This is a genomic window from Dyella sp., assembly GCF_035685885.1.
GTDB lineage: Bacteria > Pseudomonadota > Gammaproteobacteria > Xanthomonadales > Rhodanobacteraceae > Dyella.
In genome coordinates, this window is sequence record NZ_DASRZX010000106.1 from 1 (window position 1) to 57,671 (window position 57,671).

General features: G+C 64.6%; 42 protein-coding genes and 4 tRNA genes (1 of these 46 running past the window's edge). 27 read left to right on the forward strand and 19 right to left on the reverse strand.

All coding sequences use genetic code 11. The features are described from left to right. On the forward strand, window positions 1-246 hold a 246-nt coding region (locus tag VFG49_RS12555), incomplete at its 5' end, for a hypothetical protein (protein WP_324860984.1). Window positions 247-295: 49 nt separating this feature from the next. After that, on the forward strand, window positions 296-829 hold the full coding sequence (locus tag VFG49_RS12560) for a hypothetical protein (RefSeq protein ID WP_324860986.1): 534 nt from the start codon (window positions 296-298) through the stop codon (window positions 827-829). A gap of 127 nt (window positions 830-956) precedes the next feature. Here VFG49_RS12560 and VFG49_RS12565 read toward each other — a convergent pair whose 3' ends face one another. Both VFG49_RS12565 and VFG49_RS12570 read right to left on the reverse strand, forming a co-directional pair. After that, entirely contained in the window at window positions 957-1,340 is a 384-nt protein-coding gene (locus VFG49_RS12565; RefSeq protein ID WP_324860988.1) for a hypothetical protein, read from the reverse strand. Next, window positions 1,337-1,762, reverse strand: a complete 426-nt coding sequence (locus VFG49_RS12570; RefSeq protein WP_324860989.1) for a hypothetical protein — start codon at window positions 1,760-1,762, stop codon at window positions 1,337-1,339. The genes VFG49_RS12565 and VFG49_RS12570 overlap by 4 nt, the downstream gene beginning before the upstream one ends. 368 nt (window positions 1,763-2,130) lie before the next feature. Here VFG49_RS12570 and VFG49_RS12575 point away from each other — a divergent pair, with 368 nt between their 5' ends. Continuing rightward, window positions 2,131-2,832 (forward strand): PP2C family protein-serine/threonine phosphatase, encoded by a 702-nt coding sequence (locus VFG49_RS12575; protein ID WP_324860991.1) that lies wholly within the window; start codon window positions 2,131-2,133, stop codon window positions 2,830-2,832. A gap of 3 nt (window positions 2,833-2,835) precedes the next feature. Here VFG49_RS12575 and dnaQ read toward each other — a convergent pair whose 3' ends face one another. Genes dnaQ through VFG49_RS12590 form a run of 3 tightly spaced genes read right to left on the reverse strand, consistent with a single transcriptional unit; the run spans window position 2,836 to window position 4,706 of the window. Continuing rightward, on the reverse strand, window positions 2,836-3,558 hold the full coding sequence (dnaQ, locus tag VFG49_RS12580) for a DNA polymerase III subunit epsilon (RefSeq protein ID WP_324860993.1): 723 nt from the start codon (window positions 3,556-3,558) through the stop codon (window positions 2,836-2,838). Then, on the reverse strand, window positions 3,555-3,998 hold the full coding sequence (rnhA, locus tag VFG49_RS12585) for a ribonuclease HI (RefSeq protein WP_324860995.1): 444 nt from the start codon (window positions 3,996-3,998) through the stop codon (window positions 3,555-3,557). Before rnhA ends, dnaQ begins: the two co-directional genes overlap by 4 nt. Window positions 3,999-4,022: 24 nt before the next feature. Continuing rightward, window positions 4,023-4,706, reverse strand: coding sequence for a methyltransferase domain-containing protein (locus VFG49_RS12590; protein ID WP_324860997.1), 684 nt, complete (start codon window positions 4,704-4,706; stop codon window positions 4,023-4,025). A 224-nt stretch (window positions 4,707-4,930) separates the two neighbouring features. On the opposite strand from VFG49_RS12590, the gene gloB reads away from it, so the two are divergent. Then, a complete protein-coding gene (gene gloB, locus VFG49_RS12595; protein WP_324860999.1) occupies window positions 4,931-5,695 on the forward strand; it encodes a hydroxyacylglutathione hydrolase in 765 nt (254 codons plus the stop codon). A 2-nt stretch (window positions 5,696-5,697) separates the two neighbouring features. Further along, on the forward strand, window positions 5,698-6,930 hold the full coding sequence (locus tag VFG49_RS12600) for a LysM peptidoglycan-binding domain-containing protein (RefSeq protein ID WP_324861001.1): 1,233 nt from the start codon (window positions 5,698-5,700) through the stop codon (window positions 6,928-6,930). A 172-nt stretch (window positions 6,931-7,102) separates the two neighbouring features. On the opposite strand, the gene VFG49_RS12605 is transcribed toward VFG49_RS12600, so the two are convergent. The 10 genes from VFG49_RS12605 to VFG49_RS12650 form a co-directional block, all read right to left on the reverse strand. Beyond that, entirely contained in the window at window positions 7,103-9,007 is a 1,905-nt protein-coding gene (locus tag VFG49_RS12605; RefSeq protein WP_324861003.1) for a SurA N-terminal domain-containing protein, read from the reverse strand. An 87-nt stretch (window positions 9,008-9,094) separates the two neighbouring features. Further along, window positions 9,095-9,171: transfer RNA gene (locus VFG49_RS12610), tRNA-Asp, on the reverse strand. 9 nt (window positions 9,172-9,180) lie between these two features. Then, a tRNA-Val gene (locus tag VFG49_RS12615) sits at window positions 9,181-9,255 on the reverse strand. A gap of 20 nt (window positions 9,256-9,275) precedes the next feature. Continuing rightward, window positions 9,276-9,548 (reverse strand): HU family DNA-binding protein, encoded by a 273-nt coding sequence (locus tag VFG49_RS12620; protein ID WP_019465590.1) that lies wholly within the window; start codon window positions 9,546-9,548, stop codon window positions 9,276-9,278. A gap of 324 nt (window positions 9,549-9,872) precedes the next feature. Then, window positions 9,873-12,395, reverse strand: a complete 2,523-nt coding sequence (gene lon / locus VFG49_RS12625) for an endopeptidase La (RefSeq protein ID WP_324861008.1) — start codon at window positions 12,393-12,395, stop codon at window positions 9,873-9,875. A gap of 179 nt (window positions 12,396-12,574) precedes the next feature. Further along, window positions 12,575-13,864 (reverse strand): ATP-dependent Clp protease ATP-binding subunit ClpX, encoded by a 1,290-nt coding sequence (clpX, locus tag VFG49_RS12630; RefSeq protein WP_324861010.1) that lies wholly within the window; start codon window positions 13,862-13,864, stop codon window positions 12,575-12,577. 106 nt (window positions 13,865-13,970) lie between these two features. After that, entirely contained in the window at window positions 13,971-14,600 is a 630-nt protein-coding gene (clpP, locus tag VFG49_RS12635) for an ATP-dependent Clp endopeptidase proteolytic subunit ClpP (RefSeq protein ID WP_324861012.1), read from the reverse strand. A gap of 38 nt (window positions 14,601-14,638) precedes the next feature. Beyond that, window positions 14,639-15,931, reverse strand: a complete 1,293-nt coding sequence (gene tig, locus VFG49_RS12640; protein WP_324861014.1) for a trigger factor — start codon at window positions 15,929-15,931, stop codon at window positions 14,639-14,641. Window positions 15,932-16,017: 86 nt separating this feature from the next. Further along, window positions 16,018-16,102 (reverse strand) — tRNA-Leu (locus VFG49_RS12645). A gap of 324 nt (window positions 16,103-16,426) precedes the next feature. Continuing rightward, window positions 16,427-18,370, reverse strand: coding sequence for a formylglycine-generating enzyme family protein (locus tag VFG49_RS12650; RefSeq protein WP_324861016.1), 1,944 nt, complete (start codon window positions 18,368-18,370; stop codon window positions 16,427-16,429). Between the two features lie 104 nt (window positions 18,371-18,474). Between VFG49_RS12650 and rnd the strand changes: the two genes are divergently transcribed. Further along, window positions 18,475-19,593, forward strand: coding sequence for a ribonuclease D (rnd, locus tag VFG49_RS12655; RefSeq protein ID WP_324861019.1), 1,119 nt, complete (start codon window positions 18,475-18,477; stop codon window positions 19,591-19,593). 52 nt (window positions 19,594-19,645) lie between these two features. Continuing rightward, window positions 19,646-19,721: transfer RNA gene (locus VFG49_RS12660), tRNA-Ala, on the forward strand. A 210-nt stretch (window positions 19,722-19,931) separates the two neighbouring features. Here the strand turns inward: VFG49_RS12660 and VFG49_RS12665 are convergent. Then, complete coding sequence (locus VFG49_RS12665) at window positions 19,932-20,642, reverse strand: tetratricopeptide repeat protein (RefSeq protein WP_324861020.1); 711 nt, start codon at window positions 20,640-20,642, stop codon at window positions 19,932-19,934. Between the two features lie 491 nt (window positions 20,643-21,133). Here VFG49_RS12665 and tviB point away from each other — a divergent pair, with 491 nt between their 5' ends. The 5 genes from tviB (at window position 21,134) to VFG49_RS12690 (ending at window position 27,570) form a co-directional block, all read left to right on the forward strand. Further along, the gene (tviB, locus tag VFG49_RS12670; RefSeq protein WP_324861022.1) at window positions 21,134-22,411 is read left to right on the forward strand and encodes a Vi polysaccharide biosynthesis UDP-N-acetylglucosamine C-6 dehydrogenase TviB; all 1,278 of its coding nucleotides are present in this window, start codon (window positions 21,134-21,136) and stop codon (window positions 22,409-22,411) included. 19 nt (window positions 22,412-22,430) lie between these two features. Further along, window positions 22,431-23,441 (forward strand): NAD-dependent epimerase, encoded by a 1,011-nt coding sequence (locus tag VFG49_RS12675; RefSeq protein ID WP_324861024.1) that lies wholly within the window; start codon window positions 22,431-22,433, stop codon window positions 23,439-23,441. A gap of 97 nt (window positions 23,442-23,538) precedes the next feature. Then, entirely contained in the window at window positions 23,539-25,209 is a 1,671-nt protein-coding gene (locus VFG49_RS12680) for a GMC oxidoreductase (protein WP_324861026.1), read from the forward strand. A gap of 36 nt (window positions 25,210-25,245) precedes the next feature. Then, window positions 25,246-26,040, forward strand: coding sequence for a 4'-phosphopantetheinyl transferase family protein (locus tag VFG49_RS12685; RefSeq protein ID WP_324861087.1), 795 nt, complete (start codon window positions 25,246-25,248; stop codon window positions 26,038-26,040). A gap of 129 nt (window positions 26,041-26,169) precedes the next feature. Next, window positions 26,170-27,570, forward strand: coding sequence for a TIGR03013 family XrtA/PEP-CTERM system glycosyltransferase (locus VFG49_RS12690; RefSeq protein WP_324861028.1), 1,401 nt, complete (start codon window positions 26,170-26,172; stop codon window positions 27,568-27,570). A 114-nt stretch (window positions 27,571-27,684) separates the two neighbouring features. Here the strand turns inward: VFG49_RS12690 and VFG49_RS12695 are convergent, their stop codons facing one another. Next, complete coding sequence (locus tag VFG49_RS12695) at window positions 27,685-28,428, reverse strand: J domain-containing protein (RefSeq protein ID WP_324861030.1); 744 nt, start codon at window positions 28,426-28,428, stop codon at window positions 27,685-27,687. A 190-nt stretch (window positions 28,429-28,618) separates the two neighbouring features. Between VFG49_RS12695 and VFG49_RS12700 the strand changes: the two genes are divergently transcribed. From VFG49_RS12700 to VFG49_RS12770, 15 genes are all read left to right on the forward strand, one after another. Next, entirely contained in the window at window positions 28,619-29,485 is an 867-nt protein-coding gene (locus VFG49_RS12700) for a hypothetical protein (protein WP_324861032.1), read from the forward strand. A 376-nt stretch (window positions 29,486-29,861) separates the two neighbouring features. Continuing rightward, the gene (locus VFG49_RS12705; protein WP_324861034.1) at window positions 29,862-30,776 is read left to right on the forward strand and encodes a JmjC domain-containing protein; all 915 of its coding nucleotides are present in this window, start codon (window positions 29,862-29,864) and stop codon (window positions 30,774-30,776) included. Between the two features lie 35 nt (window positions 30,777-30,811). Then, window positions 30,812-38,089: a polyketide synthase gene (locus tag VFG49_RS12710; RefSeq protein WP_324861036.1), complete on the forward strand. Its 7,278-nt coding sequence runs from the start codon at window positions 30,812-30,814 to the stop codon at window positions 38,087-38,089. Beyond that, window positions 38,086-44,556, forward strand: coding sequence for a non-ribosomal peptide synthetase (locus VFG49_RS12715; protein ID WP_324861038.1), 6,471 nt, complete (start codon window positions 38,086-38,088; stop codon window positions 44,554-44,556). The genes VFG49_RS12710 and VFG49_RS12715 overlap by 4 nt, the downstream gene beginning before the upstream one ends. Window positions 44,557-44,586: 30 nt before the next feature. Further along, window positions 44,587-45,717 (forward strand): glycosyltransferase family 2 protein, encoded by a 1,131-nt coding sequence (locus tag VFG49_RS12720; RefSeq protein ID WP_324861040.1) that lies wholly within the window; start codon window positions 44,587-44,589, stop codon window positions 45,715-45,717. Between the two features lie 5 nt (window positions 45,718-45,722). Continuing rightward, on the forward strand, window positions 45,723-46,817 hold the full coding sequence (locus VFG49_RS12725; protein WP_324861042.1) for a polysaccharide deacetylase family protein: 1,095 nt from the start codon (window positions 45,723-45,725) through the stop codon (window positions 46,815-46,817). Continuing rightward, the gene (locus VFG49_RS12730; protein WP_324861044.1) at window positions 46,805-48,067 is read left to right on the forward strand and encodes an O-antigen ligase family protein; all 1,263 of its coding nucleotides are present in this window, start codon (window positions 46,805-46,807) and stop codon (window positions 48,065-48,067) included. The genes VFG49_RS12725 and VFG49_RS12730 overlap by 13 nt, the downstream gene beginning before the upstream one ends. Before the next feature lie 91 nt (window positions 48,068-48,158). Beyond that, entirely contained in the window at window positions 48,159-49,517 is a 1,359-nt protein-coding gene (locus VFG49_RS12735) for a phenylacetate--CoA ligase family protein (protein WP_324861046.1), read from the forward strand. Then, complete coding sequence (gene pelF, locus VFG49_RS12740) at window positions 49,514-50,623, forward strand: GT4 family glycosyltransferase PelF (protein WP_324861047.1); 1,110 nt, start codon at window positions 49,514-49,516, stop codon at window positions 50,621-50,623. The genes VFG49_RS12735 and pelF overlap by 4 nt, the downstream gene beginning before the upstream one ends. Window positions 50,624-50,625: 2 nt before the next feature. Then, window positions 50,626-51,804 carry a glycosyltransferase family 4 protein gene (locus tag VFG49_RS12745; protein ID WP_324861049.1) on the forward strand — a complete coding sequence of 393 codons (1,179 nt, stop codon included), beginning with the start codon at window positions 50,626-50,628 and terminating at the stop codon, window positions 51,802-51,804. After that, on the forward strand, window positions 51,801-52,442 hold the full coding sequence (locus VFG49_RS12750) for a polysaccharide deacetylase family protein (protein ID WP_324861051.1): 642 nt from the start codon (window positions 51,801-51,803) through the stop codon (window positions 52,440-52,442). The genes VFG49_RS12745 and VFG49_RS12750 overlap by 4 nt, the downstream gene beginning before the upstream one ends. Next, complete coding sequence (locus tag VFG49_RS12755) at window positions 52,439-53,605, forward strand: glycosyltransferase family 4 protein (protein WP_324861053.1); 1,167 nt, start codon at window positions 52,439-52,441, stop codon at window positions 53,603-53,605. Before VFG49_RS12750 ends, VFG49_RS12755 begins: the two co-directional genes overlap by 4 nt. Continuing rightward, window positions 53,602-54,795, forward strand: a complete 1,194-nt coding sequence (locus VFG49_RS12760) for a hypothetical protein (protein WP_324861054.1) — start codon at window positions 53,602-53,604, stop codon at window positions 54,793-54,795. Before VFG49_RS12755 ends, VFG49_RS12760 begins: the two co-directional genes overlap by 4 nt. Then, window positions 54,780-55,565: a formyltransferase family protein gene (locus VFG49_RS12765; RefSeq protein ID WP_324861056.1), complete on the forward strand. Its 786-nt coding sequence runs from the start codon at window positions 54,780-54,782 to the stop codon at window positions 55,563-55,565. The genes VFG49_RS12760 and VFG49_RS12765 overlap by 16 nt, the downstream gene beginning before the upstream one ends. Beyond that, window positions 55,562-56,341, forward strand: a complete 780-nt coding sequence (locus tag VFG49_RS12770; protein WP_324861058.1) for a polysaccharide deacetylase family protein — start codon at window positions 55,562-55,564, stop codon at window positions 56,339-56,341. The genes VFG49_RS12765 and VFG49_RS12770 overlap by 4 nt, the downstream gene beginning before the upstream one ends. Before the next feature lie 53 nt (window positions 56,342-56,394). Here the strand turns inward: VFG49_RS12770 and VFG49_RS12775 are convergent, their stop codons facing one another. Then, window positions 56,395-57,546 (reverse strand): GNAT family N-acetyltransferase, encoded by a 1,152-nt coding sequence (locus VFG49_RS12775; RefSeq protein ID WP_324861060.1) that lies wholly within the window; start codon window positions 57,544-57,546, stop codon window positions 56,395-56,397. Then, window positions 57,543-57,671, reverse strand: the end of a protein-coding gene (locus VFG49_RS12780) for an oligosaccharide flippase family protein (RefSeq protein WP_324861062.1). Its footprint extends 1,437 nt past the window's final position; only the last 129 of its 1,566 coding nucleotides appear in the window; the start codon falls outside the window, past its right edge — the gene reads right to left on this strand; its stop codon occupies window positions 57,543-57,545. Before VFG49_RS12780 ends, VFG49_RS12775 begins: the two co-directional genes overlap by 4 nt.

Here is a 57,671-nt window from a genome sequence, read left to right on the forward strand (position 1 = left end):
GACAGCTACGTCGATCTGACACTCTACGAACAGGATGACGAAGGGTTCGCTATCACGGCCTCTGTTGAGCATGGCCAGCATGTCACTGACTACAACCCAACTTCGATCAATGCTTTTCGCAAGCAAGGTAACTGGGCGCAACTCCTTATCATTTGCGAAGCCGCAATCATTGAGCAAAAGCAAAAGTCATCTGCGCAAATGAGCTACTACAAGGCAGATGAAATTAAAGACCGCTTCAAAGAATAGGTAACTTCTCCGCAACCCTTTCCATAACTACAACGGGCATTGAAGCACGATGAAGTTTCGCGATGATCAGGAAGCAGCCAATGCGCGAATGATGGCGCTGGTTGAGGAAATGAATGGGGAATCAGATCGCGCGGTTGCAATTGTAGGTCAAGCGTGGGTTGAAGAAGCCCTGTCCGACGCGATCACCTCATTCCTCCAAGAGCACAAGGAATCGCACGTTAGGCTTTTTGGTGGTGGCGGGTCCCTGACTGCTTTTTCCCCAAAGATTGATCTGGCGCGTGTGCTAGGCATCGTCTCGGATGCCATTTGGTCAGACTTGCATGGCATCCGAAAAATACGCAATGAGTTTGCCCATCACATAGCCCACAAAACGAAAAACACTAAGCTCACGTTTGCAGCGGATCATATTGCGAAGATGTGCTTCGCACTGCACTGCGTCGCGCACGAGAAGCACAGTGATCCTAGGGTCGCCTACACGAGAGCGTGCGCGACACTCAATGCGGACTTCGACTTGTTCACCATGATGGGCGACAAGGTACAGGATGGCTTCAAGGTCATTGCCAAAGACGTGGGCGACGCCTAACCGATTGGCTCGGGAACAGATCACCAGCCCTTACGCACGACGTATAAACGCCTAAGCGCGCATTCTCTCGGTCGCACTGGCGGAATCTTCCATCAGTGATAGGCAACGCCACGCCGATCTCACCAGCTTAGAACAGCGAATCTTTGTCGCTACTCGCGCCACCCATAATGCCGCCGCTGATATTTCCGCCACCAGTTAATAGGTTCTCCATGCTCCTAAGTGCAGGAGTTCCATGGCGGCCAGAGTCGCGAGGATTATTTAGGAAAGTCCACGCGGCGCCTGGCAAGTAACCATCCGCAGCCACGGAAAATATCTCAGCCACGACGAACCACACACCCTCGGCACGGGAGCGAATGCTCATGGCTAGTTGCTGCGCAGTGGTTTGATCCTCCGCAACGAGGATGTAGCACCCTGGCATATACCGATACCAATTCCGGATCAGCACAATGCTATCTAGCCTGGGCTGCATATTCTCCGGGGCATCCAGCGTGTTAAGCATGAATGTTTTCATGCCTTACCCCCAGCGTTGCCGGTCGGCGCGGCAGCTTGCGTAAGTCGAGCCTCTTTCACGTCAACGACTACCGCGTCAATCACATTAGGGTTACTGGTGGCTACATCCGAAGGAAGAGTCTTTGGCGAGCCTTCCTTAGCCTGTGCCTGTATAGCGGCCATACGCTCAATGTGTCGTTCGTCCTGCAATCGATCCGGGTTCTTGAACATGAAATACAGGAACCCACCGCCACCCGTAAGGCCGAAAAAAATCCACAGGGCGAGAATCGAATATAAGACAACCGGCTCGGGATGGCCCAAGGAAACGGCTATCAGAACCATGGAACAAAGACCAAACAACCAAAGCATCGGATTGATGGCGCTCTTGGTGCTTATCTCCCGCACCACCGAAGCGAATGTCCCTAGTCCCGCCGGCTCCGTCATGACTCGCTCCCCCCCCCGGATGGCGAGCAATGTACCTCATCTCCGCCCACTTCCGTGACCACTACCGTTTGCGACGCAGCGTGATCACATCGGCGGCATGGGCGGGCAACGGGCGATAGGCCGGCATCTGGCAATCCTGGATCACGGGCGAGCGCGTGCTAAGGCACTCCCATAGAACCCCGGGCGGAATGGGGCGCCCGTGCTGCGATTCATACGCCCAGCGCCATGCCGTCACTTGTATGGTGAAGAGCGCCTGCAAGTCCGGCTCGGCGGGCGCTTCCTCGCCCAGGCCCCTCTTTCACGGCATTTCTTTGCGGAAATCCCCTGGTTCCGTCATGCTCGCAGCGCAACGCCACACCAGGTCGCCCATGATCGAATTCGGACACGGAACGCACGTCGGCCTACGCCGCACGCGCAACGAAGACACCTATTACGCCGACGCGTCGCTCGGCCTGTTTCTGGTGGCCGATGGCATGGGCGGCCACCAGCATGGCGAGGTGGCTTCGGCGCTGGTGCGCGATGCGGTGGCCGATCTCGTGGCGCGTGGCCACACGCTGGTGGAAGCCGTGCGTGCCGCGGATGAAAGGCTGATCCGCCACAGCCGCGGCTTTGCCGACCCGCGCCCCATGGGAACCACCATCGCGGCACTACGCCTGCACGCAGACACCTACGAAGTGGCTTGGGTGGGCGACAGTCGTGTCTATCTATGGCAAAAGCACCTGCGCCAGGTCAGCCATGATCATTCGCTGGTGCAGGAGCTGGTCGAAGCTGGCACGCTCGATCCGGCACAGGCCTCGCGTCATCCCCAGCGCAACGTCATCACGCAGGCGCTCGGGATCACGGCGGCCGAACAGCTGCATATCGGCATGTCGCGCGGGCGACTGGAACCCGGCATGTGTTTTCTCCTGTGCAGCGATGGCCTCACGGAAGAAGTAACCGATGCGGCGATTGCCAGCATGGTGTCGCGGCGCGAGTTGTCGGCTCAGGAGTGCGTAGAGCACTTGCTGCTGGCCTCGCTCGATGCGGGTGGCAGCGACAACGTCACCACCATCCTCGCTCGCGTCAACTGATGCTCAGTTGACGGCCGGAATCGCCTCGCGTCGCCAGACGCTGGTACCGCCCGCGCTCTTGTCCAGGGCATCCAGACGTGATTCGTGCGCTGCAAGTTCTTCGGTGTTCGCCCGCAACACGCGCGGGCGACGGTCCAGCGTGACTGGCACAAGCATGACGGCGGCCCCCTGCTCCGGCGTGCCTTCGAAGCCCAAGTCGAGCACGACCTGGCCCGACGTCATCGAGAGATACACCTCGGCAAGCAATTGAGCGTCGATCAGGCCGCCGTGCAGGTCACGCGCCGAATTGTCCACGCCGAGGCGCTTGCAGAGTGCGTCAAGACTGTTGCGCTGCCCCGGGTAGCGCTCGCGAGCCATCTTCAACGTGTCGAGCACGGCACAACGGTCTTCGATCTTTCCGTACGATGCGCCCAGGCGTGCCAGCTCCGCGTTGAGGAAGCCAACGTCGAAGGTCGCGTTGTGGATGATGAGTTCGGCACCGTCGATGAAGGCGAGGAATTCTTCGACGACATCCGCGAAATGCGGCTTGTCGAGCAGAAACTCGTCCTCGATGCCGGCGACCTGACGCGCGCCTTCATCGATGGCGCGGTCGGGATTCAGATAGGTCTGGTAGTGGCGTCCCGTGGGACGGCGCTCGAACATTTCCACGCAGGCAATTTCGATGAGGCGATGACCCTGGCGAACCTCCAGCCCGGTGGTTTCGGTATCCAGTACGATCTGTCTCATGCCTTGCTCCTGAACTGCTCTGCCTGCTCGCGCGCCGCCACGTCGACGCGCTCGTTCTCAACGTGCCCGTTATGGCCACGCACCCAATGCCAGCTCACTTGATGTGCCTGCACTGCGGATGACAAGCGCTGCCACAGATCCTGGTTCTTCACTGGCTTCTTGTCGGCGGTGAGCCAACCATTGGCCCGCCACTTGGGCACCCACTCCTCGATGCCCTGCATGACATAGCGGGAGTCGGTGGTGAGCGCCACCCTGCACGGGCGCGTCAACGCTTCCAACGCGCCGATGGCAGCCATCAGCTCCATGCGATTGTTGGTCGTGGCCGGTTCGCCACCGGACACCATCCGTTCGGTTCCCTTGGCGCGCAGCAGGGCGGCCCATCCGCCTGGTCCGGGATTGCCCAGGCATGCGCCATCCGTAAAAGCTTGCACTTCAGTCATTGTTACCTGCTATGAGATCAGATCTTAAGACGCGGCATTGCGCCGTGCGCCTGGTGCCAGGCCCACGTTCACGGCCGCCGGCACGGCTTTGGGTTTGAGACGGATCGGAGTGGCCATCCGGCGACGCTTGCGTGCGATCAACAGATAACCGCCACCGAAGGCATGCGCGGCGTCGAGGCCGGCATGATTATTCGGCCACAGGCGTCCCACGCGCTCGATGCGCTCGATGTCCAGCTCGAACCGACGCACCCATCGCTCCAGCATGATGGGCGAATGCATCGCCGGTCCGCGGCCGCGCGTACGCCACAGCATCCAGGGGACCCACGCACTGAAGGGATGCAATCCCGTCAGCGCGAGTACGCCTCCGGGTGACAACACGCGAGACGCCTCTTCCAGCAACTCCTGCGGCGCGGTAGACACCTCAAGCGCGTGCCTCAGCAACACCAGATCGAACGCGTCGTCCACGAAAGGCAGCGGTTCTACTCCACTGGCCAGCACGTCGCCGGCGTAACGCGATCCTTCCGCATTGAGGCGCGTCCAGTTGCCCAGTAAAGGCAGCATCGGCGGCTCATCCTCGCGGGCCGCACTGATCAGCAACGCATGGGTGCCGGTGCAACGCTGCAAGCCGGGCACGAGCGCCACCGTTTCCTCGGCCAGGAGGCTACGCAACGGTGCGCTTTGGTAGATGTCTTGGTCACGCTGAGACATGCCGGGACGACCCGCTCCTGTGATTGGGACACAGTGTAACGGCTGCCTGCGGCGGCGTATCCTGGTTTGCATATCCAGCGGGACGGTGCCCACAAGACTGAACGTCCCAGGGGAAGATTAACGTCTCACTAACGAGTGCGTCGCCTGGCCGCTTTATAGTCGGTCACTTCGCGCAAGCCAGGATGCCTGCGTCAGTCGATACGAATACCGCGGAGGAGAACTCCTTGCACGTCGTACCGTTACCGGCGCTTGCCGACAATTACATCTGGTTGCTGTACGACGACGAAGGCCAGGCCATCGTCGTGGATCCAGGTGAGGCCGCTCCGGTCGAAGCAGCACTGGAAGATCGCGGACTCACGGTTCGCGCCATTCTTCTTACGCACCATCACCACGATCACATCGGGGGAGTCGACGCATTGCTGTCGCGGCACGACGTTCCCGTCTATGCACCGCATGACGAGCGCATTGCGTATGCCACCCATCGCGTGGGCGATGGCGATGTCGTTGCACTGCATGCGCCACGGGCCCGGTTCGAGGTGATTGCGGTGCCGGGACACACGACGACGCACATCGCCTATGCCGGTGAAGGCGTGCTGTTGTGTGGCGACACGCTCTTCAGCATGGGCTGTGGTCGCCTGTTTGAAGGCACGCCCGAGCAGATGCTCGCATCGCTCGATCGCCTGGGCAGCCTTCCTGGACACACGCTGGTGTGTTGCGCCCACGAATACACGGCGGCCAATGGGCGCTTTGCCCGCACCATCGAACCTGACAACGCCGCGCTCGCGGCACGCGAACGGGAGGTGACAGCATTGCGAAAGCATGATCAGCCAAGCCTGCCCGTGAGCCTTGCCACGGAGCAGGCCACCAATCCCTTCCTGCGCACGGACAGCGAAAGCGTGATCGCGTGGGGACGCAAGCATGGCGTTGCCGAGGATCGAGTCGCGCGCTTCGCCGCACTGCGCGCCAACAAGGATGTGTTCTCAGGATGAGCATGCGCCGTCTACGCCCACTGCCCTTGGCGATGTCAGCCCTGCTGGCCGCCTGCGCAACGACACCTACACCCAAGCCCCAGGCGCCGAAGGTACAAGCGCCCGCTCCCGAACCTGTCCGCGACATCAGCCATCCGGTAATGGGAACGACCAGGCCGAATGACAACGGCGCCGGCATGTGGGATCAACTGCGTGGCAGTTTCCAGATGGCCGACTGCGATGCCGATCCCGGCATCACGCTATGGGCTCGTCGCTACACCCAGAACCCCGAGCGCTTCGAGAACCAGCTCGCTGCCGCTGCACCTCGGCTGGCCTACGTACAGCAAGTGGCCGCACGGCACCACGTGGCGGGCGAATTCGCGCTGCTTCCCTGGGTCGAGAGCCAGTACCGCCCGATTCCCGGAGGCAAGAACATGCCAGCAGGCATGTGGCAGATCATGCCCACCACGGCCAACGCCATGGGCATCCGCGTCGACAAGAACTTCGATGGCCGTATGGACGTCCCCGCGGCAACCGACGCCATCATGGCGTTGCTCAGCCGTTACCACGACGACCTGGATGATTGGCGCCTGGTCGACTACGCGTTCAACGCGGGCGAATTCGGTATCAAGCGCATGGTGGCCCAGCATGGCACGCCGTCCGCCGAGCCCGTGGTGCCGAAGATGCCAGTGAAAGCCGTGACGCGCGAGCACCTGGTCAAGTTGCTTGCCATCGCCTGCGTCATTCGCGAACCCGACCGCTTCAATGTCAGCCTGCCCTCCCTCCCCTCCGAGGAGCGGCTGGTGACTGTGGCCATCGACAACTCGATGCCGATCGCTCACGCAGCGAACCGCGCAGGCATGTCAACCGACGAGCTCAAGGATCTCAACGCGGGCTTCCGCAACGGCGTGGTCGACTCGAGCGCCTCCTCTTACCTGCTGCTGCCAAGCAATCACGTACAGCAGTTCCGTAATTCGCCCCTCGCGGCTGGCAACGACACTGCCCCGAATGTGCCAGGCACCACGGTGCTTCCACCGCTGGGAGCCACACTGAGCGCATCGACAGCGGACGATGACAACAAGGCTTCCGGCAAGCATTCGGATGGCGAAAAGACGCACACCGTGAAATCAGGTGAAAGCTTGTGGAGCATCGCGCGGCGTTACTCGCTGGACGTCAGGCAGCTGCAGCAATGGAATCATCTGCAAAGCGCTGGCGTGAAACCGGGGCAGATCTTGAAGGTCAGCGCTCCCAGCTGACACCCGTCGTTGCAACGGGGATGCCTGGGCGCTGCCGGCGCACAGGTGAATATCGTTTCGCGCCGGGTGCAATCTGACGTTCGCACAGGAACAGTCATCACGCGGCGTCATACGGTCCACAAAAAAGGCAGCCCACGAGCTGCCTTTTTCGCTTTGTCATCAATCGCAGGGACTACATGCGGTCAGCGGCAATCTTGATTTCCGTCTTCGCCTTCAGTGCGTCGAGGAACTCCTGCGTGGCAAGAATGCCGTAGGCCTGCGCCATCTGCGTGCGCAACGCATCGCGCTGCTCGAAAGTCACCTTGGACAAATCGCCGTCCTGCACCTTGTCGACCGCCACCAGGGCGTAGCCGCCCTCTGCGGTCGCGACGCGCGCAAACTGTGCCTTGCCTGCCGCCGGGTGCGGCAACAGGAAGGCTTGCACGAGCACTTCGGGCGCCACGTTCTGCTGCATGCGGACGGCGTCCGGAACCGTCAGCAGGGCTGAACCCGCCGAGACCGCCACCGCCTGCATGTCCTCGCCCTTCTGCAGGCGGGCCAGCAGTGCATCGGCGCTCTTCAGCGCTTCGGCGGCCGCGCGCTCGTCGAGGATCTTCTGGCGCACCTGGTCACGGACTTCGGCCAGCGGACGCGCAGCTGCCGGCACATGTTTGTCAACGCGAACCACCACGGCGTGGTCAGGACCCAGCTCGACCAAGCCCGAGTTGTTGCCCTGCACGAGCACGTCGTCGGAGAACGCCGCCTGCACGAGCTTGGCGTCGGAGGCGATACCTTCACCACCCTTGCGGGAAATCATGCCCGTAGTCTTGATGGCCAGCCCCAGCGCCTGCGATGCCGGCTCGAGCGACGACGGGTTCTGGTAGGTCTGGTCGGTAAGCTTGCCCGCAAGTTCGCTGTACTGGCGATCGCGCTCGGTGCTCAGGTAGTCCTTGGCGATCTGGTCACGCACTTCGGCGAAAGGCTTGGCATCGCCGCTGCGCACGTCGCGCAGGAACAGCACGTGATAGCCCTCGTCGGACAACACCGGCTTGGAGATCTGGCCCTTCTGCAGCGCGAACATCGCCGAGTCAAACGCGGGAGTGGTCACACCCTTTTCCAGCCAGCCGAGGTCACCACCCGAGCGCTTCGAACCCAGGTCGTCCGAATCCTGTTCGGCCAGCTTGGCGAAGTTGTCGGCCGTGGCTTCGCCGGCGATCTTCTCGGCCTTGGCAAGCGCAGCCTTCTGCTGGTCCGGCGTGGCGTTCTTCGGCACGTTCACCAGGATGTGGGACACCAGGCGCTGCTCAGGCTGCACGAAGCGCTGCTTCTGGTCCTCATAGCGCTTCTTGAGCTCATCCTCGCTCGGCTGTGCATCGACCTTGAGATCGCTGCCGTTGACTTCGATGTACTTGAGCGAGACCTGCTCGGGGTTCATGAAGTCGGCCTGGTGTTCCTTGTAATACGCCTCCAGTTGGGCGTCGGCCACCGTGGTGTCGGCCAGCGCGGGGCGCGGGATGGCAAACCAGCGTAGGTCGCGACGCTGATAAAGCAGCGTCAGGTAGCGATCCATGTCCGCATCGGTCACCACGGCGCTGTCGATGATGGCGCGTGGCACCAGGCTCGGCTCAAGCGAAGCGCGCTGGCTGCTCTCGAACGACGCCGGCGTCATGTTCTGCGCGGCAAGAATGGCGCGGTACGTGGTGGGATCGAACTGGCCGTTGACCTGGAATTGAGGCGCGCCAGCGATACGCTCGCGCAACGCGAGGTCGGACACGCGCAGGCCCAGCGACTCGTTTGCCTGACGCAGCAGTTGCTCGTTGATGAGCTGGTCGAGGATCTGGCGCTTCGTTTCCGGCAGCTCGAACTGGGCAGCGTTGAATTGGTCGCCCATGCGGGCCATGGCGTCGCGGCGAGCCTCGTTCGTGCGCTCCTGGAAGTCACGCTGCGAGATCTCGTGCTTGCCGACCATCGCAACGTAGGTCTCGGTGTGCGATGCGAAGTAAGACTCGATGCCGAAGAACGAAATAGCAAAAACGCAAATGCCCAGAATGACGATGGAAGGCCATCCGTGAAGCTTGTTACGCAGTGCCTGCAGCATGGTGTGGTCTCGGCTATGTCGTTGTTCGGCGCACCATGTGCGCAGTGCTTAAAAGGCAAGGGCGCCACGCGGGCGCCCTTGCGAACTTGGCGGAGCGGACGGGACTCGAACCCGCGACCTCCGGCGTGACAGGCCAGCATTCTAACCGACTGAACTACCGCTCCGCATGTTTCTGGTGGGTGCTGTAGGGATCGAACCTACGACCCTCGCCTTGTAAGGGCGACGCTCTACCGCTGAGCTAAGCACCCGAAACTAAGCAAGTAGCCGCTTAGTTTAGGGCATCCTTAAGGGTCTTGCCAGCCTTGAACGCCGGGACCTTCGAGGCCTTGATCTTGATCGTCTCGTTGGTGCGCGGGTTGCGGCCGGTACGGGCAGCGCGCTTGCGCACGGTAAAGGTACCAAAGCCGACCACCGACACATCGTCACCCTTCTTCAGCGCCTTCTGCACGGTCTCGAAGAAAGCCTCGAGAGCACGGCCGGCGTCAGCCTTGGTGAGTTCGGCCTTCTCGGCAATGGCATTGATCAGATCGGTTTTATTCATTGAGACACTCCCTTAAACGGTTATGCAGCCCGCGTGGTCATTCTGGGACCAGGCGACACCCTCGCAGTGGTGCGTCCGGGTATCGCCAAGCAACCCCGCATCACTGCGCATCGTGCTCGACGTCAGGCTGCGGTGCCGCCTTTATACCAGTGGCCCCTAGGGTCCGCAATGACAAGGTTTTCCAAGGGTTCGCACGGTTCAGCCTGTTGCGCGAACGCTTGCAAAGTGTGGATTGAAACGTTATGCGATGTGTGTTCCAAACCATGACACGCTCATGAAAAACGGGCGGTCTCCCGCCCGTTTTTCAACGACCCGCGTCACGGATCAATGAGGTCGCGTGTACGACTCCTGGGACTCATCCTGGCTTTCCTCCCGGGGCGCCTTCGCCTTGCCCTCCACCTCCGCCGCCTGCAACGGCTGGAGCGGCCGCTCCAGCGCGATGTCCAGCACTTCATCGATCCAGCGCACGGGATGGATATCCAGCGAAGCAGTGATGTTCTGCGGAATGTCGGCCAGGTCCTTCTTGTTCTCTTCGGGAATGATGATTGTGGTGATTCCGCCGCGATGGGCCGCCAGCAGCTTTTCCTTGAGCCCGCCGATCGGCAGAACGCGACCGCGCAGCGTGATCTCGCCGGTCATGGCCACTTCGGATCGCACTGGCACCCGGGTCAGGACGGACACCAACGCCGTGCACATGGCGATGCCTGCGCTCGGACCGTCCTTCGGCGTGGCGCCTTCGGGAACGTGGATGTGGATGTCGTACTTCTGGTGGAACTCCGGGTCGATGCCCAGCCTGTCCGCGCGCGCACGCACCACCGACAGCGCAGCCTGGATCGACTCCTTCATCACATCACCCAACTGGCCGGTATGAACCAGGCGACCCTTGCCCGGCACCACCGACGCTTCGATGCTCAGCAGGTCGCCGCCGACCTGGGTCCATGCCAGGCCGGTCACCAGACCCACTTCGTTCTGGAGTTCTTTACGGCCAAAGTCAAAGCGACGGACGCCCAGGTACTGCTCCAGGTTGCCCGAATTGACGGCGACACTGGCCGGCGCCTTGGATTTCGACTTGGACGTCTTTGCTGCCGAAGCGGAAGCCTTCGCCGCTGTCTTCGCGGGCGCGGCCTTCTTGACCTGGCCAAGCGTCAGCTCCTTCACCACCTTGCGGCAGATCTTGGAAATTTCGCGCTCGAGATTGCGAACGCCGGACTCGCGCGTGTAATAGCGCACGATGTCGCGGATGGCCTCTCCGTCGACACTGAGCTCCTCCGGCTTCAGGCCGTTGGCTTTCAGCTGCTTCGGCAGCAGGTATTTCTGCGCGATGCCGAGCTTCTCATCCTCGGTATAGCCGGGGATGCGAATGACCTCCATGCGGTCCAGCAACGGGCCCGGGATGTTCAATGAATTGGCCGTCGCGATCCACATCACCTCGGAGAGGTCGAGATCGACTTCCAGGTAGTGATCGTTGAACGCGTGGTTCTGCTCCGGATCGAGCACTTCCAGCAGCGCCGAAGACGGGTCGCCACGGAAATCCATCGACATCTTGTCGATCTCATCCAGCACGAACAGCGGATTCTTGGTGCCGACCTTGTTGAGGTTCTGCACGATGCGGCCCGGCATCGAACCGATATAGGTACGGCGATGGCCACGGATCTCCGCTTCGTCGCGCACGCCGCCCAGACTCATGCGGACGAATTTGCGGTTGGTCGCCTTGGCGATGGACTGGCCCAGCGACGTCTTGCCCACGCCGGGCGGACCGACGAGACACAGGATCGGACCGCGCATGGTGTTCACGCGCTGCTGCACCGCGAGGTACTCGAGGATGCGTTCCTTGACCTTTTCCAGCCCGAAATGATCGGCATCCAGGACTTCCTGGGCGAGCTGCAAGTCCTTGCGGACTTTGCTGCGCTTCTTCCAGGGGACTCCAACCAGCCAATCGAGGTAGTTGCGCACCACGGTCGCTTCGGCAGACATCGGCGACATCTGGCGCAGCTTGCCGAACTCCTGACGCGCCTTGGCCAGCACCGGCTTGGGCATGCCAGCCGCTTCGATCTTCTTCTGCAGCTCTTCGATTTCGTTCGGGCCTTCCTCGCTCTCGCCGAGCTCTTTCTGGATGGCCTTCATCTGTTCGTTGAGGTAGTACTCGCGCTGGCTCTTCTCCATCTGCGTCTTCACGCGGCCGCGGATGCGCTTTTCCACCTGCTGCAGATCCATCTCGCCGTCGACCAGGCCGATCAGCAGCTCAAGGCGTTGGCCCACGTCGGAGGTCTCGAGCACTTTCTGCTTGTCGCCCATGCGGACGGACAGATGCGCCGCGATGGAGTCGGCCACGCGCGACGGATCGTCGATGCCAGACAGCGTCGCCAGCACTTCGGGCGGCAACTTCCGGCTCTGCTTGACCAACTGCTCGAACAGCGAAATGAGCGTGCGCGACACAACATCAAGCTCGCGCTCCTTGTTGCTGTAGATCGGCTCGATGACGCGCGAAGTGGCGGTGAGCATGCCACCGTCCTCGCTGTACTTCTCGATCTGCACGCGCGACTGCCCTTCGACAAGCACCTTCACGGTGCCGTCGGGAAGCTTCAACAATTGCAGCACGCCCGCAAGCGTGCCGATGTCATGCAAATCGCTGATCTTCGGATCGTCGATGTCCGGGCTCTTCTGTGCGACCAGCAAGATCTGGCGCTCACCCTCCATCGCGCGCTCAAGCGCGCGCATGGACTTGTCGCGTCCGACGAAGAGTGGAAGAACCATGTGGGGATACACCACCACGTCACGCAGCGGCAGCACCGGCAATGCATCCAGTGTGGCTCCAGTGGCCTGGGGTTCGGGGGCTTTTTTTGCCATCGAAGAGAATCTCTCAGGGATGAATAGCGTCTTTTGCCCCGACACTGCGCCGGGGCCTTCTGTACGTCAAGTGGTGGCAAACCGGGGCTTGCACAAGTGCATGACAAACCACGCAAACAAATTGGCCCCGGCACGAATGCCGGGGCCAATCAGTGGTTTCTCTCGCGTTAAGAGCGCGATCAGGCAGCGTCACCGCCCTCGACACGCGACTGCTTGAGGTTGCCGCGATAGATCAGATACGGCTCGGCCTGGCCTTCGATTACCGCGTCATCCACCACCACCTTGCTGACGTGCTCGAGTGACGGCAGCTCGTACATGGTGTCGAGCAGCACCTGCTCAAGAATGGTGCGCAGGCCACGGGCGCCGGTCTTGCGCTTCAGTGCCTTGCGGGCAATCGCCTGCAGGGCTTCCGGGCGGAACTCCAGCTCCACGCCTTCCATCTCGAACAGTTTCTTGAACTGCTTGGTGACGGCGTTGCGAGGTTCGGTGAGGATCTTCACCAACGCTGGTTCATCAAGCTCATCCAGCGTTGCAACCACCGGCAGACGACCCACGAACTCGGGAATCAAGCCATAGCGGACGAGGTCGGACGGCTCAACATCGGCGAGCAGCTTGCCAAGATTCTCCTTGCGCTCCTTGCTGCGCACTTCCGCCGAAAAGCCGATGCCCACCGTATCAGAGCGCTGCTGGATGACTTTCTCGAGTCCGGCGAATGCACCGCCGCAGATGAAGAGGATGTTCTTGGTGTCCACCTGCAGGAATTCCTGCTGCGGATGCTTGCGGCCGCCCTGCGGCGGAACGGAGGCCAAGGTGCCTTCGATCAGCTTCAGCAGCGCCTGCTGCACGCCTTCGCCGGAAACGTCACGCGTAATCGACGGGTTCTCGCTCTTGCGCGAGATCTTGTCGATTTCGTCGATGTAGACGATGCCCGACTGCGCCTTGTCGACGTCGTAGTCGCACTTCTGCAGCAGCTTCTGGATGATGTTTTCCACGTCCTCGCCGACGTAGCCGGCTTCGGTGAGCGTGGTGGCATCGGCGATGGTGAACGGCACGTTGAGCAGGCGCGCCAGCGTTTCGGCCAAGAGCGTCTTGCCCGAACCCGTGGGGCCGATCAGGAGGATGTTGGACTTGCCCAGCTCGACGTCATCGCTCTTCTGGCGCGATTCCATGCGCTTGTAGTGGTTGTACACCGCCACCGCCAGCGCCTTCTTGGCGCGGGTCTGGCCCACCACGTACTGGTCGAGCGTCTCCATGATCTCGCGTGGCTTGGGCAGCTGGCTGCGCCCCGAGGCGGCCTTTTCCTCAAGCTCTTCGCGGATGATGTCGTTGCACAGCTCTACGCATTCGTCGCAGATGAACACGGAGGGGCCCGCGATCAGCTTGCGCACTTCATGCTGGCTCTTGCCGCAGAAGGAGCAGTAGAGAATCTTGCCGCTGTCGTTGGAACGGCCCTGCCGATCGTCGCTCATGCCTGGATCCTGCTAGTAAATCGATTGCGGTTTGAGAATAGCACAGCGTTCCGCGTCTGCAGCGAGACGCGGAACGGCTTGCAAACCCGATACCAAACGCCTGAAATCAGGCCGATTTCACCGTATCGACGGCCCGACGGTCGAGGACCTGGTCGATCAGACCGTAATCCCTGGCCGCCTCGGCGCTCATGAAGCGGTCGCGCTCCATGTCCCGCTCGATCTTGTCCAGCGGCTGACCCGTATGCTGAACGTAGATATCGTTCAGGCGGCGACGCAGGTACAGGATTTCCTGGGCCTGGATTTCGATGTCCGTGGCCTGGCCGCGGGCACCACCCGACGGCTGGTGGATCATCACGCGCGAATTGGGCAGCGAATAACGCTTGCCCTTGGCGCCTGCCATCAGCAGCAGCGAAGCCGCACTGCAGGCCTGGCCGATGCACATGGTGCTGACGTCGGGCTTGATGAACTGCATGGTGTCGTAGATCGCCAGCCCGGCGGTAACCGCGCCGCCGGGGCTGTTGATGTACAGATGGATGTCCTTGTCCGGATTCTCCGATTCAAGAAACAGCATCTGCGCGACCAGCAGGTTGGCGACCTGATCGTTCACCTCGCCCACGAGGAAGATCACGCGCTCCTTGAGGAGGCGCGAATAGATGTCGTACGAACGTTCGCCGCGGGCGGTCTGCTCGACGACGATCGGTACCAGGTTGAGGTTCTGGATCGGGTCCATGGCCATGCTTTGTCGCTCTCCGGTTGATTTGCCTGAAGGATGCCTCAGGCGCTGACCGGGCGCATCACCTCGTCGAAGCCCAGGTTCTGCACGGTGGTGGTGGCGTGATCTGCCACCCATTCCGCGACCTGGTCTTCCATCACGCGATTCTGCAGCCCTGACATCAACTGGGGGTCGCGGTTGTAAAGTTCAACAACCTGCTCCGGCTCCTCGTAGGTCGAGGCGATGGCGGCTAGCTGCTCGGCGACGCGAGTGCGATCGATCACCAGCGCCTGCTTGCGGGCAATCTCACCCATCAACAGACCGGCGATGACGCGCTTGCGGGCGATCGGCATGGCTGCCTCGACCAGCTGCGGGGGCGCCTGCTGGCCGCGCGGCACGCTGCCCTGGGCCAGGCCCTGGGCCTCGGACTGCACCATCACGTTCGGCACGTCCAGGTCCGGATGGGCATTGGCCAGCTTTTCGGCCACTTCGGACTTCAGGCGAGCCATCAGGGTGGCCTTCAGTTCGCGCTCGAGGTTGGCGCGCACTTCCTTGTGGAAATGTTCCAGGTTGCCGTCGGCGATGCCGAACAGCTTGGCAAACTCGGCGTCCACTTCCGGGAGCTTGGGCTCCTGCACCTTGATGACCTTGAAGTGGCAATGAGCCGTCTTGCCGACCAGGTTCTCGTTGCGGAAATCGGCCGGGAACTCGATGTCGGCATCGAACTCATCGTCGGCCTTGCGGCCGGTCAGCACGTCGTCCAGCGCCTTGAACAGGTTGCCCGAGCCCAGCACGCTGCCGGCACGCTCCAGGCCCTCGGCCGGGAAGCGGTAATCGCCGGCCTGCGCCGAATATTCGAACATCACGAAGTCGCCCTCGACCGAGGCGCGCTCGACCGGATCGAAGCTGCGGCGCTGCACGCGCAGGGTTTCGATCATCTTCTCGATGTCGGTGTCGCTCACTTCCGACGCCGGGCGGCTGATCTCGAGCTTGGCGACGTCGACTTCCGGGAACTCCGGCATGATCTCGAAGGTGGCGGTATAGGCGATCTCGCCGTCTTCCGGACGACCCGTGGTGTTGATCGACGGGTTGGCCACCGGACGCAGGTTTTCCTGGGCCACGGCTTCACGCAGGGTGGTGCCGATCAGGTCGGAAAGCACTTCGCCACGAACCTGGTCGCCGAAACGCTGATTGATCACCGCCGTCGGCACCTTGCCCGGACGGAAGCCCTTCAGTCGTACCGTGCGGCCCATTTCAACGATGCGAGCGCTTACCTGCGACTCGAAACGCTCCGCGGGAAACTTCACGGTGAGCTTGCGCTCGAGCTTGCCGACGTTTTCAACCGAAACCTGCATGACGTCTCCTGGAATACCGATGCTGAGCGCCCGTCAAAGACGCTTGGCGACCCTCTGGGCCGCCTGCTTATGAAAAATCAAAGGGATGGTGCGAAAGGAGGGACTCGAACCCTCACGGGGTTACCCGCTGGAACCTAAATCCAGTGCGTCTACCAATTCCGCCACTTTCGCATCAGAACAACTCTGCGAAGTTCCCGTAAGCATCGGATTTATAAAGGAATTGCGAAAGACCTGATCCTCGCATCCCACCCCGGAAGCCTGCGGGCGCTCCGCCCTAAGTCGATGATTCCCTTACACGAAAGCGAGTCATTTTACGGTTCGCCCGGGCGGCAGCACAAGCGGGGCGATGTGCGCGAGAGGACGTCTCTGCGCGAATGCGACGCGGCCATCAACGATCCGACGCTCATCGGCAAACCGGATCGCTCGCGTGTTGCAGCAAATGGGTAGCCTGCTTACTTGGACGCACTCCACCGGAGGCAATGGCGTCGCGTCGGCTCACAGTTCCCGCAGCACGCGAAAACCGACGCGACCGCTACGAACGCTGGCATCGGCGCCCTGCCGGTATGCCGACCGCACCTGGTCGGGCGAGCTTCCCCAGGAACCGCCGCGAACCACGCGCGAGCTGCAACCGGGATTGACCCATGAGCTGCCGTCCCGTGGTGCGCGCAGATAGCTGTCGTGCCAGCAGTCCTGCACCCATTCGGAAACGTTGCCGCCCATGTCATACAAGCCGAATGGATTGGGCGAGAAACTCATGACGGGCGCCGGGCCCCAGAAACCGTCGCGGTAACCGGCGAAAGCGTTACTCCAGCGCCGCCCGCTCGGCGATCGGTCATTGCCGCCGGTAAGGTTCTCGACCCGCCCTTTGGGCGGCCCGTCGCCCCACCAGTACCGCGTCGTCGTCCCGCCACGCAACGCATACTCGAACTCCGCTTCGCTGGGCAGGCGGTAAGCCTTGCCGGTGCGCTGGCTCAGCCAGTCCACGTACGCCTTGGCGTCGTTCCAGGAAATATTGACGACCGGCATGCGGCCGTCCGCCTGGCGCCCCACATAGTCGTCCTGCCAGGAGGCATTGGCGTCGTCGCGCATGGCGCCAGTGGCCTCGTCATAGACGCTGGCGCCGCCCAGCTTCACCGAGTCGGGCTGGTAGCCGGTGGCTTTCACGAAATCGCGGAACTGCGCCACCGTCACGTCCGCCCGCGCGATGGCAAATCCCTTCGCGATGGCGACGTCATGCTGCGGCGTCTCGGCGTCCAGCCGTCCATCCTCGTTGTCAGGCGCGCCCATACGGAAACTGCCTGTGGGCACGACCACCATCGAGGGCGCCTGCCCCGGAATGTCGAGGAATCGATCAGAGAACACTTGGCCTGGCTTGTAGCTGGCATAAAGGTGTGCGTTGGTCAGGCGCTCGCTGAAGTCCGACAGCCCCGCAAGATCCGGACTGATCGTCTTGGCCTGTTCGGCGAGCTGTTCGGCGAGCGCGAGGTTCCCGGCATCCAGTGCGGAACGGGCCTGCGTCAACAAGCCCGCGGCCCGCGTCTGGCGCATGCCGTCCACGCGGGTGCGCACATCGCTCAGGGCCGGGGAATCCGGTGCGATCTGGGCAGCCTGTGCCAACGCCTGGTCGGCGCCCTTGAAATCATTCTGCGCGACGGCCGCCAGGGCCCGGTCCAGCACGACCCGTTGCACCTGCAGCAGGCCCTGGGCGGCAACGGCATTGTCCGCATCCAGCTGCTGCACCTGCCGATAGAGTTCCAGCGCGTTATCGCCCTGGGGCTGGTCCGCCTTGCCCTGCTGCAGCAGCGTCGACGCCTTGGCGAGCAACGGCCGGGCTTGCGACAGTACCTTCAGCTTGGCCTGCAGCTGGGCGACGTCGTCGCCGGATTCGGGAATGGTTTTCAGGGTGTCGAGTAGCTCACTGCTCGATTCGGAGTCACCTACGGCCAGATCCTGGTCGATTTCCGCCACTAGGCGGGCCCGCACTTCATAGAGGCCTTGCGCTGCGCGACGACTATCGGGCTTCTGCTTCAGCGCCAGCTCGTACAACGTTGCGGCACTGCTTCCGCCTCCCGCCAGCTGCCCCGCCTTGAGCGCCTTGTCGGCCCGCGCGATCAGCGCTTCCACTTCCGGCGTATCGGCGCTCAGCTGCTCCGGAAGATTGGCGTTCTTGTTGCCCAGGCGCGCCACGATCACTTCCGTCGGTGCGAGCGTCACCGGCGGACCGGCGTCGATTTCGGCCACGCCTTGCGGCGCCGGGGTTGCCGCCGGCGCCAATGAGGGCGCCGGTCCCAGGTTCATGGCTCGATGCGCGGCACTCGTGGAGGGCTCGACGTGGAAGACCCGCGGAAAGAAGTGGTAGACGAGCGCCAGCGAAAGCACGATCACGCCAACGGCCCCGCCCAGCGCGCGTTGTCGTTGTACGGTTTCCTTGCTCGGCATGGCTTGGTCCCGGGGAGGCCTGTTATCGTGCGACGCTTAACCATAGGCAGAAACCGATGTCAGGACAATGCGCGAGTACGCGTCCTGCATCGCCAGGAAGACTGATGCATCCACATTCACTGACCGCGCCTGACGCCGAATGGATTGATTGCCGCGATGCCCTGGAGGCGTGGCTGGCGACCGTTCCTGACCGCGCAGCGCTCGGGCTCGATACCGAGTTCATGCGGCGCAATACGTTTTATCCGCAACTGGCACTGATCCAGCTGGGATGGAACGAACGCTACGCACTGGTCGATCCGCTGGCTTTCGATATCGGCGATGCATTGCAGCCACTGGTGGGCGAAAGCAACGCGGTGACCGTCATGCACAGCGCGAGCGAAGACCTCGAGTCGCTTTCGCCACTGCTGCCGCATGGGCCGCACCACCTGTTCGACACGCAGATTGCCGCCGCTTTCGTGGGCATGGGGCTGGGCATCAGCTATCGCGCCCTGGTGGCTGAACTCGCCGGCGCCGAACTGGACAAGGGCGAAACACGCTCGGACTGGTTGCAGCGGCCCTTGACCGAATCGCAGCGCGTGTATGCCGCGCTGGACGTGGTGTATCTAAAGACCGTGCACGAGCAGTTGGCAGAACGCTTGACGCAGCGCAATCGCGCCGCCTGGCATGCCGAAGATTGCGAACGACTCAAGCAGCGCGCTTGCTATCGCGAGGGCGACCCGCAGCCGCAGCGTACATTTCGCAGTGCGTCCGACTGGGCACCGGAGCGGCGCGCCCTGCTTCGCCGGGTACTCCTGTGGCGTGACCAGACCGCGCGCACGCTCGACCGCCCGCGGCCGTGGCTGCTTGAGGATGCCCTGGTCATGAACCTCGTGCAGCAACACCCCAAGGGCAGCAGCGATCTTGAGCAGCGTACCCGCGGACAACGGGCGCTCCGTTCGCCGCAACAGCGCGAACTGCTGGACGTCCTGATGCGTCCCGTCGACCCGGAAGAAGTGGCCGCCTCCGAACCGATTCCCGAATCGCCGCAGGGTGAAGCCAAGCGCGCGCTATCGGCGATGAAGGACCGCATCGACGCGAAAGCCACCGAACTCGACCTTCCTGCCGGCCTGCTTTGCCCGCGCAAGGCCCTGGAGGAATATGTGGTGACCGCACAATGGCCCGAATTCCTCGAGGGCTGGCGCCGCGCGGTGCTGCACGACGATTTGGCAAGCCTGCTGGCCTGAGCCTGGGACTTGGCGAATACCAAAACACGCTGCTAACATGCGTGGCTCGTGTGGGGCCATAGCTCAGCTGGGAGAGCGCGTCGTTCGCAATGACGAGGTCGGGAGTTCGATCCTCCCTGGCTCCACCAAATTTCTTCCAGACGAAAAGCCTCGGGGTTAGCCCCGGGGCTTTTTCGCATGTGCGTTTCCCTTGCGTTCTCGAAAGACCCTGCGATTTGACGGAAGGGATACCTTTGCGCCTGAGTGGATGTGACGCGTCAAGGCACGCCAGCGGCCATGCGCATTCCATGCATCAGTGACGACATCCGGCACCGATCTTCCGCCCTGCGAGGTTCCAGCTAGTCGGCGAGCGCGCGCAGTTCGGCATGGCGCGATTGGCGAAGGTCGTTGCGGAGCGCTTCCACGAAATAGGCAGGTGCCGCGTCGATGGCGGTTCGCAACAGGACACAGGCTTCGTCGATGCGCCCCTGCTCCACCAGCACCGAAGCCCAGCTGCACTGCCCGCGGTAGTCGCCTTTCTCGGCGGAGCGCTGATACAGCTCGCGGGCCCGGTCGGCATCCGCCTCGGTTTCCCACCCGAACTCGTAGTACTGGCCAAGGAAGTGCATCGCCCGCGCGTGCCCGGCTTCGGCGGCACGGGCAAACCATCGAAACGCTTCCGTGCGATTGGCAGCCACGCCTCGACCATTGGCAAGGACGTTGGCGTAGTTGTACATCCCATGCTCCGAGCCATGCTGGGCCGCTTCGCGATACCAGACCGCCGCAAGCTCCGCATTGACCGGTACATCCCAGCCATTTTCGTAGATGCGGCCCAGCATGTTCATCGACACGGGCTCGCCCTGATGGGCGGCGTGCTGGAACCAATAGAGCGCTTCGGCGGCATTCCTCCGGCAACCGATACCTTCCAGGTACATCTGCGCCACGCCCAGTTGCGATGCCGAGTCACCTGCCAACGCCTGCACCAGCAGCGTCGCATGGACCTGCGAGGGATCGGTCCGCAACAGGTGCAGCAATTCGTCCGCGCGCGCCTCGGTGGCCGGATGATTCATGGGCGTGCCGCCGCGCAGTGCAAGGCATCAACGAGGCGAGCGCCGCAGACGGGGCTGTAGGGGAACGACATGTATGTCCTGTTTCGTCACGGCCGACGGCGGGTCGGGCGGTCGGCGTTCGACAGTAGCAGAAACCGCAACGCCCTCGCCCACCCCATGCCTCTTCACCACAAAAACAACGATTACAACGACTTGAGCCCCTGGTCGAGATCTCCGGCAAAGCGGCGCATGACGACGTCCAAGCGAAGATGCCGGCATCGGTTACACGCGTCACAGGATGGCATCCGCCATCTGGCAAGCATCCTCTGGCCTAGCTGAAATCGGTACCGACCCTGCTAGCCTTGCGGCGCAACGTGCGTTCGTCGCACGCCACTCGCCCGCACTGAAGCAGGCGAAGCCTTGGGCACGAAGCTCCTAATCCAAAGGGCGATCCATCGGATAACCTGCGGGCCGGCTCCGAGCCATTCCACACCAGACAGCGGGATCCCGGCATGCAGAATCTGGAAGATACCAAGCTCGCCATCATCGGCCTCGGCTATGTGGGCCTGCCGCTGGCCGTCGAGTTTGGCAAGCGTTACGACACGGTGGGATTCGACATCAACCGTGGCCGTATCGAAGAGCTGGGCGCGGGGCGCGACAGCACGCTGGAAGTGACCGCCGAGGAACTGGCGGGCGCGGATCGCCTGCGTTTCAGCAGCGATCTGGCGGAGCTGGCCGACCGCAACGTCTACATCGTGACGGTGCCGACGCCGATCGATTCGGCAAAACGTCCCGACCTCACGCCCCTGATCCGCGCCAGCGAGACGCTGTCCAAGGTGCTCAAGCGCGGAGACATCGTGGTGTACGAATCCACGGTCTATCCCGGCTGCACGGAGGAAGTGTGCGTGCCGATCCTTGAGAAGGGATCGGGGCTGGCGTTCAACCGCGATTTTTTCGCCGGCTACAGCCCTGAACGCATCAACCCGGGCGACAAGCAGCACCGCGTTACCAGCATCCTCAAGGTCACGTCCGGTTCGACGCCGGAAACGGCGGATTTCGTCGATGGCCTGTACGGCTCGATCATCACCGCCGGCACCCACAAGGCCAGCTCGCTCAAGGTGGCCGAGGCGGCCAAGGTGATCGAGAACACCCAGCGGGACTTGAACATCGCGCTGGTCAACGATCTCTCCATTCTCTTCAACAAGCTCGGCATCGATACGCTTGAAGTGCTGCAGGCCGCGGGCACGAAGTGGAATTTTCTGCCGTTTCGCCCCGGGCTGGTGGGCGGCCATTGCATCGGCGTGGATCCCTACTACCTCACGCACAAGGCGCAGGAAGTGGGTCACCACCCCGACGTCATTCTTGCCGGGCGACGCACCAACGACAGCATGGGCTTGTACGTCGCCAACGAAGTGATCCGGCTGATGGTGCGCAAGGGCATCAATCCGGTGCGCGCACGCGTGCTCGTGCTCGGTCTCGCCTTCAAGGAAAATTGCCCGGACCTGCGCAACACGCGCGTCGTGGACATCGTGCAGGCGCTGCGCGGCTACAACGCAGAAGTCGACGTGCATGACCCGTGGGTCGACGCGGCCGAGGCGAATCACGAATACGCATTGAGCCCGGTACGCGAACCGGCAACCGGAAGCTACGACGCCGTCATCGTGGCGGTGGGCCATCGCCAGTTCGTCGCACTCGGCGCCGAAGGCATTCGCGCCTTCGGCAAGCCCTCCTCCGTCGTCTATGACGTGAAGTACGTGTTGCCGCGCGACGCCGTCGACGGCCGACTGTAAGAGCACCAAGGAACGTGTCATGAAAGTGTTGGTTACCGGCACCGCCGGCTTCATCGGATCGCATGTCGCCGAGCGACTGCTTGCCCGCGGCGACGAAGTGGTCGGCCTCGACAACCTCAGCGACTACTACGACGTCAACCTCAAGAAGGCGCGACTGGCGCGCTTCTCCGATCGGCCCGGCTACACGCACATCCACGCCGACCTCGCCGACCGTGCCGCGATGGAGCGCGCATTCGCCGAACATCGTCCTCAGCGCGTGGTGCATCTGGCTGCGCAGGCGGGTGTGCGTTATGCCGCGGAAAATCCCCACGTTTACACCAGCAGCAACGTGGTGGGTTTCCTGCACGTACTGGAAGGTTGCCGCCAGCACGGCGTGGAGCATCTCGTCTTCGCCTCCACCAGTTCGGTGTACGGGGCGAATACGGCGATGCCGTTTTCCGAGCACAAGTCGGCGGAGCATCCGCTCACGCTCTACGCCGCCACCAAGAAAGCCAACGAGCAGATGGCGCACAGCTATGCGCACCTGTATGGCATTCCCAGTACCGGCCTGCGGTTCTTCACGGTGTACGGGCCGTGGGGACGACCCGACATGGCGCTGTTCCTGTTCACCCGCGCCATCCTCGCGGGCGAGGCGATCCGCGTGTTCAACCATGGCCGCCACAAGCGCAGCTTCACCTACGTCGACGACATCGTGGAAGGCGTGATCCGCACGCTCGACAAGGTGCCCTCCATCGACCCCGCATGGAACAGCAACATGCCCAATCCGGCGAGCAGCGGCGTGGCGCCGTTCCGCCTCTTCAACATCGGCAACGAACGCCCGGTGGAGTTGTTGCAATACATCGAGGTACTGGAGCAGTGCCTGGGTCGCAAGGCCACGATGGAACTCCTGCCATTGCAGGCCGGCGACGTGCCCGACACGGAAGCCGATGTAACCGACCTGATACAGACCGTTGGCTATAGGCCGCAGGTGTCGGTAGAAACCGGGGTCGCCAACTTTGTACGCTGGTATCGGGATTACTACCGCGTGTGATGGATTGAGGCCAACGTCGCCCTGAACGGTCGAGCGCGGCCCAGGTCCACCGCAGCACGCTGGAATGCGTTGCCAACGGGGACCTGAGGGGACTGGCGTGATCATCGATTACCTGGCCGGGGACCAGCCCGCCGATATCCACGTGGACCTGTGCATCATCGGCGGCGGCGCTGCGGGTATTGCTATTGCACGCTCGTTTGCCGGCAGCACCACCACGGTGTACCTCATCGAGAGCGGAGGCATGAGCGGCGAAGAGCACAGTCAGGCGCTGTGCGAAGGCAGCTCGGCCGGCGACATCGATTTCAACCCGGGAACGTCGCGCATGCGCGTGTTCGGCGGCAGCTGCAACCTGTGGGGTGGCGGTTGTATTCCGCTGGGCCGGCAAGACCTGGAACCACGCGACTGGGTGCCCCATAGCGGCTGGCCCATCAGCTACGCCGATCTCGAACCGTATTACGCGCGGGCGCGCGAGTACTGCGGCATCGGCGACCTGGACTTCGTGGACGGTACGTTTGCCGAACCGGGCCCACGTGGACTCCTTTCCTTCGATGAAGAGAAGCTGGTCAATCAGTTCTTCGCACGCAGCCCCATCCTTTTCGGCGATACCTATCGCGACGAACTGGAGCGCGCCAGCAATATCACAGTGCTATTGCACGGCAACCTGCTCGAGCTGACGCCGACGGAAGATGGCCGGAATGTGCTCTCGGCGCGCATCGGCTCACTCAGCGGTGCCCGTAGCATCGTTCGCGCACGACATTACGTACTTGCAAGCGGCGGCATCGAAAACGCGCGCCTCATGTTGCTTTCCAACTCGGTGGTGCCGCAGGGGCTTGGCAACCAGCGCGACGTGGTGGGCCGCTATTTCATGGACCATCCAAGCGGCACGCTCGGCACCCTGACCGCGGATGCGCCGCATCGCATCACCCGCCCGTACGAACGGCGAGCCATCAAGGGCGAGCCGCCGGCCTTCCCCGAGATCGCCCTGTCGCCACAATTCCAGCGACACCACCGCGTGCTCAATGGGCGCGTGCATCCCTTCGGTGTGGAGGGCCCGTTACCCCGCGGCATCCGGGCGTTGCGTGAACTGCGGTCCGCCTTGCGCACCACGGTGAAGAACGAGAATGCACTGCTGGAAGAGAAACTCTCCCAGGCACTGCGCAACGCACCTGCAGGACACGCCATCGCCATGCCTCCCAACTTGGGCATCGCCGCGCTGAGGGTTGGCCTTGGCGTAGGCGACCTCGTGCGCGCGTGCGTGCACAAGCTGGCTGATCGTCCCACGGTGGCCAGCAGCCATGTGGACCTGGTCGGCTACTTCGAACAGGCGCCCAATCCGGATAGCCGCGTAACGCTGGGCCATCAGATCGACGCCTTCGGGCAGCGCAAGGTCAACGTCCACTGGCGCCTGACGCCGCTTGACCATCAGACCTACCAGTTCTCCGGCCGCCTGTTCGGCGAAGAGATCGCGCGCGTGGGCAACGGGCAATTCCGGCTGAGTCCGTGGTTGTCAGACCCCACGGCCAAACCCGAGGTTCATGGCACAGCGCATCACATGGGCACCACGCGCATGTCCGACGATCCCACCACGGGCGTGGTGGATCGCCAGTGCAAGGTGCACGGCATGGACAATCTGCACATCGCCGGCAGCTCGGTGTTTCCGACCGGTGGCTGGGCCTTCCCCACGTTCACCATCGTTGCCCTGAGCCTGCGCTTGGCTGATGAATTGCGCGGTCTGCTGGCTGCCTGCGCGAACACGGGCCTGCTGTAGGCGTCGCCGGGCAATATGCGGGCCCTGGCCGTGAACATGCCATCCGGACGCGATGCACCGATGCTGGACACGATCGCGCGCTGGCTGCGCGAACGCGGTCTGCGCACGACACCCGACCCTATCGCGCAGGTCATCGTCTTCGACAGCACGCCATGGTGCAGCTGCCGCGAGGAAGCATTCCATCTGCTGTCCCATGCCGAGAGAGAACGCGCAAACCGGTTCCGGCATGCGCATCACCGCGACACCTACGTGCTTGCGCACGCCGTGTGGCGACTGGCGCTCGCCGAAGCACTCGGTGTCGCGCCCGGTGAGTTCGTGCTGGCGAGCGAACCCTCTGGGCGCCCTTTCATTCCCGGCACGGATCTGGCCACGAGCCTCAGCCACAGCAACTCGCACGTCGCCATCGCACTGGCCCATGCACCGTGCATCGGTGTCGACATCGAGCGGACACCGGCACGTTTCGCATGGCACGATCTCGCCCGCATGGTGTGCACGCCCGCGGAAAGCGCCACTTTGCAAGACCTGGAACCCGAGGCACGCAGCAACGCACTGCTCGCGCTGTGGACGCGCAAGGAAGCCTTGCTGAAAGCCTTTGGCCTCGGCTTGCGCGAATCGCCCTCCGGCATGGACGTCGATGCCGGCGTGGCCATCGCGGCTCCCCTTGCGGCCGCCTATTTTCCCGCGTGCGTCGTGCATCCACTTCCTGCATCACCGGATTTCGTCGGTGCGCTGGCCGCACCGGCGAGCATCACCGCCTTCCATTGGCACTGCCTGAGCGCGGCCACGCTGCCGGACGGCCTATCTTCATCGGAAGCAGCGCCGCCGATGTAACGGGCGTGAGACAGCCGAACGGCTGCCATGCCGGTCTTACCTAAGTTGCATCGACGCGGGCGAGAGCTCCGCGCTAGCCTTTTCTACGGCGAAAAGGACGCTGTCAGCACTTAGGGGAAGGGGGACCGGATGCTTCGTTTTCTACGTCGGCAATCGGTGCAATGGCTCATGATGCTTGGACTGTGCGAGCTGGCTTTGCTCGCCATTTCGCTCTGCGCCGCCACCTATCTTCGCTACGCGAACAACGCGGAAGAGCTCGCGCTGTTCACCGTGCACCTGCCCGAGCGCGCGCTGGTGTTCGCTTCGGCCATCGTCTTCGGCATGGTGGCGCTGGGGCAATACCAGGCGCACATGCGCATGACCCGTTTCGGTTTGCTCGCGCGACAGGCGGTGGCCTTCGTGCTGGGCGGCATCCTGCTGGTGATCGGTTACTACGTGCTGCCGCAGGCCTATGTCGGCCGCGGCGTGCTGGCCATCGCCCTGATACTCGGCTTCATCCTGGTGCTGGGCGTCCGCGTGCTTTTCCTGCAACTGGTGGAAGTGGAGGCGCTCAAGCGCCGCGTACTGATCCTCGGCGCAGGTACCCGTGCGGCGCAGATCCACAACCAGATGCGCCGTCGCACCGATCGCCGCGGCTTCTGCGTCGTTGGCTACATGCCACATGCGAGCGAAACAGTAGCCGTGCCGGAGGAACAACTCATCCGCACACGCCTCCCATTGCGCACCTTCGTGCAGCGCGAGCAGATCGACGAAGTGGTGGTAGGCGTCGATGATCGCCGTGGTCACCTGCCGATGGATGACCTGCTCGAATGCCGCCAGTCGGGCATCACCATCACGGATCTCACTTCGTTCTTCGAGCGCGAGTCCGGCCGACTGCAGCTGACCTTCCTGGATTCGTCGTGGCTGGTATTTTCCGGTGGCTTCAACGGCACGCCGCTGCGGAAGCTGAGCAAGCGCTGCTTCGACCTGGCGGCGGCGTCGGTGCTGCTGTTGCTGTGCTGGCCGCTGATGTTGCTGGAAGCGCTTGCCATCACCATCGAATCAGGCGTCGGCCAGCCCATCCTTTACCGGCAGGAGCGCGTTGGCGCGCATGGCGCGACATTCCAGCTACTGAAGTTCCGCAGCATGCGTACCGATGCCGAACGCGATGGCGTTGCCCGCTGGGCCAGCAAGAACGACAACCGCGTGACGCGCGTGGGACGCATCAGCCGCAAGTTGCGCGTCGATGAACTGCCCCAGCTGTGGAACGTGCTCAAGGGCGACATGAGCATCGTCGGCCCGCGGCCGGAACGTCCGCAGTTCGTGGCTGACCTGGCCAACCAGATTCGCTTCTACAGTTTGCGCCATTGCCTCAAGCCAGGCCTGGCCGGCTGGGCGCAATTGAGTTATCCGTATGGCGCCACCGTCGAGGAAGCGGCGGAAAAACTCAAGTACGACCTGTTCTACGTGAAGAACCACAACCTTCTGCTGGACCTGCTGATCCTGATCCAGACCGTGGAAGTGGTGCTGTTCGGCCGAGGTGCGCGCTGAGCGCAGCCGGCCCTAGTGGCCGCCGGGTGGTGGGGGCGCATCAGGGCGATCCGTGTGGCCAACGGACCGGGATGCGGCAGCCGCCTGGCGACCACTAGGGCCGGGAATGATGTTTCATTGATTCGCGTCCTGCACGGCCTTGGTGCCGGTGTGCAGCGTCCGCAGTGGCGAGCTGTGCCACTCCACCACTTCGTCATGATCGAAGCGGATCCAGGATGGACCGTACTCCCACAGGTCACCATGAACCCAGGTCGGCTCGCCTTCGATGGCACGCACTTCATCAGCCGACATGCCCGCGTGGATCACGGGGGCATCGGCGACATCGTCATGGGCGACAGCGCCGACCTTCTGAGGTTCCGACATGCTGCCCGGCGTGTCGGGCGTATCGGAGCCAGGCAGCAACGCGCTCACGCTCCACGCGAGCACGCCTACACCTGCGATCACCAGCATCCACGCAAGGCGGCCATGTCGCCCGTGAACCTGGTACGACGCGTTTGCGGGTGCGGGGGCACGTTGGAAGGTCGCATCGGCAGGAGCCGGCGCGGACCGGTCGGCAAAAGGATCCGGGGCAAGACCGGCGATCGGCGGCGCGCCTGCCAGGACACGTGCGGCTCGTGCGGACGCAGGCGCGCCGGGCAGTCGTCCATGCCGGCGATGGAAGTCCATCGCCGCGCCATATTGAGCCGTGAGGCGCTGCAGCCTCGATGCCGCACGCACATCCGCGGGGCCGCCCTGGCGTCGATCCGGGTGCAGCGTCGCCACGCGCCGACGATAGGCCTGCTTCAACTCGGCCAGATCGCATCCGGGCCTCAACCCGAGCTTGCGATACAGCTCAAGAAAGTCGGTTTCGTTCGTCACCGCCATCCCCCGGAGCGTGGCGTCGATACGGCGCGGCCAGGTGGAAGGGCATCGTCGCCGCGCGGAACATATCGCGTCGCCAGCGCAGCGCCACCCCACGAGTTTGGACGTCCATCCGGCGTCCGATTTTCAGCTTGACACGATGTGAACTGAATCACAATATCGATCGAACGTGACAGGAACGACATCCATGCGCAGCGCTACCCGGCCGCTTGCAGCTTGTGCTTCCCTCCCGCGACAGCAGTGGCTGCTGCCCTGCTTCATCGGCTTGCTCATTTCCTTGCAGGCAACTGTCGCCATCGCCGACGAGGCACGCGCCACCATGCTCAGTCCTCCCGTGCTTGGAGCGCACACCCTGGCGACCCAACCCGACGGCGAAGGGGTTTCGCCTCTCGTCACCCCGACGCTGCACACCCAGGAAAGCGGCAGTTCGCTGCTGATCCTTGTGGCCGGCTACAAGAACAACAGCGCCGCGCCAACCGACAGCTATGGCAACCAGTGGAAGCAGGTCGGCGAATCGGTGGTCTACAACGGTTATGACGGCCGCTTCGACGCACGCGCGTACATCGCCATCGGTTCGCGCGGCGGTGCGAACCACACCGTGCAGATCGCCAAGGAAGGCACGCCCGAAGGCGAGATCACCGTGCCCTTCATCGAAATCGCGCATGCCGGCAAACTGCAGGACGTTGCCCAGAACTATCCGACGCCAGGCATCGCCGCGCGCGCTACCAACAAGCTGGCGCGCGCGTGGCAAGGCATCACCGGCAGCACGGATTCCACCACGAGCATGCTCACCAGCGGCACGGTGACCACCACCGGCCCGGCCACGCTCGTCGCCGTGTGGCTCGGCGACGCCTACGTCTATTCGATGACCGCCGTACCCGGTGATGGCTTCAAGGTCATCGACAGTTACCTGATGCTGCCGCCCTCCAGCGCCGTGCAAGGCGCAGTCGCGGTCAAGCAGGTGAACGCCGCCGGCACCTATTCCGTTACCTGGACAGGAACGCCGGCGCAAGGCGCCATCCTGTGGCTGTTCGCATTCCAGGCTGCGCCCTGAGCCAGCTGCGGGCGGCGCATCTGTAACAGTCCTGTATCACTTTCCGCAGCACAGCGGAAAGCCGACGCCGTGCTTTGCAACCGGCTACCCCTAACAGCCTATTTCGTCGGAAGTGCGCCAAGGCGAGCGCCGCACGGCTCTGCTGCTTAGGGCGTATTCACACAAAAAAGCCACCGACGGAGACTACGGATGCTCCGTTGCTGGAGACGTGTTGCACGGCTACCACGGTGATCATCGGTACGCAGCCTCAGGGAAAGTGTCTCGCGCGCGATACGGCCGACCAGGGTTCGGTTCGCACCGCCCGCGAAGACCAGCCCAGGGATCGGAACCGGACGCCATGGCAGTGCGAACCATGAATGTTCAGGGGGAGGAAATCATGACCGCCGATGTCGCTCGGCTCATCGATCTGGATTGGGACAATTTCGATCCCTGGCGCATCCAGCCCGCACGCCATCAGCTTGCCACTCATCCTCTTCTGCAATTGCCCCAGCTGGTGGAACTGGGCAAGCGGCTGGAGGCGCGTGGACGCGTGCGCACGCACAGCGATGACGCCACGCCGGGCACGCCGTTCAACATCGCTCCGCAACTGCATCCCAATACCAGGTCCGCGGCGAGCACGCTGCAGGACATCGAACAGGCCAGGGCCTGGATGTCGCTGCTCAATGTTCAGACCGACGACCTCTATCGCACGCTGGTGGACCACGTGCTGGACGGCATCAAGCCGGCGATCGATCGCGTCGATCCGGGCATGAGCTATCGCGGCGGCTGGATCTTCATCACCTCGCCGAACGCGGTCACGCCGTTCCACTTCGACAAGGAACACAACTTCATCATGCAGCTGAGCGGTCGCAAGACCATCTATGTATGGGACCACCGCGACACCGTCGCGGCCAGCGAGGAAGCACGCGATCGCTTCCATGCCTGCCACGAGCGCGACCGCTTGCACTGGGACGAAAGCCTGCGCGAGCGCGCCACCGTCTTTCACCTGGAGCCCGGCCAGGGTGCGTACATGCCTTCGACCAGCCCACACATGGTGGAAAACGGCGACAACGCGTCGGTGACCATCAGCTTCACTTACTACACCGACTCCACCCGCCGCGACAGCCTGTTGCACGCCGCGCACGAGCGTCTTCGCGGCTGGGGCATCACGCCACCGGCCGTGGGCAAGAATCCGTTGCTCGATGCACTTCTGCACGCGGGCTTCCGCTCCAGCCGCGATTCGCGCGAATGGCTGCGCCGCTCGCTGGGCAAGCAGCCGAGGACGGACCGGGCGGCTTACGCCATCGCCTGAGCAACAAACGCACGCAAAGGTGCAGGGGATTTCCCATGACGCAGCCAAACAACGCGCAAGCAACACAGGGAACCCAGGAGCTTTCGTTGCTCGACGTGCTCGTGCGCCAGTCTTCCCCGGCCACTGCGCCGGCAAGGGAACGGCTGGAAATGGCGCTGGACCAGGCGGTGATGGCGACGCTCATGCATCGCGCGGCGCAGGCGCAGCTATCTCCCGTCGCCCTGCTCACGGCGACGCTCGCCCTGCTGGAATCGCGACTGACCGGGCGTGGGCGCGTCACGCTTGCGATTACCGGGGGTGCTGCCCTTCGCTACGACATTCCACTGCACGCCTCGGTCGATGCATGGCTGGCCACGCCGCCCTACCCCGCGGCAGCTGACGACGACTGCGCGAGCCACATCGGCGCATGGAGCGATGCATCAACCGCGTCAATGACGCCGACCTCGCCACTGGCGTGGTCACTCTGTACAGACGGTCGGCATTTCGCCCTCGATTTCGATACCGGCATCTTCGACGAAACCATGCTGCTCGCGCTGGGCAAGGCATGGACCCACGTGTGTCACGGACTGGCGCATTCCGAGCGACTGGAAAGTGTCGTCGCGTTCGACGCGCAAGCGTACCAACGCATGCTGGCTGCCTGGAACAACACCGCCATCGCGCGCCGGCCGCAGGACACCGTGCATGGATTGTTCCGTGCCGTTGCCGACGCCCGTCCCGATGCCATCGCGCTGGAAGGTACGCAGCTGCGCATGAGCTATCGCGAACTGGACGATGCCAGTGACCGTGTCGCCACCGGCCTCATGCAAGCCGGCGTGGTCGCTGGTGCGATGGTCGGCATGCTGCTGGATCGTTCGATCGACGCCGTTGTCGTGGTGCTTGGCATCCTGAAAACCGGCGCCGCCTACCTGCCGCTCGATCGCACCTATCCTGAGGAACGCCTGGCTTTCGCACTGAATGACGCGGGCGTTTCCGTGATCGTGGCGCCGGAGGACACCTCGCCCTTGCAAGGCGTGCCCGCATCATGGCGTTCGTACGCGCAGCTCATGGCCAACGCTCGTCCGCCAGCACTACCCATGGTGGATGGCGAAGCACTGGCCTACGTGATGTACACCTCCGGTTCGACGGGCACACCCAAGGGCGTGGAGATCCGCCATCGCTCGATCATCCGGCTGGTGCGTGACGTCGACTATGTGACCTTCGGCGACAGCCCGCGCGTGCTGCATGCAGCGCCCCTGGGCTTCGACGCTGCGACGCTGGAGATCTGGGGCCCGCTGCTCAATGGCGGCACCTGCATCGTGCATGAGGAGCGCGTGCCCAGCGGCGATGGCCTAGCCGCCACCATCACGCACCACGAAGCCCGCATCGCGTGGCTCACGGCCGCGCTGTTCAATGCCATCGTCGACAAGGACGGCACGCAGCTGCGCGGACTGCAACAGCTGCTTACCGGCGGCGAGGCCTTGTCGGTCGCTCACGTGCGCAAGGCGCAATCCCTGCTGCCGGACACGCAACTGATCAATGGCTACGGCCCCACCGAATGCACCACGTTCGCGACCACCTACCGCATCCCGGCAGACCTGGATGCCACGGCACGCTCCGTTCCGATCGGACGTCCGATCGCCGACACGACGCTGTACGTGCTCAACGCGCGTGGCGAATCGGTGCCGGTGGGCATCATCGGCGAGCTGTTCATCGGCGGCGCCGGGGTGGCCCGTGGTTACCTCAAGCGTCCTGAGCTCACCAGCGAACGTTTCATCCCCAATCGCTTCGGCGCCGAAAGCACGCACCTCTATCGCACCGGCGACCTCGTGCGCTGGCTGCCGGAAGGCGTCATCGAATTCGTCGGCCGTGCCGATACGCAGGTGAAGATCCGCGGTTTCCGCATCGAGATCGGCGAGATCGAGGCGGCCTTGCAGCGTCTTCCCGGCGTGCGTTCCACCGCGGTGCTCGCACGCGAGGACCGGCCCGGCCAGAAGCGTCTCGTGGCGTACTTCGTCGCCGAGGACGATGCGGTTACGGCGCGCTCCCTGCGTGCGCAATTGGGGCAAACCCTTCCCGAGTACATGGTGCCGGTGGCCTATCTGCGGCTGGACAGCCTGCCGGTGACGACCAACGGAAAGCTGGATCGCCGCGCCCTGCCCGCGCCCGGCCGCCGCCGTCCGGAGCTGGCAGACCAGTACGTGCCGCCCGTGGGCGAACTTGAACGGACACTCTGCGCGCTGTTCTCCGACGTGCTGGAGATCGACCAGGTAGGCCGGCTCGATCACTTCTTCGATCTCGGCGGCAACTCGCTGCTTGCCGTGCGACTGATGGAACGCATCCACGCCGGCGTGTCCACCTCGCCGACGGTACCCGCATTCTTCGCCGACCCCACGCCCGCCGCGCTGGCCGCGCTCATCGAGGGGCGCAACACGTCTTCTGCGCTTGCTTCGCGCCTGTCGCGCGGTCGCCAGGGCGATACCGGCGAACCGATCGCCATCGTGGCGGTGTCGGGTCGTTTCCCCGGCGCGGCCGACGTCGAGACGTTCTGGTCCAACCTGTGCGAAGGCCGCGAGACCATCACGCGCTTCTCGCCCGACCAACTGGACCCGTCGATTCCGGCCTCGCTGCGCAACGACCCCGACTATGTCGCTGCACGCGGCATTGTCGATGGAGTGGAGGATTTCGACGCCGCCTTCTTCGGCATGTCGCCGCGCGAAGCGGAGCTGATGGACCCGCAGCAGCGCATCTTCCTGGAACTGTGCTGGGAGTGCCTGGAGCGCGGTGGCTATACGCCGGACAACCACGACGCGCCGATAGGCGTGTTCGCCGGCATGTACCACGCCACCTACTTCCAGCATCACCTGCAACAGCGCCCTGACCTCATCGACAAGCTCGGCGCCTTCCAGGTATCGCTGGCCAACGAGAAGGATTTCCTCGCCACGCGCGTGTCGCACAAGCTCAACCTCACCGGCCCCGCGCTCAGCGTCAACACTGCCTGCTCCACCTCACTGGTTGCCATCTGCCAGGCCGTGGCGGCTCTGCGCGCCGGGCAATGCGAGATGGCGCTCGCCGGCGGTGCATCCATCACGTGTCCGCCGCGCAGCGGTTATCTCTCGCAGGAAGGCTCGATGCTGTCGCCGGACGGCCACACGCGCACTTTCGATGCGGATGCGCGCGGCACCGTGTTCAGCGACGGCGCGGCCGTGGTGCTGCTCAAGCGCTGGTCGGATGCACAGCGCGATGGCGACGAAGTGCTGGCGCTGATCCGCGGCATCGCCATCAACAACGACGGCGGCGGCAAGGCCAGCTACACCGCGCCCAGCAGCGACGGCCAGGCGGCAGTGATCGCCATGGCGTTGGCGGATGCCGGGGTCGATGCGCGTTCCATCTCCTACGTCGAGGCGCACGGCACGGCCACGCCACTGGGTGATCCGATCGAGATCGAAGGCCTTACTACTGCATTCCGCCAGCACACCGACGATCGCGGCTTCTGCGCCATCGGTTCGGTCAAGAGCAATATCGGCCATACCGTGATCGCCGCTGGCGCCACCGGCGTGATCAAGACGGCGCTGTCGCTGCACGAACAACTGCTGCCGCCGTCGCTGCATGTGCAGGCCACCAATCCCAAGATCGACTTCGCAGGTTCGCCGTTCGTCATCAACGATTCGCTTCGCCCGTGGGCCACCGACGGCCATCCCTTGCGTGCGGGCGTCAGCTCGTTCGGCGTGGGCGGCACCAATGCCCACGTGATCATGGAGCAGGCCCCGGCGCCCGAACCCTCCGATGCCGCCGAAGGTCCGCAGCTGCTGGTGCTGTCGGGCCGCACGCCGGCCGCCGCGCTTGCGTCGGCTGCACGCCTCGCCGATCACCTTGGCGCGCATCCGCATATCAACCTCGCGGACGTGGCTGGCACCCTGCTGCACGGTCGCAAGGCCTTCGCGCACCGCACGCAAGTGGTCGCCAGCAGCACGGACGAAGCCATCGCACGACTGCGCGAACTGACCACCGCGTCGGTACGCGAAGTGAAGAAGCCTGGCCCGGGCGTGGTGTTCCTGTTCCCCGGTCAGGGCTCGCAGTACGCCGGCATGGGGAAAGCGCTGTACGACAGCGAGCCGGCATTCCGGGCGGCGGTCGACGATTGCGCCGAAGCGTTGCGCGGCGAGCTGGGCTTCGATCTGCGCGAACGCCTGTTTGCCGACGATGCCGATGCGCTGCGCGAAACTTCGCTGACCCAACCGGCCACGTTCGCCATCGAATATGCGCTGGCGAAACTATGGATGGCGACGGACGTGCCGCCCGTGGCAATGATCGGCCACAGCATCGGCGAGTTCGTCGCCGCGGTGATCGCCGGCGTGATGAGCCTGGCCGATGGCGCACGCCTGGTCGCTCGCCGTGGTCGCCTGATGCAAGCCATGCCGGCCGGCGCGATGCTTTCCGTTCGCCTTCCTGCCGAGCAGTTGCAGCCGCGTCTGCCGGGCCATCTGCAGCTCGCTGCTGAAAACAGCCCGACCGCCAGCGTGATCAGCGGCGAGACGGCACTGGTCGACGCGTTCCGCGTGCAGCTGGAAGCCGAAGGCATTGCCTGCCGCCTGCTGCAGACCTCGCACGCGTTCCATTCCGCCATGATGGATCCGGTACTGGAGCCGTTCCGCGCCGAAGTGGAGCGCGTGGCGCTGTCGGCTCCGTCGATTCCCATCGTCTCCACGCTCACTGGCGAGCCGCTGCGCGACGATGAGGCGACGTCTCCCGACTACTGGACGCGCCATCTGCGCGGCACCGTGCGCTTCTCGCCTGCGCTGCAGAACCTGCTCGACCAGCCCACGCAGGTGTTACTGGAAGTCGGCCCGCGCAATGCGCTGACCACGCTGGCCCGCCAGCACGCTGGCAGCCGCACGCACGTGGTGATGGCAAGCGTGGCTGACGCGCCATCGTCGGAGCGCGCCGCGTGGGTGGCTGCCATGGGCCAGCTGTGGTGCGCCGGCTTGCCGGTGGCCGTGTGCTCGCTGGATCGTCGCCATCGCCGCCGCCATGTACGCCTGCCCACCTATCCGTTCGAGCGCAAGCGCCACTGGGTCGATGCCGCCCTGCCCGCCAGTGCGCCGACAGTCGCGCCAACGATGGCGCCGGACAACGTCGTACCGCTGTTCACTTCTTCCTCTTCTTCTGCCCCTGTCGTGGAGCCCGCCATGGAAGCCAACGTCACCGGCGCCAATGCCGGCTCGGCCCGTCAAAGCCGCCTCGTCAACCAGCTCGTCGAGTTGTTCGAGGACGTCGCCGGCACCGAGCTGCAGGGCGTGGATCCCAGTTCCGGCTTCGTCGAGCTCGGCCTCGACTCGCTCGCCCTCACCCAGGTTGCGCTGCAGCTGCAAAAAACCTTCTCGTTGAAGATCACCTTCCGCGAGTTGATGGAGTCGTTCTCATCTTTCGAGCGCCTTGCGATGCATATCGATCAGATGCTGCCGCCGGAGGCCACGCCGGCTCCCGCCATCGCGCCTGCCGCGACGACGTCCGCTCCTGTCCAGCCCACCGTCGCCATGCCGGTGATGGCCGTGGCCGCGACCGGCAACGTGGTGCAGGACCTGATCCAGCAGCAGATGCAGATCATGCAGCAGCAACTGGCACTGCTCGCAGCGGCATCGATGGGACGCGCGCCCGCCATGGCCGCACCGGTACCAGTGGCTCAGCCCGCGCCTGTCGCACAGGCGACTGCAGCGCCGGCAGCATCGGCGCCTGTGGCTGCCGCAAGCCAGCCCGTGCAGGATGAGGAAGCGGCGCTTGCGCATACCAGCTACGACGTCAAGAAGGCCTTCGGCGCCATCGCGCGTATCCACTCCACGCAGACCGAGCTGACCGATCGCCAGCGTGCGCGCCTCGAAGCGTTCATGCGCCGCTATATCGAGCGCACGCGCGCCTCCAAGGATTACACCGCCCGCCATCGCGACCATCTCGCCGATCCGCGCGTCGTCAATGGCTTCCGTCCGCTGCTGAAGGAAATGATCTACCAGATCGTGGTGAACCGCTCGAAGGGCTCCAAGGTGTGGGACCTGGACGGCAACGAATACATCGACGCGCTCAACGGCTTCGGCATGAACCTGTTCGGCTGGCAGCCGGATTTCGTGATCGACGCCGTACGCCGCCAGCTCGATGCCGGTTACGAGATCGGCCCGCAGCATCCGCTGGCTGGCGAAGTGGCCCAGCAGGTCTGCGAACTTACCGGCTTCGACCGCGCCGGCCTGTGCAATACGGGTTCCGAAGCGGTGATGGGCGCGATCCGCATCGCGCGCACCGTGACGGGTCGCGACACGCTGGTGATCTTCACGGGCTCCTATCACGGCATCTTCGACGAAGTGATCGTGCGCGGCACCAAGAAGCTGCGCTCGGTGCCGGCAGCACCGGGCATCCTGCGCAACACCTCGGAGAACGTGCTGGTGCTGGACTACGGCACACCCGAGTCGCTGCAGATCATCCGCGAACGCGCGTCCAGCATCGCCGCGGTGCTGGTAGAGCCGGTACAGAGCCGTCGCCCGGACTTCCAGCCGCGAGAGTTCCTCAAGGAGCTGCGCGCGATCACTTCCGACGCGGGTGCGCTGCTGATCTTCGACGAAGTGGTCACCGGCTTCCGCGCCCATCCGCGTGGTGCGCAGCATGTGCTGGGCATCGACGCGGACCTCGCCTCCTACGGCAAGGTGGTCGGCGGCGGTTTCCCCATCGGCGTGATCGCCGGCAAGCGTTGCTACATGGATGCGCTGGACGGCGGCGGCTGGCAGTACGGCGATGCTTCGATTCCCACCGTCGGCGTCACCTATTTCGCCGGCACCTTCGTGCGTCACCCGCTCGCATTGGCGGCGGCGCATGCCGTGCTCAACCACCTCAAGGCGAATGGCGCGGCCCTTCAGGAACGCCTCAACGCCCGCACCAGCCTGCTGATGGATGAGCTCAACGCGTTCTGCGCCAGCGTCGGCGCACCGATCCAGCTGGTGCACTTCTCCTCGGTGTGGAAGACCAGCTTCACCGAGGACCATCCGCTGCAGGAGCTGCTGTTCGCGATGATCCGCAGCCGCGGCATCCACCTGCTGGACAACTTCCCCTGCTTCTTCACCACCTCGCATACCGAGCAGGATTTCCAGGCCATCGCCAAGGCCTACAAGGATTCCGTGCTGGAAATGCAGGAAGCGGAATTCCTGCCGCGCAACAAGCCCGTTGAAGCACTGGCTTTGGACGCCAGCCGCCCGCCGGTCGTCGGTGCGCGACTGGGCAAGGACCAGGAGGGCAATCCCGCGTGGTTCGTACCCAACCCCGATGCGCCCGGCAAGTTCATGAGGGTCAACGCATGAATCCGAACGAATCCGTGCTCGCCGGTTCCGAGGCGATTGCGGTCGACTATGACCCCTTTGCAGGCGCCGCGCTGGAGCGCGTCGTACCCGCCACCGCACCGCAGCGCGAAGTGTGGCTCGCTTCCACGCTGGAGCCACAGGCTTCCCTCGCCTACAACGAGTCGGCCACGCTGCGCCTGCATGGTGAACTGCACACAGCCGCGCTGCAGGCAGCTTTGCAGCAGTTGGTGGATCGGCACGAGGCATTGCGAGCCACCTTTGGCAAGGATGGCAGCGAGCTGTGCATCGCCGCGCAACAGTCGTTGGCATGCCGGGTGCGCGAGCTTTCCTGGCTGGGTCCCGACGAGCAGGAAGCAGAAATCGAAGCCACGCTGGCACGCGTGGTCACCGAGCCGTTCGATCTGGAAACCGGACCGCTGCTGCGCACGGAAGTGTTGCGGCTGTCGGCGCAGGAACACCTGCTGGTGCTCACAGCCCATCACATCGTGTGCGACGGCTGGTCGTTCGGCGTGATCGTGCGCGATCTCGCCGCGCTATATGCGCAACAGATCGGCACGGGAGGCGAATTGCCGCCGGCCGATCCGTTTGCCGATTACGCGCTGGCCGAAGCGGCGCACGGGCAGAGCCAGGAAGGCCGCGATGCCGAAAGCTATTGGGTCAAGCGTTTCGCCGATGCCACGCCGTCGCTCGACCTGCCCACCGACCGTCCGCGCCCTCGCCAGCGCACGTTCGCGTCGCGTCGGGAAGACCTGCTGCTCGATGCCTCACTGGTCGCCGCGGTCAAGCGCGCCGGCGCCCAGCGGGGTGCCAGCCTGTACGCCACGCTGCTGGCGTCTTTCGGCCTGCTGCTGCAGCGGCTGAGCGGCCAGGACGATGTGGTGATCGGCATTCCTTCCGCCGGCCAGGCCGCCGGTGGTCACCATGGACTCGTGGGCCATTGCGTGAATGTACTGCCGCTGCGCGTGTCGATCGATACGGCGGCGCCCTTCGCCGAAGGCCTCGCCAAGGTACGTGGCGACCTGCTCGACGCATTCGATCATCAGCAATACACCATCGGCAGCCTGCTGGCCCGCCTCGCCCTGCCGCGCGATCCGGGTCGCCTGCCGTTGGCCAGCGTGCTGTTCAACCTGGACCAGGCGCTGGACGAGCGCACACTCAGCTTCCCGGGGCTCTCGTTCGAGTTCGCGGGCGTGCCGCGTGCGTACGAGAATTTCGAATGGTTCGTCAACGCGGTGCAGCTGCCGCACGGCCTGCGCCTGGAATGCCAGTACAACTCGGATCTGTTCGACGCGGCGACGGTGCACGCGTGGCTCGACGCCTACGCGACACTGCTGCGGAATGCCGCCGACATGCCGGACGCCGCCTGCGGCACGCTCGGCCTCGTCTCGGAGAATGCGCTCGCCGCATTGCATTCGATGCAGCCGCAGCGCACGCCCTATCCGGCCGAACAACTGGCCCATGAATATTTCGAACGGCAGGTGGACCGTGCGCCGTCGCGCACGGCACTCGCCGGCAGCGCGCCGATCTCCTATGCGCAGCTTGAGGCACGGGCGAACCGCATCGCACATGTATTGCGCGATCGTGGCGTAAGCCAGGGCAGTCTCGTCGGCCTGTCGCTGGCGCGCAGCCCTGACATGCTGGCTTCATTGCTGGCCGTACTGAAGTCGGGCGCGGGTTACGTGCCGCTTGATCCCAGCTTCCCGCCGGAACGCCTCGCCTTCATGGCGCAGGACGCGGCACTGGCCGCGCTCATCGTCGATGACGAGGCCGCATCGGTGTTCGAGTTTCCGGCCGCGCAGGTACTTTCTCTCCAGCGCGACGCCGCGCTGATCGACAACGCCAGCGATGCGCGCCTGCCACGCGACGAACGCTCCGCCGTTCCCGAGTCGGTGGCGTATGTCATCTACACCTCCGGCTCCACCGGCAAGCCCAAGGGCGTGCGCGTGCCGCATCGCGCCACGTCGAACTTCATCGCCAGCATGCAGCGCGAGCCGGGCATCGTCGAAGACGATCGCCTCGTCGCGGTCACCACGCTGTCCTTCGACATTGCCTTCCTTGAACTGATGCTGCCGCTCAGCGTCGGCGCCGCCATCGTGCTGGCAACCTATGACGATGTGCGCGACGGCGCGGCCCTGCGCCGGCTGGTCGAGGAAAGCGGCGCCACGATGATGCAGGCGACGCCTGCCGGCTGGCGCGTGCTGCTGGAATCGGGATGGACGGGCCGTACGGGCTTCAAGGCCATCGCGGGCGGCGAGCCCTTGCCGCTGGATCTCGCCGAATCGTTGCTGGCGTGCTGCGCTGAACTGTGGAACGCCTACGGCCCCACCGAAACCACGGTGTGGTCCACGCTGTGGCGCGCACACGATGTACGCAGCGGCATCACCATTGGGCGTCCCATCGCCAACACTACCGTGCACATCCTGGACGAGCACGGCGCGCCCTGCCCGCTGGGCATGCCTGGCGAGATCTACATCGGTGGCGACGGCGTCACGCTCGGCTATCTCAACCGCCCGGAACTCAACACCGAGCGCTTCCTGCCCGATCCGTTCAACGGCGACACGCAGGCGCGCCTGTATCGCACGGGCGACCGTGGCCGCTGGATGGCAAGCGGCGAACTGGAACATCGCGGCCGTCTGGACTTCCAGGTGAAGATCCGCGGCTATCGCATCGAGCTGGGCGAAATCGAAACCGCGCTGGCCGACCTGCCCGAGGTGGCACGCGCGGTGGTGATGGCGCGCGAGGACCGCCCCGGCGACGTGCGCCTGGTGGCTTACGTGGTGCCCAGCGAAGGCGTGGATCTCGAACAGGTCGACCTATGCCCCCGCCTGCGCCAGCGCCTGCCCGACTACATGTTGCCGCAACACTTCGTGGCGATGGATGCTATCCCACTGCTGCCCAACGGCAAGATCGACCGCAAGGCATTGCCTGCGCCTTCGCAACCGATGGCGCCTGCCAACCGCGAACGCCGCGCGCCGCAGACGGAGACGGAGCTACGCGTCGCTGCCGCCATGGAAACGGTGCTCGCGCTGCCCGATCTGGATGTACGCGACAACTTCTTCGCGCTAGGCGGCCATTCGCTGCTGGCCGCGCAGCTCACCGCGCGCCTCAATCGCGAGTTCGGCATCGCGCTGTCGTTCCGCACGCTGTTCGACGCACCGACCATTGAAGGGTTGGCCGAAGCCATCGACGGCGCGCGTGGCCTGACGGCTGCGACCAACACCGACGAGATTCCGCGCGCCGCCAACCGCGAGCAGGCGCCGTTGTCCTCCATGCAGCAGCGCCTCTGGTACATGGAGCAACTGCATCCGGGCCGCGTGGTCTACAACACGCCCTCGGCGCACCGGCTGCGCGGACCGATGAACGTGGCCGCTTTCCGGCAGGCCATGCGCGACGTGGTGCAACGCCAACCGGTGCTTCGCACTTCCATCGAGGCGGGTGACACCGCTGGCCTGCAGCGCATCCATGCAGACATCGCGCTGGAGTTGCCGGTCGAGGATCTCTCCACGCTGGCCGCCGAAGATCGCCTGCCCACGCTGATGCGCGAGCTCGAAGCGGATATCGCGCGGCCTTTCGACCTGTCGTGCCCGCCGCTATTCCGCGCACGGCTGTTCCGCCTCGATGAGCAGGATCACGTGCTGTACTTCATGGCCCATCACATCATCTGGGATGGCTGGTCGTTCGACCTTCTCTACGAAGACCTCTCGCGCGCCTATATCGCACGTTGCGCGGGAGAGGCGTCGTCGTCCCTCGCGCCGCTGCCGGTGGAATATGCCGACTTTTCCGCCTGGCATCGCGAGCGCATGCGCAGCGCCACGGTGCAGCAGCAGCTGGCGCACTGGATGAAGACGCTGGAAGGCCCGCTGGAACCGCTGGAACTGCCGGCCGACCGTTCCCGTCCCGCACGCATGTCCGGTGCCGGCGCCACCGAATGGGTGCGCATTCCGGCCGAGCGCGCCGCTGCCGTGCACGCGCTGGCGCAGCGCGCCGAAGCCACCCCGTTCATGGTGTTGCTAGCGACGTACTACGTGCTGCTGCATCGCCTCAGTGGCCAGCGCGATCTCGTCGTTGGCACGCCGGTGCGCGGCCGCGACCGCGTGGAGACGGAAGGCATCATGGGCCTGTTCGTCAACGCGCTGCCGCTGCGTGTGACGGTTGACTCCGATGCATCCTTCCTGGATGTGGTGAAGCAGGTGCGCCAGGTGGTGCTGGATGCCTTCGCCCATCCCGACGTGCCGTTCGAGCAGTTGGTGGTCTCGCTGGGCGTGGCCCGCGACGAGAGCCGTCCGCCGATCTACCAGGCGATGTTCTCCTTCCAGGACGCGCGTCGCCGCATCCTGTCGTGGGGCGATCTTGCGCACGAACACTTGCCGGTGTTCCAACGCGGCGCGGCAGACGACATCGGCCTGTGGTTCCTCGAACAGGAACACGGGCTGCTCGGTGGCATCACCTACAACACTGACATTCTGGACGCCTCGACCGCGGCGCGGTTCCGCGACGGCTACGAAACGCTGCTCGCCTCGGCGCTGGCCGAGCCCACCACTCCGGTGGCGAAGCTCGATGCACTGCCGCTCTCGCAGCGCGACGCCATGCAGCAGTGGAACGAAACGACGCTCGACGTGCCGGCTTTGCCGCTGCATGCGCTGATCGAAGCCCAGTGCGACCGTGCGCCGACGCGTACGGCGATCCGCTACGGCAACAAGGTGCTCGACTACCGTCAGCTCGATGCACGCGCCAACCGCATCGCCCATGCACTGCGCGCGCGTGGCGTGGCGCACGGCGCACTGGTCGGCATTTCGCTCACACGCAGCACCGACATGATGGCCACCCTGCTCGCGGTGCTGAAGACCGGCGCGGGCTACGTGCCGCTCGATCCCGAGTTCCCGCCGGATCGGCTCGCCTATATGGCGCAGGATGCGAACCTCGCCGCGCTGGTGCTGGAGTCGGCAACAGCTGGCCGTTTCAGCGGCAGCACCTGTCCGAAGCTGGTGCTCGACGAGTCGGTCGCCGAACTGGATGCCGCGCCCGATACACGCCTTCCCGCGGAATCTGCGCTCGACGGCAGCTCCGTCGCCTACGTCATCTACACCTCCGGCTCGACCGGCCGGCCTAAGGGCGTGGCGATTCCGCATCGCGCGGTGGTGAACTTTCTAGCGGGCATGACCGCGCGCCCGGGACTTCAGGCCGACGATCGTCTGCTCGCCGTCACCACCCTTTCCTTCGACATTGCCGTGCTGGAGCTGTTTGGGCCGCTCAGCGTCGGCGCGCAGGTCATCCTCGCCACGCGCGATGAAGCAGTCGATGGCGACATGCTCAACCAGCTGCTGTCTTCGCATGGCGCGACGATCATGCAGGCTACGCCGGTAACCTGGCGCATGCTGCTGCAGACGCCGTGGCAGCCCCCGGTGGGTTTTCGCGCGCTCTGCGGGGGCGAACTGCTGTCAGCGGATCTGGGCGCCCTGCTGATCGCACGCGGTTGCGAACTGTGGAACATGTACGGCCCCACCGAGACCACGGTGTGGTCCACCTGCTGGCGCGTGGAGCATCCCGGGCGCGGCATCTCCATCGGCACGCCGATCGCCAATACCTCGGTGTGGATCGTCGACGAGCAGGCACAACCCTGCCCGATCGGCGTACCGGGCGAGATCTGGATTGGCGGCGACGGCGTGGCACTGAGCTATCTGCACCGCGACGACCTCACGGCCGAACGCTTCCCCATCGATCCCTTCAGCAGCACGCCCGGGGCACGCATCTATCGCACCGGCGACCGTGGCCGCTGGCTGGCCAACGGCACGCTGGAGCACCTGGGCCGCCTGGATTTCCAGGTGAAGCTGCGCGGCTTCCGCATCGAGCCGGGCGAGATCGAGGCGGTCGCGCGCACGGAATCCTCGGTGCTCGATTGCGTCGTGGTGGTACGCGAGATCGCGCCGAATGACGAACGCCTGGTGCTTTACGCCGTGTGCAGCGAAGACGAGGACACGCTGTGGCCCAAGCTGCGCGCGCAGCTGGCCGCGCGACTGCCCGCCTACATGCAGCCGCAGCTGTTCGTGAAGCTGTCCGAGCTTCCGCGTACGCCCAACGGCAAGACGGACCGCAAGGCACTGCCTGCGCCATCGCTCAACGCCGTGCCGTATGCCGACGACGCAGAACCCGGAGTCAGCGCCAGCGACGATGCCCGCGAGCGTTACCTGGGCGCACTGTGGTGCGAGTTGGTCGGGATCAACGACGTGCGCGCCAACGACAACTTCTTCGACATCGGCGGCCATTCGCTGCTGGCGATCGAGATGGTTACGCGGGTGAAGCGCGAAACCGGCATCAAGCTCAACCTGCTGGACGTGGCGACGACCACGCTGGGAGCGCTGGCCATCGAGCTACCGGAGATGGACGGCAATGATCTTCCGTCCGATGCGGCGACCGAAGCCAGGCCTAGTTTGGGCCAGCGGCTGCGGACGCTATGGGGGCGGCACTGACATGCAGCCATCGGTACATGGGGAACCGAGATGACGGGACTGCTCTACTGGACGTTCTGGGCGAGCCTGCTGTTGCTTGCCTATGTGTTCGTCGGCTATCCGGCGGTGATCTGGTTGCTGGCCAGGCTTTCGCCGCTACCGATACGCAAGCGCGAACAGTATCCATCCGTGAGCGTGATCATTGTGGTCCACGATGCGGGCAGGTGCATCCAGGCGAAGCTCGCCAACCTGGACACGCTCAACTATCCGCCCGAGCAGATCGAGATCATCGTCGCCTGCGACGGTTGCACCGACAGCACAGCGCGACTGGTCAGGGGATGCGGTGATCCGCGCGTGCGCCTGCTCGAATTCCCCGAGCGGCGCGGCAAGGCCGCCTGCCTCAACGACGCGGTGGCAGCCGCCCGCGGCAAGGTCCTGCTGCTCACCGATGCGCGGCAAAAGCTCGCGCCGTTGGCGCTGCGCGAACTGGTGGCGAACCTGGCCGATCCACTGGTGGGCGCGGCCAGCGGCGAACTGCTGCTGTCGGATGCCGAAACCGGTTTCGCGCTCGGCGTGGACGCCTATTGGCATTACGAGAAGCTGATCCGTCGCAGCGAGAGCGCCTGCGGTTCCACCATCGGCGTCACCGGCGCGATCTACGCCATGCACCGCGATCTTTTTCAGCCGCTGCCACCCGGCACCGTGCTCGATGACGTGCTGGTGCCCATGCGCGTGGCCGCCAGGGGCTATCGCGTGGTGTTCGAGCCGCGTGCGCTGGCATGGGATCGCGTGACCCAGCAACCGGTCGAGGAACGTCAGCGCAAGATCCGCACGCTGGCAGGCAACTGCCAGCTTATCCAGCTGGCACCATGGCTGCTGTCGCCCGTGAAGAACCCGCTGTGGTTGCGCTTTGTCAGCCACAAGCTGCTGCGCCTGCTTGCTCCTTGGCTGTTGCTGGCCCTCGCGGTGACGTCGGCGCGCCTTGCAACGGACCGGCTGGCGTGCGCCATCACCCTGGCGTTGCTGCTGGCAGGCGGCAGCCTCGTGCTGCTCGGCCAATGGTTGCCACCGCTGGGCCGCTGGTTGCCGGTGCGCCTGAGCGTTGCATTTTTCTATCTCAATCTCTTCGCCGCGCAGGCCCTGCTGGCCTTCGCCCGCAATCGCAGGTTGCACTTATGGTGATGCCAATGGAAGAAGCCAAACCGACCGGCCTGCGCGGGCAGCTGGGGGAACTGTGCTACAACAGCGGCCTGCTGGGATCGCTGCAGCGGATGCGCTCGTGGTGGCGCCGCGACCTGCGCATCCTCGCGTACCACCGCATCATGCCGCTGCCTGATCCGGCGACCTACGATTTCGACCTGGAACTGATCAGCGCCCCGCCGGAGCGTTTTCGCCAGCAGATGCTGCTGCTGAAACGGCGCTTCTGTCCCATGCGCCTCTCCGACGTCGCCGCCATGCTGGACGCTGGCGAAGAACTGCCGGCGGACGCGGTAGTGATCACCTTCGACGACGGCTACGACGACAACTACCGGATCGCGTTTCCGATCCTGCGCGAGCTGGACATTCCGGCGACGTTCTTCGTTTCCACCGGCCACATCGACACCGGCGAGCCCTACGCTTACGACTGGCTGGTGCACATGATCCTGCTGACCGACGCATCGCGGCTGGTGCTGCCGGAACTGGGCATGGATCAGCCGATGCCGGCGGACCGCCCGGCCCGTCGAAAGCTGGCCGGAAACGTACTGGACCGCATGAAGAACATCAGCGCGCTCGACCAGGCGGCCATGATCGAGCGATTGGCGCGGGAATGGCGCATCGCACCCGATGCGGTGTACCAGGACTGCCGCCCGATGAACTGGGACCAGTTGCGAGAGATGAGCCACGCCGGTTTTGAGATCGGCTCGCACGGCGTGCATCACTGGATGCTTTCCAAGCTGCCGGCGGCCGAGCTCGCGCAGGAAATCATGGGATCGCGCGAGGCGCTGCTGCGCGAACTGGGCCCCCACCCGTTGCTGCTGTCCTATCCCGTCGGCAGCAACCGCTCCTACGACGAGCGCGTGATCGCCATGGCCAAGTCGGCGGATTTCCAGCTGGCCTGCAGCTACATCAGCGGCACCAATCCGCAACCGTCGCACAACCGTTATGCGTTGCTGCGGCTGGCGGTGGAGCGCGACATGAGCCTGGGCTGGTTCGCCTCCACGCTCACGCTGCCCAGCCTGATGAGCTATTCCACGCCCGATTACCTGGGCAAGCAGGTCGGGACGTCCGCATGTTCCCCCTGATCCTGCTCTACCTGGTGCTCACCATCGTCCGACCGCAGGACTACATTCCTGCGCTGGTCGGCGTGCCGGTGCTGCCAGTGGTGCTGGTGCTGGCCTTCCTCAGCTGGCTGGGCTCGCGCACCAAGACTTTCGACGCGCCGCAGTTCGTCATCCTGCCGGCATTCATGCTGGTACTGATGATTTCGCAGGCAACCAACGGCTGGACTGGCGGCATGTTCGATCAGCTCGCCAAATTCGGCCCGACGGTGATCTCGTTCTTCATCCTGTCGGCCGCCTGCACCACGCGACGCCATGTCGTGATCACCATGGCGGTGATTGCGCTGTGCTCGTTCGTACTCGCCCTTCATGGCGTGGAACAGGCCAACAGTGGTGTCGGCTGGACCGGTATCCCGGTGGGCGAGGACGGGCGCATCCAGTACGTGGGTATCTTCAACGATCCCAACGATCTTGGCCTGCTGTTTGTCGCCGCCGTGCCGATGGCGGTCTACCTCGGCAAGCACAGCGGCATGCTGGGCAAGCCGCTGTGGTATTCCGGTACGTTGCTTTTGCTGTACGGCATTCGGCTGACCAATTCGCGCGGCGCGCTGCTGGCCGTGCTGATGATGGCCGGCATCTACGTGTGGCATCGCCGTGGCGCGCTGATGGCAGGCGCGCTGGGCATAGTCGGGCTTGCGTGCCTCAAGCTGCTGTCCTCGCGCATGCAGGAACTGGATGCCGGCGAGGAATCGGCCAATGGTCGCGTCGATGCCTGGTATTCGGGCCTGCACATGTTCATGTCGCATCCGCTGTTCGGCGTGGGCGCGGGCAACTTCACCGAGTACAACGAACTGACCGCGCACAACTCCTTCGTGCTGGTGCTGGCCGAGGCCGGTTTCGTCGGCTACGTGCTGTGGCTGGCCTTTGTCTGCTATAGCTTCTGGATGCTGTGGCTGGTGCTGCGTTACCGTGCCGATGCCGCCGGGTCGCCGCAGGCCGCTGCGCAATGGCAGGTCGAGCGCCCGCTGGCGCTGGCCCTGTTCATCGTGTTGTGCGGCATGTTCACCACGGCATTCTTCCTCAGCCGCAGCTACATGATCGTGCTGTACCTGATCCTGGCCATGGTGGTCGGCTATTTCGTCGGCGCCAGGCAGCGGTTGCCGGGGCTGGAAACCATCCGCATGACGCGCGGCTGGTGGCGCTGGGTGCCCGCCGCGATGGGCAGTATCGCGGGCCTGTACGTGTTGGTGGCAATCCTCCTGAGGACTGCCTGATGCATCGCGTTCCAACCTTTGCGGTACCTGACATCTCTTGGGCGACCCGCGCCTCGCCGGCCATGCCGGCTCACAACAGGGGGTATCCGACATGAGCAGCCTGTACGAAACCGCGTTCCGACGCGTGCTCTATCCCGCCTACGAAACCGGCCTGCGCCGACGCGGAACGCTGGCCTGGCTGGAAGAGTACGAGCACAACCAGTGGCTGTCGCCCGCGCAGCTGGCCGGGTTGCAATGGACACGCCTCAAACGCCTGCTGGAACACTGCTACCGCGAGGTGCCCTACTACCAGCGCCAGTGGCGCGAATTGGGCATCACACCGGACGACATTCGCAGCCTGGAGGACTTTGCACGCCTTCCCGCCCTCACCAAGGCCGACATCCGCAGCCATGGCGAGGACCTGAAGGCCATCTCCTGGCGCGACCGCATGCTTTACAAGAACACCAGCGGTTCCACCGGCGAGCCGCTGCGCTTCGGCTACAACCGCGAGAGCAACGACCGGCGCACCGCCGTGATGTTCCGCGGATATGGCTGGGCCGGCGCTCCTCCCGGGCGACGCAGCCTGGTGCTGTGGGGCGGCGGGCTGGGCAATCCGCCGCTCACGCGCCGCTGGAAGGATCAGCTTTACCACGCTGCGTTCGGCCGACGCCTGGTCAACAGCTTCCTCATGACCGAAGCGAACATGGGCACGTACGCCGACATGATCGACCGCTACAAGCCGGAGATCCTGCTGGGCTATTTCGGTCCGCTGCTGAAACTCGCCAAGTGGCTGCTCGAGACTGGCCGACGCGTGCATCCCCCGCGCGCCTTCATCGTCAACGGCGAGGCGATGCACGAGTTCGAGCGCGAGATCGTCGAGCAAGCCTTCGGCTGCCCGGCCTACAACACCTATGGCTGCCGCGAATTCATGATGGTGGCCGGTGAGTGCGACCAGCACCACGGCATGCACGTGAACATGGACCACCTGGTGGTCGAGCGCGTCGCGCCAGAGGGTGCCCAGCTCGACCCGCTCACTGGCGAGGCGATCATCACCGACCTGTTCAACTACGGCATGCCATTCATCCGCTATGCCACCGGCGACCTGATCACCGCCTCAAACGAACAGTGCCCTTGCGGTCGCGGGCTGCCGCTGATCACCCAGGTCGAGGGACGCCTGCTCGACGCCATCCGCACGCCGGACGGCCACATCCTTCCCGGCATGTTCTTCCCGTTCCTGCTCAAGGAGGTGCCGGGCGTCGCCCAGTACCAGATCGTGCAGCGCCGGCTGGATCGCCTCGACCTTAACCTGGTGCGTGGCAAGGCCTTCAACGACGACTCGCTGGCCATGATCCACCGCGAGATCCGCAAGGTGCTGGGCGACAGCATCGAGGTGAACTGCCAGTTCGTCGACACCATTCCTCTCACCCGCAGCGGCAAGACCCGCCTCACCATCTCGGAACTGGCGCCGTGAACATCACGCACGTCGTCGAGAACCTCAACCGCGGTGGGCTGGAGCGGATGGTGCTGGAACTGGTGAAGATCCAGCACCGCCAGGGCCATCGCTGCCAGGTCGTTTGCCTGTTCGAACATGGGGCGCAGGCACACGAACTCGACGCGCTGGGCATTCCCGTGGTCGGCTGCCACAAGCGCAACGGCCTGGACCTGCGTGCGCTGAAGCGGGCACGGCAAGCGATTGAGCGGCACGACACCGAGGTGCTGCACACGCACAACGCCGTCGCCCACTACCAGGCGGTGATTGCCAGTTTCGGGCTTGGCGTGCGCCGCATCGTCAACACGCGACACGGCATGGGCATGGGCCAGCGCACCGGACGGCGTGAATGGCTCTATCGACGTTCGCTCTCGCAGACCGACACGGTGGTCACCGTGTGCGAGGCGGCCCGTCGCGAAGCCGTGGCGCGCGGCATCGTACCCGATGCCAAGACCAGGGTGGTGCCCAACGGCATTGCGGTGAACTTGTTCGAACCCGCATCGCCGGAGATGCACCGGCGCCTGCGCGATCAACTGCACCTGCCGAACTACAGCACGCTGATCGGCAATGTCGGCCGGCTCAACTGGGCCAAGGACCAGATCGGCCTGATCCGCGCCTTCAGCCTGATCCACACGCGCCACCCGGAAACCTCGCTCGTGTTGATCGGCGATGGCGAGCTGCGCGAGCGCCTGGAGCAGTGCGCGCGCGAGGAAGGACTGGCACAGCGCGTGCACTTCCTTGGCGACCGCAACGACGTGCACGAACTGTTGCGCGGCCTGGACCTGTTCGTGTTGTCCTCGTTGAGCGAGGGTTATTCGATGGCCCTGCTCGAGGCCTGCGCCACGGCGCTGCCGATCGTGGCCACCGACGTCGGCGGCAATCGCGAGATCGTGCATGACGGTCATACCGGCCGACTGGTTCCCGCCGGCGACCCGCGTGCGCTGGCCGACGCCATGCTGGCCTTCCTGCAGGCTCCGCAACAGGCCAGCGCCTGCGGACGGGCGGCACGTGCATGGGTGGAGCGCCGTGGCTCGCTGGAAGCAATGGCCGGCAGCTACGCCAGCCTTTACCAGTATGCAGGGCATTGATTATGCGGCTGCGCATACTGGTCCTCACCAATTTGTTTCCCACGCCATGGGATCCGCTGCGTGGCGCCTTCAACCGCCAGCAGTTCGAGCGGCTGGCCCAACACCACGATGTCGACGTGCTCACCGCAGTGGACTTCCGCGAACGCATGGCAGGCATCAAGGGCGAAGCGACGGCGAAAGGCCTGCGCTGCGACTACTTCACCTTCGTCTATCCGCCGCGCATCGGGCGTTCACTGCACGCTGCCTGCTGGGCGCTGTCGCTGTGGCTGCAGCGCGGACACCGCGTGCGTGCGGAAGGCTATGACTGCGTGCTGGCGAGCTGGGCCTATCCGGATGCGACGGCGGCCGGCTGGCTGGCTCGACGCCTTGGTATCCCCTACGTGGTGAAGGTGCATGGCAGCGATCTGAACGTGCAGGCCGAGCATGCGCTGCGGCGCCTGCAGATACGCTCGGCCATGCGCGGGGCAGCGGCGATCGTAACGGTCAGCCAGGCGCTGGCCGCGAAAGCCGTGGCGCTAGGTGCACCGCGCCAGTTGGTGCACGTGCTGTACAACGGCGTGGATCCGGCCCTGTTTTCGCCGGGCTCGCGCAGCCAGGCACGCGCGCAGCTGTCTCTGCCACAGGATGGGCCATTGCTGCTCTACGTGGGAAACCTCAAGGCGAGCAAGGGCTGCATGGACCTGCTTGAAGCCTTCCCGGCCCTTCTCGCGGCGCAGCCCGCCGCATGCCTGGTCTACGTAGGCGCTGGGGCATGCAGGGATAGCTTGCTCGAACGCGCCGCCCAACTCGGCGTTGCCCAGCGCGTGCACCAGGTGGGCGCGATCGCGCACGACACCCTCGGCGACTGGTTCCGCGCGGCCGACCTGCTGTGCCTGCCCAGCCACAACGAAGGCGTGCCCAATGTGGTGCTGGAGGCCATGTCATGTGGCACGCCGGTAGTGGCCACCCGGGTGGGCGGCATTCCCGAGGTGCTGCCCGAGTGCGCCGGCAGGCTGGTGGCGCCGCAGGACGGCGACGCGCTCTCCGCAGCGTTGATCGAAGCCAGTGGCCACCCATGGGACCGCGAGGCCATCGCTCGACAAGCCGGCACGTTCCGCTGGGACGACAACGTCAGTCGCCTGGCCGACATCCTGCGCGATGCCGCCGCCAGTGCACCTGTGGCGGCAAGGGCCACGACATGAACATGCGTCCGCGCAAACAACAGCTGCTGCGCTGGCTACCGGATCGACTGGTACGGACACGCGCCAGCGCTCATGCCGGCGCGCGCTACCTTACCTTCGACGACGGCCCCGACCCCGAGCACACTCCTCGCCTGCTCGACCTGCTGGCCAAGCACCGCGTGCACGCAAGTTTCTTTCTGGTCGGCCTGCGCGCCGAGCAGCATCCTTCGCTGGTCCAGCGGATGGTCGACGAGGGCCATGCGATCGGCAACCATTCCTGGAACCACTGGTCGTTCAACTCGCTTTCGCTGCAACAGCAGATGGACGAATTTTGCCGCACTGACCAGTTGCTGTGCCAGTACGACAGCGAACCGCAGCACTTGCTGCGCCCACCGCAGGGCTATCTCGACGCACGCCTGCTGCTGCATTGCGCCCGCCACGGTCGCAGCATCGTCTATTGGTCCTACGACAGCATGGACTATCAGAAACCTGCCACCGACGCGCTGGTGGCCGGACTGCGTGCCAAGCCACCGCAACCGGGAGACATCGTGCTCGCGCATGACGACAGCGACATCGCCATCGACGCACTGGGCGTGCTGCTGCCCGAGTGGCTGGCGCAGGGCCATCACTTCCGCGCCTTGCCAAGGAAGGAACCATGAGGATTCTCTATCACCACCGCACGCAAGGACGGCATGTCGAAGGCGTGCATATCCGAGGCATCGTGCATGCCCTGCGCGACCTGGGCCACGAGGTCAGCGTGCTGTCCTTTCCGGGCGCCGACCCGGAACACGAATTCAGTCCCTCCGCCGCAACCGGCCGCGGACGATTGGCCGGACTGGTCGCGCGCATGCCGGGCGTGTTGTTCGAACTGCTGGAACTGGCCTACAACCTGGTCACCCTGGTGCGCGTCAGCCGGTCCATCCGTCGCCAGCGGCCGCAGGTGATCTACGAGCGCTACTCGTTGTTCCTGTTCGTGACGGTGTGGCTGGCGCGTCGCCATCGCATCCCGATCATGCTGGAGATCAACGACTCCGCGCTGGTGCACCGGGTGCGCCCGCTGAAGCTGAAGGCGCTGGCGCGCCGGCTCGAAAGATGGTGCCTGAGTCACTGCACCGGGCTGGTGTTCATTTCCAGCTATTTCCGCGCGCAAGCCGAGTCGGCCTATGGCGACATCGCGCCTTCGGTGATCTCGCCCAATGCCGCCGACCTGCATCGCTTCGATCCGGGCCGCTTCGATCGCGAGCGCCTGCGTGCTGAGCGTGATCTGGGCAACCAGGTGGTGTGCGGCCACATTGGCGTGTTCGCGCGCTGGCACGGCGTGGACGGCTTCGTCGAGGCCATTGCCGAGCGGATGCACGAGCGACCGGAGCTTGTGCTGGTACTGGTTGGCGACGGCCGCACCCTGCCGGCGGTGCGTGCGCTGGTCGACGAACGAGGACTATCCCAACGCGTGATCCTGCCGGGCCGCGTGCCGCACGACGACATCGCGGCGTGGATCGCCTGCATGGATTACGCCGTGCTACCCGATTCCAACCTCTACGGCTCGCCCATGAAGCTGTTCGAACTGATGGCGATGGGCGTGGCGGTGGTGGCGCCCGACTACGCGCCGGTGGCCGAAGTCATCGACGACGGCCACACCGGCTGGCTGTTCCCGCGCGGAGAGCTTGACGCCTGCGTGCAGCGCGTACTCGACCTCGCTGACCGGTCCGACGAACGCCACCGTATCGGCAGCGCCGCGCGCGACTACGTGGTACGCGAACGGCAATGGCGCAACAACGCAGAGCAATTGCTGTCGCTGCTGCCCTCTTCGGAGGTCGCATGATGGTCGCCGCCCTGACGGTTGTAGCCGTGCTGGCAGTGGCGGCCACCCTGCTGTGGCGCGCCATCCATGCGCGGCACATGCACCTGTGGCTGGGCAGCTACCTGCGCCGGCGCGTGCCACGTCGGGAGGATGGCCCGGTGCACGTGATGTTCTGCTTCGTGGATCATTTCGAACCCGCGTGGGGGCGCGTCTCGCTGGAAACCCAGCGCGCCCGCGTCGACCGCTGGTGCAGCGAGTACCGACAGCTGGCCGCGGCGCATCGTGATGCGGATGGTCGGCCGCCACAGCACAGCTTCTTCTATCCGGAGGAGGAATACCTCGAGGAGCATCTGGACAAGCTGGCGGCGCTGTGTGCGGATGGATACGGCGAAATCGAAATACACCTTCATCACGACAACGATACCGAAGCCAACTTCCGCGCCACCATCACTCGCTTCAACGAGCTTCTGCATGCGCGGCACGGCGCCTTGTCACGCGACCCGGCCAGCGGTCAGCTGCGCTTTGGCTTCATCCACGGCAACTGGTGCCTGGATAATTCGCGTGCCGACGGCCGCTGGTGCGGCCTCAACAACGAACTGGTGCTGTTGCGGGAGCTGGGTTGCTACGCCGACTTCACGCTGCCTTCGGCGCCAAGCGACACGCAGACGCGCACCGTCAACGAGATCTACTATGCCACCGACGACCCGCAGCGGCCCAAGTCACACGACGTCGGCGAGCGCGTTCGCGTCGGTGGCAGCGCGAGTGGCGACCTGATGATCGTTCAGGGTCCGCTGGGGCTGAACTGGCGCGACCGCCGTCGTGGCGTGCTGCCGCGCATCGAAAACGCCGATGTGCGCCGCTCCTGCCCTCCCACGCCCAGCCGCGTCGATGCCTGGATCCGTACCGCGGTGCACGTGGAAGGGCGGCCCGACTGGATCTTCGTAAAGATCCACACGCACGGCACGCAGGAGCGCGACATGGACACCCTGCTTGGCGAACCCATGCACGCCATGCACGAATACCTTGAGTCGCGTTACAACGACGGCAATCGGTACGTGCTGCACTACGTGACATCGCGCGAGCTCTACAACATCGTCAAGGCGGCCGAAGCCGGCAAGACGGGCAACCCGGGCCAATGGCGCGACTTCATGCTGCCCCCACCGCCATTGGTCCGCACGGCCGCCAGGAGCGCGACATGCGCACCATGCTGATCTGCCACGAAGGCGACGACTTCGACCGCGTAGGCTTGGCGGCGTGGCTGGGTTCGTTCTCCGAGCTGGCGGGAGTGGTCGTGCTGGTGGAAACGCCAGCGCAGAAGCGCGCGCGCGTCCGCCGGGAAATCCGCCGCGTTGGCTGGCTGCGTTTCCTGGACGTGGTCGCCATGCGCCTGTACCAGCGCGTGGCACTGGCCGGACGCGACCGCGCCTGGACAGCCGCCGCACTGGTGCGCATGCGCGAACACTACGGCGTGCCGCCCACCGTGCCGCAACTGGTAGCCGCCGATGTGAACGATGCGGCGGTGGCCGTGTTCCTGCGCCAGGCTGCACCCGACATCGTGCTGGCCCGCTGCAAGCAACTGCTGAAGAAGCACTTGATCGCCATTCCGCGTGTCGGCTGCTTCGTGCTGCACCCGGGCATCTGCCCGGAATACCGCAACGCGCACGGCTGTTTTTGGGCGCTGTCCCAGCGTGACCTGGAACGCGTGGGCATGACGCTCCTGAAGGTCGATGCCGGCGTCGATACCGGCCCTGTCTATGGTTACTACAGCTATCCGTTCGACGAGCGCCACGAATCGCACGTGGTGATCCAGTATCGCGTGGTGCTGGAAAATCTCGATCGGCTGGCCCAGCGCTTCAGGGAAATCTTCGATCGCACGGCTTCGGTAGTGGACACCCGCGACCGCCGCAGCGGCACCTGGGGGCAGCCCTGGCTGAGCCGCTACCTGCGCTGGCAGCGGGCAGCGAAGGCCGCCGGCCCATGAGGCTTCCCGCGCTGATGTACCACGACGTGATTGAACCGGGTCGTGCGGACGACAGCGGTTTTGCCGGCGCTGCTGCCGCCCACTACAAGCTGACGGTGGCCGACTTCGACAGCCACCTCGCACGCCTGGCGGCCAGTCGCCTTCGTTTTCCGCCGGTCACGTCGCTGCTCGATGCCAGTCGAGCCGCATGCCTGCTCACCTTCGACGATGGCGGTGCCAGCGCATCGCGCGTCGGTGCACAACTGGCGGGCCAGGGCATGGTCGGGCATTTTTTCATCACCACGCAGCGCATCGGCACGCCCGGCTTTGTCAGCGTCGACGACGTCCTCGCGCTGCGCCGACTGGGTCAGGTGGTGGGCAGCCATTCGCATACCCATCCTGCCAACATCGCGAACCTGGGCGACGCAGCACTGGCAGCACAGTGGCGCGACAGCCGCGATCATCTGCAGCAGATCCTCAGCGAGCCAGTCATCGTCGCTTCGGTCCCCGGTGGCTTCTACACACGTCGCGTTGCACAAGCGGCCGCGGCCGCGGGCTACCGTTACCTGTTCACGTCCGAGCCGACAACCCGCACCCAGATGGTCGATGGTTGCCACGTGCTGGGGCGCTACGCGCTGTGGCACGACACGCCTGCCGACACCGCGCTGGCGCTGGCCACCGACGCGGGTGCGCAGCGCCTGCGCCAGTGGCTGACATGGAACCTCAAGAAGCCGCTCAAGCGCTGGACGCGTCCGATCTACCAGCGATTGCGTCGTCACTGGCTAGGCGAGACCTGACACGATTCGCCAGCCTCACGCGGAAACGCCGTGACACACGACGCGAAAATTCCCTATGCAGCGCTTGCCGCCTGCTCGCGGCGCATCCGGCCGTGCACCCAGCGATACAACCCACGCAGGGGCACGATCAGTCCGAAGCGGGCCAGCGGTGTCGCGCCGCGCACGAGGTAAAGCGACCCGCACGCAATCTGGCGATTGCCCAGCACGCGCTTGTACTGGTTGTCGCCATAGCCGAAATCGATGGTTTCGCCAGGGAAACGGGCGATCACGTCCTGCACCGCCTGAAACACCAGGGCCGAACCAGCACCGAGCGAGGCGAATGCTTCGTCGTAACCCGTATCGTCCAGCAGATAGCGTCCGCCCAGGCGATAGCCATGCACATAGGCCACCGGGCGCTCGCCCTGCATCAGCACGTGCGCGAGGAATCGGCCGTCCTGCGCCAGCTGGCGAAACAGCGCCAATCGTGCCGGCAAGGTCCAGTCGATCGGTTGCTCCGTCGCATGCCAGCTGCGCGCATACAGCTGCTTCATCAGCGCGGCGTATTCGTCAATGCTTTCCGGCGTTTCGAACACGCGTAACCGGGTTTGTTCGCCGAGCTTCTTGTAGACGTTGCGCACCCGGCGCGAGAGGTCATTGCGCTTCTTGGAACCCAGCGTCGCCAGGTAGTCGGCCAGCGAGGCCTGGGGCGTGATACTCCAGTTCACCTGGTCCAGCATGTTCACCTGCACCGCGCTGAAGCGTTGGGCACCGGTCGCCATGGTCGCAGCCAGCGCGTTGGGCAAAATGGTTTCCTGGATGCGCACGACGCGGGCCTGGCGGTCGTTCAACAGGGCGTCCGCCACCAGCCGCTCCACCAGACTGCGATGTTCGGGAACGGCCACCACGCGCTCGCCCAGCAGACGCAGCGCGTAACCGCGATAAACCTGCAGGTAGCGATTGCCGAAGTGGATGCGCGCGTGATGCACGCAGGTCAACATAGGCGCGTAGCCGATGAGCTTGCCCTGCCCATCGCGCACCACCACCAGATAGGGCGCCATGATGTCCCCGCGCCACGCGACCTCGAACAGCAGCCAGTCAGGATGCTGCACGATGCCCGAGGCGGCTGCGGGAAGGACCGCCAGTCGTGACAGCTCGTCACGAAGCTCCTTGACCGCTTCCACGCTGCGGACCGTGACATGCGAAGGCTGGACCGGTGGCGTCATCATGACAACGTATCCGCCCGCTGTCCTTGCAGGCTGTGGAGTCCGCGCAACAACAGGCGTCCCGGCGGTCCGAAGCGCTGGGCGATGGCCGCCAGCAGGCGGAAGTCGTCTTCACCCCAGTAGCGCAC

Excerpts from the sequence above, each read along its gene's own strand:
- VFG49_RS12560 (WP_324860986.1), top strand. The coding sequence starts at position 296 with ATGAAGTTTCGCGATGATCAGGAAGCAGCCAATGCGCGAATGATGGCG.
- VFG49_RS12565 (WP_324860988.1), bottom strand. The coding sequence starts at position 1,340 with ATGAAAACATTCATGCTTAACACGCTGGATGCCCCGGAGAATATGCAG.
- VFG49_RS12570 (WP_324860989.1), bottom strand. The coding sequence starts at position 1,762 with ATGACGGAGCCGGCGGGACTAGGGACATTCGCTTCGGTGGTGCGGGAG.
- VFG49_RS12575 (WP_324860991.1), top strand. The coding sequence starts at position 2,131 with ATGATCGAATTCGGACACGGAACGCACGTCGGCCTACGCCGCACGCGC.
- dnaQ (WP_324860993.1), bottom strand. The coding sequence starts at position 3,558 with ATGAGACAGATCGTACTGGATACCGAAACCACCGGGCTGGAGGTTCGC.
- rnhA (WP_324860995.1), bottom strand. The coding sequence starts at position 3,998 with ATGACTGAAGTGCAAGCTTTTACGGATGGCGCATGCCTGGGCAATCCC.
- VFG49_RS12590 (WP_324860997.1), bottom strand. The coding sequence starts at position 4,706 with ATGTCTCAGCGTGACCAAGACATCTACCAAAGCGCACCGTTGCGTAGC.
- VFG49_RS12600 (WP_324861001.1), top strand. The coding sequence starts at position 5,698 with ATGCGCCGTCTACGCCCACTGCCCTTGGCGATGTCAGCCCTGCTGGCC.
- VFG49_RS12605 (WP_324861003.1), bottom strand. The coding sequence starts at position 9,007 with ATGCTGCAGGCACTGCGTAACAAGCTTCACGGATGGCCTTCCATCGTC.
- VFG49_RS12620 (WP_019465590.1), bottom strand. The coding sequence starts at position 9,548 with ATGAATAAAACCGATCTGATCAATGCCATTGCCGAGAAGGCCGAACTC.
- lon (WP_324861008.1), bottom strand. The coding sequence starts at position 12,395 with ATGGCAAAAAAAGCCCCCGAACCCCAGGCCACTGGAGCCACACTGGAT.
- clpX (WP_324861010.1), bottom strand. The coding sequence starts at position 13,864 with ATGAGCGACGATCGGCAGGGCCGTTCCAACGACAGCGGCAAGATTCTC.
- clpP (WP_324861012.1), bottom strand. The coding sequence starts at position 14,600 with ATGGCCATGGACCCGATCCAGAACCTCAACCTGGTACCGATCGTCGTC.
- tig (WP_324861014.1), bottom strand. The coding sequence starts at position 15,931 with ATGCAGGTTTCGGTTGAAAACGTCGGCAAGCTCGAGCGCAAGCTCACC.
- VFG49_RS12650 (WP_324861016.1), bottom strand. The coding sequence starts at position 18,370 with ATGCCGAGCAAGGAAACCGTACAACGACAACGCGCGCTGGGCGGGGCC.
- rnd (WP_324861019.1), top strand. The coding sequence starts at position 18,475 with ATGCATCCACATTCACTGACCGCGCCTGACGCCGAATGGATTGATTGC.
- VFG49_RS12665 (WP_324861020.1), bottom strand. The coding sequence starts at position 20,642 with ATGAATCATCCGGCCACCGAGGCGCGCGCGGACGAATTGCTGCACCTG.
- tviB (WP_324861022.1), top strand. The coding sequence starts at position 21,134 with ATGCAGAATCTGGAAGATACCAAGCTCGCCATCATCGGCCTCGGCTAT.
- VFG49_RS12675 (WP_324861024.1), top strand. The coding sequence starts at position 22,431 with ATGAAAGTGTTGGTTACCGGCACCGCCGGCTTCATCGGATCGCATGTC.
- VFG49_RS12685 (WP_324861087.1), top strand. The coding sequence starts at position 25,246 with ATGCCATCCGGACGCGATGCACCGATGCTGGACACGATCGCGCGCTGG.
- VFG49_RS12690 (WP_324861028.1), top strand. The coding sequence starts at position 26,170 with ATGCTTCGTTTTCTACGTCGGCAATCGGTGCAATGGCTCATGATGCTT.
- VFG49_RS12700 (WP_324861032.1), top strand. The coding sequence starts at position 28,619 with ATGCGCAGCGCTACCCGGCCGCTTGCAGCTTGTGCTTCCCTCCCGCGA.
- VFG49_RS12705 (WP_324861034.1), top strand. The coding sequence starts at position 29,862 with ATGACCGCCGATGTCGCTCGGCTCATCGATCTGGATTGGGACAATTTC.
- VFG49_RS12710 (WP_324861036.1), top strand. The coding sequence starts at position 30,812 with ATGACGCAGCCAAACAACGCGCAAGCAACACAGGGAACCCAGGAGCTT.
- VFG49_RS12715 (WP_324861038.1), top strand. The coding sequence starts at position 38,086 with ATGAATCCGAACGAATCCGTGCTCGCCGGTTCCGAGGCGATTGCGGTC.
- VFG49_RS12720 (WP_324861040.1), top strand. The coding sequence starts at position 44,587 with ATGACGGGACTGCTCTACTGGACGTTCTGGGCGAGCCTGCTGTTGCTT.
- VFG49_RS12725 (WP_324861042.1), top strand. The coding sequence starts at position 45,723 with ATGGAAGAAGCCAAACCGACCGGCCTGCGCGGGCAGCTGGGGGAACTG.
- VFG49_RS12730 (WP_324861044.1), top strand. The coding sequence starts at position 46,805 with ATGTTCCCCCTGATCCTGCTCTACCTGGTGCTCACCATCGTCCGACCG.
- VFG49_RS12735 (WP_324861046.1), top strand. The coding sequence starts at position 48,159 with ATGAGCAGCCTGTACGAAACCGCGTTCCGACGCGTGCTCTATCCCGCC.
- VFG49_RS12745 (WP_324861049.1), top strand. The coding sequence starts at position 50,626 with ATGCGGCTGCGCATACTGGTCCTCACCAATTTGTTTCCCACGCCATGG.
- VFG49_RS12750 (WP_324861051.1), top strand. The coding sequence starts at position 51,801 with ATGAACATGCGTCCGCGCAAACAACAGCTGCTGCGCTGGCTACCGGAT.
- VFG49_RS12755 (WP_324861053.1), top strand. The coding sequence starts at position 52,439 with ATGAGGATTCTCTATCACCACCGCACGCAAGGACGGCATGTCGAAGGC.
- VFG49_RS12760 (WP_324861054.1), top strand. The coding sequence starts at position 53,602 with ATGATGGTCGCCGCCCTGACGGTTGTAGCCGTGCTGGCAGTGGCGGCC.
- VFG49_RS12765 (WP_324861056.1), top strand. The coding sequence starts at position 54,780 with ATGCGCACCATGCTGATCTGCCACGAAGGCGACGACTTCGACCGCGTA.
- VFG49_RS12770 (WP_324861058.1), top strand. The coding sequence starts at position 55,562 with ATGAGGCTTCCCGCGCTGATGTACCACGACGTGATTGAACCGGGTCGT.
- VFG49_RS12775 (WP_324861060.1), bottom strand. The coding sequence starts at position 57,546 with ATGATGACGCCACCGGTCCAGCCTTCGCATGTCACGGTCCGCAGCGTG.